General features: G+C 60.9%; 55 protein-coding genes and 1 pseudogene (2 of these 56 only partly in view). 40 read left to right on the top strand and 16 right to left on the bottom strand.

What is annotated here, in order from left to right:
* Nucleotides 1-308 carry the 3' end of an FAD-dependent oxidoreductase gene (locus SB772_RS18820; protein WP_410834725.1) on the top strand. It extends 919 nt beyond the left edge of the window, so only the last 308 of its 1227 coding nucleotides appear in the window; its start codon lies off the left edge, out of view; the stop codon is at nucleotides 306-308.
* A 519-nt stretch (nucleotides 309-827) separates the two neighbouring features.
* Here the strand turns inward: SB772_RS18820 and SB772_RS18825 are convergent.
* Nucleotides 828-3608: a LuxR C-terminal-related transcriptional regulator gene (locus tag SB772_RS18825; protein WP_410834726.1), complete on the bottom strand. Its 2781-nt coding sequence runs from the start codon at nucleotides 3606-3608 to the stop codon at nucleotides 828-830.
* A gap of 1025 nt (nucleotides 3609-4633) precedes the next feature.
* On the opposite strand from SB772_RS18825, the gene SB772_RS18830 reads away from it, so the two are divergent.
* The 14 genes from SB772_RS18830 to SB772_RS18895 all read left to right on the top strand — a co-directional run bounded on the left by SB772_RS18830 (nucleotide 4634) and on the right by SB772_RS18895 (nucleotide 17459).
* Nucleotides 4634-5692 carry a Rieske 2Fe-2S domain-containing protein gene (locus SB772_RS18830; RefSeq protein ID WP_410834727.1) on the top strand — a complete coding sequence of 353 codons (1059 nt, stop codon included), beginning with the start codon at nucleotides 4634-4636 and terminating at the stop codon, nucleotides 5690-5692.
* 43 nt (nucleotides 5693-5735) lie between these two features.
* On the top strand, nucleotides 5736-6689 hold the full coding sequence (locus SB772_RS18835) for an alpha/beta hydrolase (RefSeq protein WP_410834728.1): 954 nt from the start codon (nucleotides 5736-5738) through the stop codon (nucleotides 6687-6689).
* A 169-nt stretch (nucleotides 6690-6858) separates the two neighbouring features.
* Nucleotides 6859-7305: a nuclear transport factor 2 family protein gene (locus SB772_RS18840; RefSeq protein ID WP_410834729.1), complete on the top strand. Its 447-nt coding sequence runs from the start codon at nucleotides 6859-6861 to the stop codon at nucleotides 7303-7305.
* A 2-nt stretch (nucleotides 7306-7307) separates the two neighbouring features.
* The gene (locus SB772_RS18845) at nucleotides 7308-8309 is read left to right on the top strand and encodes a hypothetical protein (protein ID WP_410834730.1); all 1002 of its coding nucleotides are present in this window, start codon (nucleotides 7308-7310) and stop codon (nucleotides 8307-8309) included.
* Nucleotides 8310-8362: 53 nt separating this feature from the next.
* Entirely contained in the window at nucleotides 8363-9124 is a 762-nt protein-coding gene (locus SB772_RS18850) for an alpha/beta fold hydrolase (protein ID WP_410834731.1), read from the top strand.
* 42 nt (nucleotides 9125-9166) lie between these two features.
* Nucleotides 9167-10090: a 3-keto-5-aminohexanoate cleavage protein gene (locus tag SB772_RS18855; protein ID WP_410834732.1), complete on the top strand. Its 924-nt coding sequence runs from the start codon at nucleotides 9167-9169 to the stop codon at nucleotides 10088-10090.
* 86 nt (nucleotides 10091-10176) lie between these two features.
* Complete coding sequence (locus SB772_RS18860; protein WP_410834733.1) at nucleotides 10177-11145, top strand: PDR/VanB family oxidoreductase; 969 nt, start codon at nucleotides 10177-10179, stop codon at nucleotides 11143-11145.
* A gap of 77 nt (nucleotides 11146-11222) precedes the next feature.
* Complete coding sequence (locus tag SB772_RS18865) at nucleotides 11223-11435, top strand: hypothetical protein (RefSeq protein ID WP_410834734.1); 213 nt, start codon at nucleotides 11223-11225, stop codon at nucleotides 11433-11435.
* A 7-nt stretch (nucleotides 11436-11442) separates the two neighbouring features.
* Nucleotides 11443-12693, top strand: a complete 1251-nt coding sequence (locus SB772_RS18870) for an OmpP1/FadL family transporter (RefSeq protein ID WP_410834735.1) — start codon at nucleotides 11443-11445, stop codon at nucleotides 12691-12693.
* A 157-nt stretch (nucleotides 12694-12850) separates the two neighbouring features.
* Nucleotides 12851-13654, top strand: a complete 804-nt coding sequence (locus SB772_RS18875; RefSeq protein ID WP_410834736.1) for an HpcH/HpaI aldolase family protein — start codon at nucleotides 12851-12853, stop codon at nucleotides 13652-13654.
* Between the two features lie 9 nt (nucleotides 13655-13663).
* Complete coding sequence (locus SB772_RS18880) at nucleotides 13664-14563, top strand: hypothetical protein (protein ID WP_410834737.1); 900 nt, start codon at nucleotides 13664-13666, stop codon at nucleotides 14561-14563.
* A 78-nt stretch (nucleotides 14564-14641) separates the two neighbouring features.
* Nucleotides 14642-15538 (top strand): 3-hydroxyacyl-CoA dehydrogenase NAD-binding domain-containing protein, encoded by an 897-nt coding sequence (locus tag SB772_RS18885; protein WP_410834738.1) that lies wholly within the window; start codon nucleotides 14642-14644, stop codon nucleotides 15536-15538.
* Nucleotides 15539-15609: 71 nt separating this feature from the next.
* The gene (locus tag SB772_RS18890) at nucleotides 15610-16485 is read left to right on the top strand and encodes a fumarylacetoacetate hydrolase family protein (RefSeq protein ID WP_410834739.1); all 876 of its coding nucleotides are present in this window, start codon (nucleotides 15610-15612) and stop codon (nucleotides 16483-16485) included.
* Nucleotides 16486-16604: 119 nt separating this feature from the next.
* Entirely contained in the window at nucleotides 16605-17459 is an 855-nt protein-coding gene (locus tag SB772_RS18895) for an enoyl-CoA hydratase (RefSeq protein WP_410834740.1), read from the top strand.
* Here the strand turns inward: SB772_RS18895 and SB772_RS18900 are convergent.
* Together SB772_RS18900 and SB772_RS18905 are read right to left on the bottom strand one after the other, a co-directional pair.
* Nucleotides 17412-17819 carry a PPC domain-containing DNA-binding protein gene (locus SB772_RS18900; protein ID WP_410834741.1) on the bottom strand — a complete coding sequence of 136 codons (408 nt, stop codon included), beginning with the start codon at nucleotides 17817-17819 and terminating at the stop codon, nucleotides 17412-17414. The two genes, SB772_RS18895 and SB772_RS18900, sit on opposite strands and share 48 nt — an antisense overlap.
* A gap of 137 nt (nucleotides 17820-17956) precedes the next feature.
* A pseudogene (locus tag SB772_RS18905) lies at nucleotides 17957-18166 on the bottom strand (LysR substrate-binding domain-containing protein); the annotation flags it as partial.
* A gap of 84 nt (nucleotides 18167-18250) precedes the next feature.
* Between SB772_RS18905 and SB772_RS18910 the strand changes: the two are divergent.
* Nucleotides 18251-19393, top strand: coding sequence for an SDR family NAD(P)-dependent oxidoreductase (locus tag SB772_RS18910; RefSeq protein ID WP_410834742.1), 1143 nt, complete (start codon nucleotides 18251-18253; stop codon nucleotides 19391-19393).
* 278 nt (nucleotides 19394-19671) lie between these two features.
* On the opposite strand, the gene SB772_RS18915 is transcribed toward SB772_RS18910, so the two are convergent.
* The 5 genes from SB772_RS18915 to SB772_RS18935 all read right to left on the bottom strand — a co-directional run bounded on the left by SB772_RS18915 (nucleotide 19672) and on the right by SB772_RS18935 (nucleotide 22874).
* Entirely contained in the window at nucleotides 19672-20466 is a 795-nt protein-coding gene (locus tag SB772_RS18915) for a DUF899 domain-containing protein (RefSeq protein WP_410834743.1), read from the bottom strand.
* Nucleotides 20467-20646: 180 nt separating this feature from the next.
* Nucleotides 20647-20949, bottom strand: coding sequence for a 4Fe-4S dicluster domain-containing protein (locus tag SB772_RS18920; RefSeq protein WP_410834744.1), 303 nt, complete (start codon nucleotides 20947-20949; stop codon nucleotides 20647-20649).
* Nucleotides 20946-21260, bottom strand: a complete 315-nt coding sequence (locus tag SB772_RS18925) for a hypothetical protein (protein ID WP_410834745.1) — start codon at nucleotides 21258-21260, stop codon at nucleotides 20946-20948. The genes SB772_RS18920 and SB772_RS18925 overlap by 4 nt, the downstream gene beginning before the upstream one ends.
* 12 nt (nucleotides 21261-21272) lie before the next feature.
* Nucleotides 21273-21848, bottom strand: a complete 576-nt coding sequence (locus SB772_RS18930) for an RNA polymerase sigma factor (protein ID WP_410834746.1) — start codon at nucleotides 21846-21848, stop codon at nucleotides 21273-21275.
* Nucleotides 21849-21935: 87 nt separating this feature from the next.
* Nucleotides 21936-22874 (bottom strand): LysR family transcriptional regulator, encoded by a 939-nt coding sequence (locus SB772_RS18935; protein WP_410834747.1) that lies wholly within the window; start codon nucleotides 22872-22874, stop codon nucleotides 21936-21938.
* Between the two features lie 131 nt (nucleotides 22875-23005).
* Between SB772_RS18935 and SB772_RS18940 the strand changes: the two genes are divergently transcribed.
* Nucleotides 23006-23836 (top strand): class I SAM-dependent methyltransferase, encoded by an 831-nt coding sequence (locus tag SB772_RS18940; protein ID WP_410834748.1) that lies wholly within the window; start codon nucleotides 23006-23008, stop codon nucleotides 23834-23836.
* Nucleotides 23837-23856: 20 nt separating this feature from the next.
* The gene (locus tag SB772_RS18945) at nucleotides 23857-24693 is read left to right on the top strand and encodes an MFS transporter (protein ID WP_410834749.1); all 837 of its coding nucleotides are present in this window, start codon (nucleotides 23857-23859) and stop codon (nucleotides 24691-24693) included.
* 112 nt (nucleotides 24694-24805) lie between these two features.
* Here the strand turns inward: SB772_RS18945 and SB772_RS18950 are convergent, their stop codons facing one another.
* Nucleotides 24806-25093, bottom strand: a complete 288-nt coding sequence (locus tag SB772_RS18950; protein ID WP_410834750.1) for a DUF4148 domain-containing protein — start codon at nucleotides 25091-25093, stop codon at nucleotides 24806-24808.
* Between the two features lie 112 nt (nucleotides 25094-25205).
* On the opposite strand from SB772_RS18950, the gene SB772_RS18955 reads away from it, so the two are divergent.
* The gene (locus SB772_RS18955) at nucleotides 25206-27326 is read left to right on the top strand and encodes a D-(-)-3-hydroxybutyrate oligomer hydrolase (protein ID WP_410834751.1); all 2121 of its coding nucleotides are present in this window, start codon (nucleotides 25206-25208) and stop codon (nucleotides 27324-27326) included.
* Nucleotides 27327-27542: 216 nt separating this feature from the next.
* Here the strand turns inward: SB772_RS18955 and SB772_RS18960 are convergent, their stop codons facing one another.
* Nucleotides 27543-28724 carry an acyltransferase family protein gene (locus SB772_RS18960; RefSeq protein WP_410834752.1) on the bottom strand — a complete coding sequence of 394 codons (1182 nt, stop codon included), beginning with the start codon at nucleotides 28722-28724 and terminating at the stop codon, nucleotides 27543-27545.
* A 486-nt stretch (nucleotides 28725-29210) separates the two neighbouring features.
* On the opposite strand from SB772_RS18960, the gene SB772_RS18965 reads away from it, so the two are divergent.
* The 15 genes from SB772_RS18965 to SB772_RS19035 all read left to right on the top strand — a co-directional run bounded on the left by SB772_RS18965 (nucleotide 29211) and on the right by SB772_RS19035 (nucleotide 43812).
* A complete protein-coding gene (locus SB772_RS18965; protein ID WP_410834856.1) occupies nucleotides 29211-30455 on the top strand; it encodes a Crp/Fnr family transcriptional regulator in 1245 nt (414 codons plus the stop codon).
* 71 nt (nucleotides 30456-30526) lie between these two features.
* Nucleotides 30527-31291: a flagellar motor protein gene (locus SB772_RS18970; RefSeq protein ID WP_410834753.1), complete on the top strand. Its 765-nt coding sequence runs from the start codon at nucleotides 30527-30529 to the stop codon at nucleotides 31289-31291.
* A gap of 72 nt (nucleotides 31292-31363) precedes the next feature.
* A complete protein-coding gene (locus SB772_RS18975; RefSeq protein WP_410834754.1) occupies nucleotides 31364-32065 on the top strand; it encodes an OmpA family protein in 702 nt (233 codons plus the stop codon).
* 478 nt (nucleotides 32066-32543) lie between these two features.
* A complete protein-coding gene (locus tag SB772_RS18980; protein WP_410834755.1) occupies nucleotides 32544-33509 on the top strand; it encodes a LysR family transcriptional regulator in 966 nt (321 codons plus the stop codon).
* 164 nt (nucleotides 33510-33673) lie between these two features.
* Nucleotides 33674-34165 (top strand): hydroxyquinol 1,2-dioxygenase, encoded by a 492-nt coding sequence (locus SB772_RS18985; protein ID WP_341316245.1) that lies wholly within the window; start codon nucleotides 33674-33676, stop codon nucleotides 34163-34165.
* Between the two features lie 37 nt (nucleotides 34166-34202).
* Entirely contained in the window at nucleotides 34203-35198 is a 996-nt protein-coding gene (locus SB772_RS18990) for a hydroxyquinol 1,2-dioxygenase (RefSeq protein ID WP_410834756.1), read from the top strand.
* Nucleotides 35199-35294: 96 nt separating this feature from the next.
* A complete protein-coding gene (locus SB772_RS18995) occupies nucleotides 35295-36758 on the top strand; it encodes an aldehyde dehydrogenase family protein (RefSeq protein WP_410834757.1) in 1464 nt (487 codons plus the stop codon).
* 6 nt (nucleotides 36759-36764) lie between these two features.
* Entirely contained in the window at nucleotides 36765-37823 is a 1059-nt protein-coding gene (locus SB772_RS19000) for a maleylacetate reductase (protein ID WP_410834758.1), read from the top strand.
* Nucleotides 37824-37864: 41 nt separating this feature from the next.
* Nucleotides 37865-39154, top strand: coding sequence for an ABC transporter substrate-binding protein (locus tag SB772_RS19005; protein ID WP_410834759.1), 1290 nt, complete (start codon nucleotides 37865-37867; stop codon nucleotides 39152-39154).
* 20 nt (nucleotides 39155-39174) lie between these two features.
* Nucleotides 39175-39897 (top strand): ABC transporter ATP-binding protein, encoded by a 723-nt coding sequence (locus SB772_RS19010; protein WP_410834760.1) that lies wholly within the window; start codon nucleotides 39175-39177, stop codon nucleotides 39895-39897.
* A 2-nt stretch (nucleotides 39898-39899) separates the two neighbouring features.
* Nucleotides 39900-40610 carry an ABC transporter ATP-binding protein gene (locus SB772_RS19015; protein ID WP_410834761.1) on the top strand — a complete coding sequence of 237 codons (711 nt, stop codon included), beginning with the start codon at nucleotides 39900-39902 and terminating at the stop codon, nucleotides 40608-40610.
* Nucleotides 40607-41473, top strand: a complete 867-nt coding sequence (locus tag SB772_RS19020; RefSeq protein WP_410834762.1) for a branched-chain amino acid ABC transporter permease — start codon at nucleotides 40607-40609, stop codon at nucleotides 41471-41473. Before SB772_RS19015 ends, SB772_RS19020 begins: the two co-directional genes overlap by 4 nt.
* A gap of 9 nt (nucleotides 41474-41482) precedes the next feature.
* Nucleotides 41483-42574 (top strand): branched-chain amino acid ABC transporter permease, encoded by a 1092-nt coding sequence (locus SB772_RS19025; RefSeq protein ID WP_410834763.1) that lies wholly within the window; start codon nucleotides 41483-41485, stop codon nucleotides 42572-42574.
* A 5-nt stretch (nucleotides 42575-42579) separates the two neighbouring features.
* The gene (locus SB772_RS19030) at nucleotides 42580-43446 is read left to right on the top strand and encodes an intradiol ring-cleavage dioxygenase (RefSeq protein ID WP_410834764.1); all 867 of its coding nucleotides are present in this window, start codon (nucleotides 42580-42582) and stop codon (nucleotides 43444-43446) included.
* A 12-nt stretch (nucleotides 43447-43458) separates the two neighbouring features.
* Nucleotides 43459-43812: a Rieske (2Fe-2S) protein gene (locus tag SB772_RS19035; RefSeq protein WP_410834765.1), complete on the top strand. Its 354-nt coding sequence runs from the start codon at nucleotides 43459-43461 to the stop codon at nucleotides 43810-43812.
* Nucleotides 43813-43855: 43 nt separating this feature from the next.
* Here the strand turns inward: SB772_RS19035 and SB772_RS19040 are convergent, their stop codons facing one another.
* Entirely contained in the window at nucleotides 43856-45670 is a 1815-nt protein-coding gene (locus tag SB772_RS19040; RefSeq protein WP_410834766.1) for a DUF934 domain-containing protein, read from the bottom strand.
* Between the two features lie 279 nt (nucleotides 45671-45949).
* Here SB772_RS19040 and SB772_RS19045 point away from each other — a divergent pair, with 279 nt between their 5' ends.
* Complete coding sequence (locus SB772_RS19045) at nucleotides 45950-46138, top strand: DUF2970 domain-containing protein (protein ID WP_410834767.1); 189 nt, start codon at nucleotides 45950-45952, stop codon at nucleotides 46136-46138.
* Nucleotides 46139-46186: 48 nt separating this feature from the next.
* Here the strand turns inward: SB772_RS19045 and SB772_RS19050 are convergent, their stop codons facing one another.
* Nucleotides 46187-47602: a PLP-dependent aminotransferase family protein gene (locus SB772_RS19050; RefSeq protein WP_410834768.1), complete on the bottom strand. Its 1416-nt coding sequence runs from the start codon at nucleotides 47600-47602 to the stop codon at nucleotides 46187-46189.
* Nucleotides 47603-47903: 301 nt separating this feature from the next.
* Between SB772_RS19050 and SB772_RS19055 the strand changes: the two genes are divergently transcribed.
* On the top strand, nucleotides 47904-48296 hold the full coding sequence (locus SB772_RS19055) for a YybH family protein (protein WP_410834769.1): 393 nt from the start codon (nucleotides 47904-47906) through the stop codon (nucleotides 48294-48296).
* Between the two features lie 49 nt (nucleotides 48297-48345).
* Here SB772_RS19055 and SB772_RS19060 read toward each other — a convergent pair whose 3' ends face one another.
* On the bottom strand, nucleotides 48346-48831 hold the full coding sequence (locus SB772_RS19060; protein WP_410834770.1) for a hypothetical protein: 486 nt from the start codon (nucleotides 48829-48831) through the stop codon (nucleotides 48346-48348).
* Between the two features lie 134 nt (nucleotides 48832-48965).
* Nucleotides 48966-49193 carry a hypothetical protein gene (locus tag SB772_RS19065; RefSeq protein WP_410834771.1) on the bottom strand — a complete coding sequence of 76 codons (228 nt, stop codon included), beginning with the start codon at nucleotides 49191-49193 and terminating at the stop codon, nucleotides 48966-48968.
* 159 nt (nucleotides 49194-49352) lie between these two features.
* On the opposite strand from SB772_RS19065, the gene SB772_RS19070 reads away from it, so the two are divergent.
* Nucleotides 49353-50663, top strand: a complete 1311-nt coding sequence (locus tag SB772_RS19070; protein ID WP_410834772.1) for an MFS transporter — start codon at nucleotides 49353-49355, stop codon at nucleotides 50661-50663.
* A 41-nt stretch (nucleotides 50664-50704) separates the two neighbouring features.
* On the opposite strand, the gene SB772_RS19075 is transcribed toward SB772_RS19070, so the two are convergent.
* Nucleotides 50705-51631, bottom strand: coding sequence for a helix-turn-helix transcriptional regulator (locus SB772_RS19075; protein ID WP_410834773.1), 927 nt, complete (start codon nucleotides 51629-51631; stop codon nucleotides 50705-50707).
* A 346-nt stretch (nucleotides 51632-51977) separates the two neighbouring features.
* Between SB772_RS19075 and SB772_RS19080 the strand changes: the two genes are divergently transcribed.
* Nucleotides 51978-52331, top strand: coding sequence for a hypothetical protein (locus SB772_RS19080; protein ID WP_410834774.1), 354 nt, complete (start codon nucleotides 51978-51980; stop codon nucleotides 52329-52331).
* A 54-nt stretch (nucleotides 52332-52385) separates the two neighbouring features.
* Here SB772_RS19080 and SB772_RS19085 read toward each other — a convergent pair whose 3' ends face one another.
* Entirely contained in the window at nucleotides 52386-53537 is a 1152-nt protein-coding gene (locus SB772_RS19085; RefSeq protein ID WP_410834775.1) for an acyltransferase family protein, read from the bottom strand.
* 572 nt (nucleotides 53538-54109) lie between these two features.
* On the opposite strand from SB772_RS19085, the gene SB772_RS19090 reads away from it, so the two are divergent.
* Both SB772_RS19090 and SB772_RS19095 read left to right on the top strand, forming a co-directional pair.
* Nucleotides 54110-55216: an OpgC domain-containing protein gene (locus SB772_RS19090; RefSeq protein WP_410834776.1), complete on the top strand. Its 1107-nt coding sequence runs from the start codon at nucleotides 54110-54112 to the stop codon at nucleotides 55214-55216.
* 62 nt (nucleotides 55217-55278) lie between these two features.
* A protein-coding gene (locus SB772_RS19095) for a tannase/feruloyl esterase family alpha/beta hydrolase (protein ID WP_410834857.1) crosses the window boundary here: on the top strand, nucleotides 55279-55836 show its 5' end (the start). 1044 nt of this gene lie beyond the right edge of the window; only the first 558 of its 1602 coding nucleotides appear in the window; the start codon lies at nucleotides 55279-55281; its stop codon lies beyond the right edge, outside the window.

Consider the following 55836-nt stretch of genomic DNA (forward strand, 5'->3'; position numbering starts at 1 on the left):
TGCGGGATGTCCGGGTGCTACGCGACTGCCTGCTCGGCACCGACGACTGGCAGGCCGCCGCACATTCGTACGCGCAACAGCACGACCGCTATTACCTGGCGCTGCACCGCGTCGAAGACTGGCTCACCCAGTTGCTGTACGAGACCGGCCAGATGGCCGACGCCCGCCGCGCACGCGTGTTGCCGCATTGGGCAAATGAGCCGGACCGCGCGCCGGATTTGTCAGGACTCGGGCCAGACACCCCAAGCGACGAAGCAGCGCGTTGCCGCTTCTTTGCTGAGGACGTCGATTTACCCGCGGGCCAATGAAAGCGCGAGTCAGAAAAATCGCTTTTGCTCTCACGAAACTTTCGGGGTGTCTGTGCAGCGCCGTCGATGAATGGTGGCTTTCTTGGGGCGCAAAGATCAGCAGTAGCCCGACATACGGAGTTCGCGACAGGCAGAAGCCGGCCATCAAGCGACGGTCGCGCTGCTTTTTCGAATGTCTGGTAGCCCAGCCATAGCGGCCGCTTACACCAGCGCGCTGTAACTGCCTAGCCCATCCACGACTATTCCCGTTGAACCGATGAACTGGCACTCGTCGTGCAGCACGTCTTTACTAGCTTGCGATACCTCAACGTGCCAAAGGCGTTGTGGTGCCACCCATGTCGACGGGCAGCCACCCTGAGTCATTGGCGTTGGACTGAAGCTCGGGCAAGTGTGACGACGGCTGGATTCTGATCATTTGTCCTGCGGCGCCAGCAATATGTCGCCCCTGGCAGTGCGTTGCACGCGAATCTCCATGCCTTTTCAGGCTCGGTCGAGGACGGAAAGCGTGATTCAGACTCGTCAAGATATGATGCCCTGTTGCCTTGCTAATCGTACTGCAGCAGTTCGCCTGTGGACGCCCAGCTTTTCGAAGATCCGCCGCCAATACCACTTGACTGTACTCTGAGCGAGGCCCAGCGCTGTCGCGATTTCATCATTGCCGAAGTTCTTTGAAGTTAGCTCGAGTATCTGTCGTTCCCTATCAGATAGAACACTGGTGCTGTCGATATGATGTGCAGTCGCTCCAACGCCGATTTGAACAGCAGGAACGTCCTTACCAGTCGCATATTGCAGAAGCCGCAAGTACTCCAGGGTCGAGGCTTCCGGCTGAGGTGCTGTGGCTGCAACCTCCCCGACTATCTTCTCCACAACGGGACCCTCGTCTATAAAGCTTCTTATAAAGGGGCCCCGCGATCCCCAGTGCAGCGCATCGACCATGCTGCGGCGAGCTGCCGAGACTTCGCCAGCGCGGTATTGCAGATATGAAAGAAGGATCGACAGCCGTATAGCGGAACGCAGGCACCGACGATCCCGCGTCCAGCCGAGCCAGCGGCGAATGAGCCCTATCGCTTGCGGCAGGTTTCCCCTTTCGCATTCAAGCCGCGCCGTCGCAATGGCGAACTGTTCCTTTGCCGTATCGACGTATCCCGCCGGCGATACGTCCCGCAGACCCTCAGCATAGCGTGGGTTCGATGCGACGATTTCCGCCTCGCGGACCTGCCGGTCAGCGATAAGAAGACGCACCCGCTCGGCGAGGACAAAAGCATGCAATCGAAGCATGCCGTATCTGTCTGCGATATGGGTCGCGACGTCCAATGCAGCGTGTGCACTGTCCTTGTCGCCGCCGGCTATTGCAAGACTGGTGGTGGTCAACTGCCTGGCGATGACGGAATCGGCAATCCCGAATACGGGCGAAAGTTCGCTACATTCGTTAATCAGCTCACGTGCATCGTCAAGGTGGTTTTTCTCATAGAGTATTTGCGCGAGTTGTGTGCTCGGCATTGCAGAAAGCGATGATTTCTCACCCTGAATGCGGTTGGCTAACTCACGAGCTTGCCGAAGCGACTGTTCAGCCGCCTGTAGTTCGCCGCGCATAAAATAGGTACCACCCACTACCGTGTCTAAAAACACGTTTCCGTAGACTGCGCCACCCGCAACAAGTTGTCGGCGAATAGCGTCAGACTCAGCCTGCGTGAGGTCGCAGGCGTAGTGCTCCCGGCGAGACAACGTGATTGCTGTTGCGATGGAGGCGCTCATGAAGTGATCGCGGTGGCCGAACCTTGTGTGCCAGGCGGCACCCGCAGACTCGACGCCCCGGAGGTTATCGGTGAAGACCATGAGCATGACATTCCGATGCTCCAGCTTCGCATGGAGATTCAGAGTAGCATCCGAAGAACCGGGCGCGGCGCCATTCTCGTCAAAATGCTGTTCGCCGCGCGCAAGTTGGGATCGAACGTTCTTGATCTCGTCGCGTGCCTCGTCGAACCGCCACTGGATTTCGTTCGTCCATGCCAGCTCCAGTTGTAGCCGTAGCAATCTGTTCAGTATTGTTGCCGGAAGCCGGGCTGCAAATGAATGCAGCATGGACGTTTGACCCGTTGCAAACAAACTAGTGCTGGCTGCATCCAAAAGTTCGCCCGCCCGTACCGGATCGCCGCAGGCGAAGGCGTGTCGTATCGCGTCTGTGATGAACCCGTGGTTCTCCAACCAGACGCATGCGCGCCGATGATATTCCGGCACAATGGCTCGTCGGCTTTCTGGCAGTCTTTTACGCAATAGCTCTGCAAAGAGATGGTGATATCGATACCAGACTCTTTCCCGATCGAGCGAGAAAAGGAACAGGTTTCTCGACTCCAGACAGTCGATCTTTGACCGACTGTCATCCCGTAGAAGTACTGCATCTGCAAGTTCCGGATTGAACCTGTCAAGCAATGAGGTGGCCAGCAAAAACTCATGCATGTCGTCGGGCAGCGACTTGACCACTTCTTCCATGAGGAAATCGCCCACATCGCGATCGGCGCCAGTGAAGTCCTTGATGAAGGCTCCGGCGTCGCCCGTGCTTTGGATCGCAAACGTCGCAAGTTGCAAGCTTGCGGCCCATCCCTCGGTCTTCTCGCGTAGCTGTTCCACTTGTGCCGGCGATACCACTATGCCTCCGGCAGCGTCGATCAGCGCGGTTGTCTCATCATTCGAGAATGCCAGGTCATGGGTTGTGATCTCATGAAGCTCCCCTAGCGCCCGGAGTCGGGCAATCGGCAATTTCGGAACGTGGCGCGCTGCGATGATCACGTGCAACCGCTCCAATGGGGCGAGTAGTGCTGCGCTGACAAGTTCAAGAACGTCGGGATGTTCGATGAGATGAAAATCGTCGAAGAACAGATAGAGGTCTTGCTTTAGGGACGCCAGCAGATTCAATAGTTCCGTCTTCAATGCAGCGGTCTGCGGAAGGTAACCCGCACTCACGGCTTGCCATGCAAGCGCGCTTTGGAACGTTTCAGGCCCCCCCACGGAAGCACTAATCGCTCGCCAGAGATGCGCGAAGAATCGCATCAGGTCGTTGTCATCCCGGTCAATACTGATCCAGGATACCGGATATCGCTGGACCGCAAGGCTTTCGAGAACTTGCCCTAGCAGACTGGTCTTTCCATAGCCCGCCGGTGCCGTGATCAGCACGAGCCGACATGCCCGGTGTCGCGCAACATCACGCATCAACCTTTCCCGCTTTAAAAGTTGATGCTTCTGCTTCGGCGGCAAAAGCTTGGTGTCAATTGTCGATAGACCGGCGGTATCCGGTAACTGCATAGTGTCTCCATTCGTACATTCGCTTTCAAAGCTTACGTCTCTTTCCTGTGCATGAGTGTGTCATCCGACCCCAGAAGATCCGGCTGCGACCGCACGACATCCTTAAGCGAGGGCTTATTCGGCCTGGCGGATGCCATCGCCGCCCGGTGGTAGCGGTCTCCATCACATTCGCCAACGATAGCGCGGAACGTCAGTCGCTTGATGGTTTCGAAGCCGGGGGAAATCCCCAGCCGCCCTGCTTGGCGCTCACTCGGGCCGGAGTGAAGTTGGAGTTCACACGAAGCCGCCGGCTAACCGCCGCGCCGGTTCCCAAAGGACGCGAACGATCTCACATGCAAACCTGATCACGCAACACCGAAGTGATTCGCGACCTCGTCATCGGGTTTTTCCTAACCTTTTCCGTCTCATCACCCTCCCCAACGGAGGGAGCGATGTCCGAATGGCTTTTGTAGACTTGCCATCAAGTAAGCGCGAAGGGCCAGAGACGAGTGGAGTGAGTTAGACGTTCACAGGAAAAGTTGAGGCCAGAGCCGTCGCAGTCCGCCAGGATTGCATCCAGCATAAATTGGCTGAAGTCGTTGAACGCTCTGTGGGTCGGGCCGCCACCTGGCACGCGCAAGTGGGGCATGGCAGAGCCGACGGCACATAGTTGGAGGAAAGTCAGATGAACACCTCAGAGATGTCGTTGCGTCTGATGGTTGAAAAATGGTTGGCGTCAACTTTGACGACCTCGCTCCGGATAACCCGGTTCAGTCACGCACGCTGCGCTCACGGACGCTATGTGCGGGTTGAGGCGTCACGGCGGGAGGGCATGGTTGCACTTTGCTTCTTTCGACATGCAGACGGTGCGTGGCGTGTATTCCCGCCTGATCCGGGCCGCCCAACCATAGGTCTTTATCCAGGTGTGTGAACCCGAACGGTCGACAACAAGCCTTCATCGTTTCAAGTGGCAAACAAAGAAATAGCAAAGCGAATTTCTAACTCGGGACACCAGTGTCCCGACCAAATTTCAAACGGAGACAAACATGTTCCTTCGGAACTGCTGGTATTGCGCGGGTTGGGATTATGAAGTGAGCCAAGGCAAGAGCGCATTGCTCAGCCGCCGCATCGCCGGCGAACCGCTGGTTCTTTATCGGAAGCCTGATGGCGCAGTGGTGGCCATGGAGGACCGTTGTTGCCATAAGCAGGCGCCGCTGCATCTTGGCCAGAAAGAAGGTGACTCGATCCGATGCATGTACCACGGAATGAAGTTTGGGCCGGACGGAATCTGCACCGAGATCCCTGGCCAGGAAAAAATCCCCGGGAAAGCGTGCGTTCGGACATTTCCGGTGGTCGAAAAAGACAACTGGATCTGGGTGTGGATGGGTGATCCTGCAAAGGCGGACCCCGCGCTGATCTGCTTCGCGGTTGGCCCCAGCGATCCAGAATGGAACATCAAGACTGCGAAGGTCAGTGTCAATGCGAACTACCGCCTCGAAATCGCAAACCTGATGGACCTGAGCCACCTCACATGGGTCCATCGCAATACTTTTGGCGGCACCGACGGGTACACGAAGGTTCGACCCGAGCACACGATCAAACCTCGCGGTGTCGACTCCAAATTCTGGGTTCGCAATGTTCCCGCTCCGGTGTTTGCTCAACATCTGTTCCCGACGGGTTCGCTCTTTGACCTGAACTTCGAGGTGCAGATGACGGTGCCGTGCAATTTCGTTCTTCATTTCCAGGTATGGACGGCGGGGACGGCCACCGACGGACCTTCTAACGGGAACCTGGTGCTGGATAGCTATACCTGTCAGGCGATCACTCCTCGCGATGAAGATTGGGTGGACTACCACTACTCCTGGGGCTCAAACGTTGCGACGGATGGGCCTGGCATGAGCGACATGCTCTACGAGGCCGTCAATGCCGCGTTTCTCGAAGATAAAGAGATGCTGGAAGGCCAACACCGCAACTTGAAAGACCGGCCCGACGTGAATGGAGTCAGCATTGTTCACGACGCTGGTCCCGGAAAGCTGCTGTGGGTGCTCGACAACTTGCTGAAAAAGGAAGCTGCGGGCGCCCTTGAGACTGCTGATCTGTCGTAGACGGCGGGGTGTGCGCGGTCGTGCCACGATCGAACCACGGAAAATGAGCGACACGATGAATCGTCCCCAACTGGAATTGGTAAGAGCACTTCTGGCGGATTTCAGGAATCACCCGCCTGAATCGCTGGATGCCCTTCGGCGTTCTGTAGATGAGCGCAACCGGCAATTCCGATTGCCTCAAGAGATGCGGTTCGACCATGTAGAGGTCATTCGTGCCGATAAGCCAGCTCTGCACATGATCATGGGAACGCCCGTGAATGGGGAAGAACAGGAAATTGTTCTGTATCTCCACGGCGGCGGGTTCGTCGTAGGTGATGCGGAGGGGTTTCGAGGGTTGGCCGGCACGATCGCAAATGACGTTCAGGCGCGCGTACTTATAGTCGACTATCGGTTGGCGCCGGAAAATCCCTTTCCGTCGGCGGTCGAGGATGCAGCCGATGCTTACGAATGGCTGCTGAGCAACGGAACGCCTGCGTCAGCCATTGTCATGGCCGGCGATTCCGCCGGGGCCGGTCTGGTGCTATCCGCACTCGCGGTAGCCCGCAATCGAGACCTGCCGATGCCGACAGCTGCAGCGCTCTTTTCCCCATGGACGAACCTGTCGCTCGACGGAAACACGATTGCGTCCAAGCAATCGGAGGATCTGATGCTCGATTCGGATATGTTGCGTGGCTGCGTGCAAGCGTATTTGGGCAACGCAGCGATCACGGATCCGCTAGCCTCCCCCGTGAGCACTGATCTTCACGGCTTTCCGCCGATGCTGATTCAGGTCGGATCAGCGGAGATACTTCTTGACGACTCGGTTCGGCTGGCTTCAAGGGCGGGCGCGCACGGGGTAAACGTTCGTCTCGAGGTCTGGCCACAGATGCCGCATGTCTGGCATTCGTTCGCGCCCGTGCTGGACGAGGGTCGTCTAGCAATTCGTGAAGCGGCCGCGTTCCTGCGTAGATGCCTCGTTGAGCGACATGGAAGTTTAGCTACCACGGAACGATATTGAGCATCGCCGCAAAGCCGCGCGCGTCGGTCGCTCCTTAGGTGTCACAGGGCGAGCTCGCAGTGGAAGGGTGGGTCGTGCACCGATCGAAGCGGCAGACGGCATGGACAGCCGCAGCGGTTGATGCAGCTTGCCGACATGCGTATCGCATAGATCTTGTAAGAGGCACTTTATGTCATCACGGAACGACGCGTTTTCACTCATGCGCCTGGACGCAACGTATTGGGCTTGTGCGGATTGCCGCAACGCGATAGATGCGGAAACGCTCTTCATCGAGGACGGAATACTGCAGCTAGGCTCGATGGAGTTAAAAGGACGCCGGGCGATCCGGGAATTTTTTGCCGCTCGCAACGAAGAGAACGCGCAATCAAAACGCCATACCCGACACGTTGTCAGCGGATTGGACGTGAGCGTTCATGATGCGGAGCACGCGACACTGGACTCGATCGTAGCGGTCTTCGCCGGACACGGAGAGTTGCCGATAGCCTCGGACGTTCCGTCGACCATCGCGGACGTCAACGACGTTTGCGTGCGCGGCCCCGAAGGAGAATGGTTGTTTGAACGTCGGATCATCCGCCCTGTTTTTGTAGGGCCGGCAGCAGCCAAATTTGCTCGTTAAGAATGAAAGTAAAGGAGAATGCGATGGCCAATCAAGATAACAACGTCCAAAGCGGGCGAGGCTATCTCGCTTGCGTACCCCACGTCCCGCTGGTGGCGGTTCAAGGGCGGGATGCTAACCGGGATTTCTGGACGGTGTACGACGACCGGGTCCGCGAATTCAAGGAGTTCGATCCAGAACTGGTGATCGTGTTCGGCGGAGATCACTACGACGGAATCCACCTGAAACTGATGCCACAGTTTGTTGTGGGCCAGATCGCCACCGCGCTGAACGATTGCGGCGGATATCCTGGTCGGCTCGATATTCCGCGAGACGTCGCGGCGGCTGCCGCGACGTATCTGGTAGAGCATGACTTTGACGTCGCTACGTCCTTCGCAATGGAAGTTGATCACGGCTTCTCCAATGTGCTCCACCACTTCCTTGGCGAGCTTGACGCGAAGCCGGTGTTGCCCATTCATATCAACACGATTGCGGATCCGCGTCCGACGTTTCGACGTTGCCGTCAGATTGGTGAGGAGATCGGCCGTTTCGCGAGGACCCTGAACAAGCGCGTTGCGTTTCTCGGCTCGGGAGGGCTTTCGCATCAGACCGACTTTATCTTCCCTCAATACGATACGGCTCCGAATGAGGTCGTTCGCGACTACATCGTTCACGGAGGGAGCCACGGAGCGCTGTCGCGTGACAAGTGGATGGCCGATGTTGGGACCGGGATGGACAAACTGAGCGGCGATCTGCTGAGCGGGAGCTTTCACGCACCGTGGATCAACGAAGACTGGGACAAAAAGTTCCTTGACGCTCTGACGAGCGGGGACCTGAAGGTCTTTGATTCATGGACCGATGCCGACGTGCTTAAGGCAGCCGGTTATGGCGGTGGCGAAATCCGGCAATGGATCGCGGCCGTGTCGGCAGCGCAGGCGTTTTGCGACGGTTCCAGGCTGACCGTCGATTACTATTCGCCCGACACGACGCTAGCCGTAGGCGTCGGAATCGTGCACGCCCGCTAAAGTCAGACCGGCATCAAATGCCTGGTCGCGAGAACGGCAGGATTAATGCTCCCATGTTTGCGACCGCCATCAAATTCAACGCACCGACGGAGCGAAAGCTTAAGGAGTCAATTGTGTCTGCCAACTCGAGACATCATCCCAAGGTTCTGCTTCTTCATGGTTGGGGCGGATCTTACGAAAAGGTGTGGAAATCCACCGGCTTCGTGAGCCAGTTGGAAGAAGCGGGCCTGGAACCTGTCGCCGTCGACCTCCCGGGCCACGGCCACGCCCAAGGCTCATATGACCCGGCAGACTACTCCGATCTCGCAGGCGAGGTGCTTCTTGGTCTGCCGGACTCGGTCCCGATTTACGGTATTGGGTACTCGCTCGGCGCAAAGATCATACTCGAGATCGAAAGGCGGTCCCCCGGAAGATTCAGCCGATTGATACTTGCAGGCGTGGGCGGTAACGCCTTTGCTCCTGAAAAACTGGGTCACGTTGTTGCATCTGCATTAGAGGAAGGCGTGACTTCGGACACGCCGGCAGGCGTTAGAGCGCTTGTCGAATATGGAATCGCTGCAGGCAACGACGCCCGGTCGATCGCGGCGTGTCTGCGCCGGCAGCCAAATCCGGTCCTGTCACCTGCGGCCGTTGCCAACGTCAAGTGCCCTACGTTGCTTGTCTGCGGGTCGCAAGACTCGATTGCGCTTCCGCTTGAACCATTGGCGGACGCTTTGCCGCGTTGCAGCCTTAAAGTGTTGACAGACATTGATCACCTTCACTTACCGGAGTCGGACGATTTCAGAAACGCTGCGCTCGCATTTCTTGCTGCCTGACGACACCTCTCCAATGGTCGGATCTCAAGTCACGAACGGATTATGAACAAAGTCATCATCACCTGCGCGGTTACTGGCTCCATCCACACCCCATCGATGTCGCCATACCTGCCGGTCACGCCGGAACAGATCGCTCAATCGGCGATTGAAGCAGCGCAGGCAGGCGCCGCGATGGTCCATTTGCACGCCCGCGACCCCCGCGACGGGAGACCTACGCAAGATCCGGACATGTTTCGCCGGTTTTTGCCTCAAATTAGCGAGGCAAGCGATGTGATCGTTAATCTCACCACTGGCGGTGCCCCCACGATGTCAGTGGAAGAGCGGTTGCAACCCGCATTACAACTGAAGCCTGAGGTCGCGTCTCTCAACATGGGCTCGATGAACTTCGGCCTGTTCCCGATGCTCAACCGCTTCAAGGAATTCAAATACGACTGGGAGCAGTCTTATCTCGAGGGGAGTGACGATCGCATCTTCAGGAATACGTTCAAAGACATTGAATTCATTCTGACTTCGTGCCGTGACAACGAAACTCGCTTCGAGATCGAGTGCTACGACATTGGCCATCTCTACGCCGCAGCACACTTCCTTGAGCGTGGACTGGTTGAACCGCCGCTTTTCATCCAGTCCGTATTCGGGATCCTTGGCGGCATCGGCGCCCATCCCGAAGACGTCTTCCACATGAAGCGCACGGCAGACCGGTTATTCGGCAACGACTACGTGTGGTCGGTGCTTGGGGCGGGTGCGAATCAGATGCGCGTATGCGCGCTTTCAGCGTCGGTAGGCGGCAACTGCCGCGTCGGGCTTGAAGATTCATTGTGGGAGGGGCGCGGAAAGTTGGCCAGGACGAACGCCGATCAGGTCAAACGTGTCCGTACCATCGTCGAGGCGCTGTCCCTGGAAGTCGCGACGCCTGAAGAAGCTCGCCGCCTCCTGAAACTGAAGGGGCGTAGCCGAGTGGGGTTCTAGAAGTGGTTGGCGTCGTCCGCTGGTCATAGGGAGGCGGACACTTCCCATCCAAGGACAAGCCATGCTTTAACTTAGGATAGCGAATCATGCTAGATGGTGAAATTCAGGTTAGGGTGTCGGCGAAGCGGCTCGAAGCCGATGGCGTTGCCAGCTTCGAGCTGGTATCCACGAATGCGGATCCGTTGCCGCCATTCAGTGCGGGTTCACATATCGATGTGCGGATGCCGAATAACATGGTTCGGCAATATTCGCTTTGCAATTCTCCGGCAGAGAGTCATCGCTATCTGATTGCGGTACTCCGTGACCCAAACACCCGGGGCGGTTCCGCTTACATGCATGACATGGTCCATGAAGGCCAAAGCCTGAAAATTAGCACGCCGAGAAATTTTTTCGTGTTGGATCGCGACGCAAGAAAGAGTGTTCTTGTCGCTGGCGGAATCGGCGTGACGCCAATTCTATGCATGGCCGAGCGGCTTGCGCATACCGGGGCGGAATTCCAAATGCACTATGCGAGTCGTTCGCCGAACCGAACTGCATTTGTGGAGCGGATTCGCTCGTCATCGTATTTTCCGCAGGTTCAGTTGCATTTCGACGACGGACCCGCATCGCAGCGGTTCGACGCAGACAAGGTACTACGGGTGCCTAACGCGTCCACCCATCTCTACGTCTGCGGACCTGGTGGCTTCATCGATTATGTGCTCGGGACCGCAAAGCGGCTTGGCTGGGCCGAGACAAATGTGCACCGGGAATACTTCGGCGCCGCTGCGCAGCCGAAAGACGCGTCCGGGGAGTCTTTTGAGGTTGAAATTTCGAGCACAGGGGAAGTGTTAAACGTTCCCGCGGAGAAGTCGGTCGTGCAGGTCCTCGCAGAACACGGAATTGATATCCCGGTGTCCTGTGAGCAAGGGGTGTGTGGCACCTGCGTGACCAGATTACTCGGTGGCGAACCGGACCATAGGGACATGGTGTTAACCGAATCGGAACACCGCAAGAACGATCGCTTCACGCCTTGTTGTTCACGGTCGAAGTCAGGTCGACTCGTCCTTGACCTGTGACCCGATTAAGCGCTTCTGAATGGTACGGGAACGGATCACGTCAGCGCGACTTTTGCATCACTCACGTCATCTGTCAAATGAGCGAATTCTTTAAGAAGGTGTGGGAGCCGCTACGGTGCCCGGTGGCCCGGATTGTAACGGTCTCGCTAAAGGCGATCGACCCGTCCGAGATTCGTGACCAATGGTCGATCCTCGGCGCTTTTCTCTGCGAGGCGCTGCTCTACGACGGCCTGGGTCACCAGGCAGCCCAGCGCTTCGCAGACGATCGCGGATTCATAGTCAGGAAGTGATCTGCCCATGGCTGACCTTGCAGTAATGGGCCGCAAGAAGCTGGAAGTTATTCATAAAAAATATTCGGAGACAAACATGAACCATCGAGTGCTGAAAGGTGTCAAGTTCGCGGTATCGTTTTGCGGCATGAGCGCGTTGAGCGGTGCGGCGCTCGCAACAAACGGATCGTATCTCACCGCAAACGGACCGTTCGCGTCAGGCATGGGCGGAGTGTCGATCGCTCTGCCGCAAGATGCCACGGCCGCCGCGAATAACCCGGCGGGAATGGCTGAACTCGGTGCACGCTTCGATATGTATGGCCTCTTGCTGGTGACGCAGGCGGATGCCACTTTCGGCTCAACGGCTAACAAGTTCTACTCACGGGGTATAGTCCCGGTCCCAGGGGGTGGATTTAATTTTCAGATTTCCCCGCAGTGGACATTCGGCGTATCGGTGTCCGGTGCGGGTCTCGCGTCGAATTACGGGCGTCCGCTCCTGCCTATTCCAGGGGCCGGAGACGCAAAGGCAAGTCTGACGGTGGTGAACACTGCCCCAACGGTCACATACAAGCCGCTGCCTAACCTGGCGATAGGTCTTTCGTTGGTTCTGGGAGTTGAACAGTTTCGAGCAAACGGTGTAATCGGGGCGGGCCCTGACGGTGTCCCCTTTGCTGTACCGAGCCATGGGAATTCTTGGGCTGCTGGTATCGGCGGCGGGATTGGGGTTTTGTGGACCCCGGTTCCGGCAGTCACGCTGGGAGCGACCTACTACACCAAGACCTGGTTCAGTGCACTGAGCGGATACAAGAACGACCTGTTCGCCCCGAGCAACGGACACGTAGACAGTCCGGCTCATTATGGTGCCGGCGTTGCTGTGCGTCCCCTTCCGGGTTTGACGGTGGCAATGGACTACATGCGCATTGAATGGTCGAAAGCCGCTGGTTACAACATTCCGTCGAGCTTCAACTGGCATGACCAGAACGTGTTCCGCGTCGGCGCCTCCTACGACCTGACCGACCGTTGGACGATCCGCGCAGGCTATAGCATGGCTAATAGCCACCTCGACTCGGATCACACATTGGCCAACTTTTTCGCCAACGGGATCAACGATAGGGCAGTAACGGCCGGCGTTACCTATGCGATCGATAAGCGCAACCTGATAACAGCGTCGTTCGAATATGACATCCCGCGCACCATTGTCGGCACGGGCCCAAGCACTGGAACCAACATCAGCACGAATCTCCAGTTGTATACGATCGGCTATACCCACAAATTTTGATCGATGTGCGAGCCTCGACGCATCGTGAGCTTTAAACGCACGACGCAGGTCGGCGAAAGATTGACTGAAGAAGATGGCAGGATCTCACCGGGAGCAACCTCTTTGTGCACGGTCTTGCGTCCAGCTATCTGATTAGGCTTATCAGGACATCATGGAAATGGAAAATGCATGTGAACGGAGCTTTCGCGAGGTATTTTCATCCGGCGGCACTCCGCTTTTCGGTTCCTTCATCAAAACGCCGACTTCGCACTCGGTCGAGATAATTGGCGATCTCGGCTTCGACTTCGTAGTCGTCGACGCAGAACACGCTCCATTCGACAGGGGCGCGATAGATATGGTGTTGCTGGCTGCAAGAGCGGCCAGGGTTGCCGCGATCGTACGCGTTCCTGTCACAGCGCCTGACTATGTTCTCGCTGCCCTTGACGACGGCGCGACCGGCATCCTGGCGCCCCATATCGCCTCCGCTCGCGACGCCGCGGATCTCGTATCCTGGTGCCGTTACTCGGGCAAGCGGGGGTTCTCAAATTCGCCTCGCGCTGGCCGATACGGCGGCAAAGGCGTGTGGCAGCACATCGATGAGGCGGATAAAACAGTGACCGTCATCGCGATGATCGAGGACGCGGAAGCTGTCGAGCGAATCGACGAGATTGTGGGTGTGGTGGGACTCGACGGTGTCTTCGTTGGACGGGGTGATTTAGGTGTCGCGCTGGGCGACCGGGAGCCAGGCGCGCCGCGCGTGAAAGCGGCGACGGACAAAGTGATCGAAGCCGCACGGCGGGCGCGCAAGCCCGTGTGCCTGCTGGCGGCCAATGCGGCCGAGGCGGCGGAATTCCGGGTAACGGGCGTTTCGGCGTTCGTGATTTCGTCCGACCAGGGCTTCATGCGAACCGCCGCGAAATCTGCCTTGGGCGAATTTCAGGTCGCTTGCCAACGCCACAACCAGTGGCAGGAACCCTTGTAGGGAATGACCATGTACGATCAATCGGACCCAAGATCGACGCTTTCGTCGAATGCTCCGCCGGCTAGCGAGTTCGCTGCCGCCGAATATCTCCGGTTCTATGCTACGAGGCCGCAGGAGAAATCCGAAAAGATGAAGGTCTGGTATGGAAGAGGCCAGAACTTCGTCGTGGCCTATGCCGAGGCGCTGGCTGGCGCCGAATATCTGCGACAGGAGCAGCCTGATGAGTACGTGATCCTTGTCCCCGACCCATCGACGTCCATTGAAATCCTATGGGCCGGCGAATCAAGGAAGGTCGTCGGGAACTCGATTGTGTTCGTGCCTTCCGGCAACAGCGCTATCCGCGTCACCGGGCCGGGGCGGATCGTGATGATGTTCACAACGCGCAGCGAAGATCTTTGCGCCAAAGCCTCGAATGCAGATGCTTACCGCACCGCCCATCCCAACATCCCGGCATTCGAGCCGTGGCCGGATCCGCCGGGGGGATTCAAGGTCCGCCAATATAGTCTGGACGTTCCAGACCAGCCCGGCCGCTTCGGGCGCATCTGGCGTTGCACCACCTTCATGGTTAATGTATTGCCGGTTCAGAGCGGTCCCCGCGACGTAACAAAGCTCTCTCCGCACTACCACGACTCCTTTGAGCAGGGTTCGTTTGCGCTGGACGGAGCATTCATGCATCACCTGCGTTGGCCCTGGACGTCAAACCTCAACAACTGGAGGCCAGACGATCACGAGTATTTTGACGCCGCGTCGCTAGCGGTCATCCCGCCGCTCGTCATTCACACATCGCGGGGCATGGCGCCGGGAGTAAACCAACTTGTTGACATTTTCTCTCCTCCACGTGCGGATTTCTCACAAAAGGATGGTTGGGTTCTAAACGAACGCGACTATCCAATGTCCGGCTCGCAATGATGATTTCATACGTGGCGTCCAGCTTTGACCGTATTGGGACGCCCCGCAGTCTTACGATTCAAAGGGACAGCTTTGAAAATGGACATCCGTAAAATTGCAGTCGTCGGTGCCGGGATGATGGGACAGGGAATTGCGCAACAATGTGCGATCTCGGGCCTCGACGTCGTTCTGCTGGACGTTTCGGAGATTGCTTTACAGAAAGCAGCGGCAGCAATCGCACTCGGCCTTGCGCGCCTCGCCGAACAGGACAAGATCACCGGGAAAGACTGCGACGGAGCTTTGATTCGAATTCGTCAAAGCACGGACTATGCGTCTGCCGCCACCGCCAATCTCTTCATAGAAGCGGCCACTGAAAATCTCGCCTTGAAGGCAGACATCCTCGGCAAGATCGAGGCCGTTAGCTCACCGGAAGCGGTGATCGCCACGAACACCTCGTCGCTGTCTATCACCCGGCTATCGGCCGTGTTAACTAATCGGGCGCGCTTCATCGGCATGCACTTCTTCAACCCCGTCGCTGTTCTCCAACTGGTCGAGGTCGCGCGAGGCTTGAGTACATCTGACGCGACCCACGCTGCGGTCTTGCGATTCTGCGAGCGGATCGGAAAGAGGCCAATATCCGTTCGCAACAGTCCGGGATTTCTCGTCAATCGATTGCTGTGCCCGATGATTAACGAGGCGATTTTTGCCCTCCAGGAGAACGTCGCAACGGCGGAAGAGATTGATCTCGGTATGAAACTTGGATGCAACCAACCTATCGGCCCCCTTGCGCTCGGTGACCTGATCGGTCTGGATACCTTGTTGGCGATCATGCAGGTGCTGGAGTCCGACTTCGGTGATCAGAAGTTCCGTCCTGCTCGACTGCTCGTCGAAATGGTGGACGCTGGAAGGTTAGGCAGGAAGACCGGCCGCGGCTTTTTCACCTACGGTGCATCGACAGTTCGGCAGGGCAAGGTTGCCGCGGCGAGCGAACGATAGACATTTTTCGCGGCGCGAAAGGTAACCGGCTCAAACGGTTATCGCCATCGTTTTCCGGTAAGGAGGTTGCGATGATGTTAGGTAGCGTGCACTACGAGGGCTGCGCCCGCATTGCGTTGCGCGTCGGCGAAGAAAGCGTTGCGATACTTGGACGCAGCGGCGACGGATGCCCCAATCATATGCTCGATGTGATTCGCGCATGGTCCGATGCGCGCAAAAGGTTCAGCGAGGCACTACCCAATGCACCGGTGGTTAGGGCCGATCGGCTTAGCTGGCTGCCCCCCGTTGGAGCGGCCGCCAAAGTGATAAGCGTCGTTTTTGACGGTACTACGGCTGCGGCATCACGGGCGACCGTCACAATGAAATCAGCGTCGTCTTTGGTGGGTCATCTCGGGACGGTCTCTATCAAACCCCGATACGGCGGGGTGTTCGCACGTCCCGCACTGGCAGCCCTCGTCGGCGTTTCCGACGTTGGTGAAAGCCCGCGGCAGGTGCCGATATTTGGTTACACGCTGATGAACGACATCACGGCACCCGATATGTGCCGGGCGGGGCGCTCGGACCGGGCGGTTGGGGAGGTGCCAGGGATCGGCCGTGATGTAGACATGCCCGGTTTCTTCAGTAGCATCGATTCGTTTGGACCAATTGGTCCCTTCATTGTGGTCAACGACATGGACGTCGACCTCCAGGACGCAGCGGTAGTTTCATCGGTGGATGGTTACGAGTGCGCGCGCTGGTCTACCGCCGCGTTACCGGGTTCCATACCCAACATGCTCTCGTCGTTGTCGGAGTTTGTCCGACTGCGGGCAGGAGACGTTGTTGCATTTAGCATGATGGGCGGATCTTCCATCGTCAGCAGTGGCGCGGATTTAGCCGAGGCACGTGGCGAGGTGAAGATCGAAATACAGAACCTGTGCACCCTCGTCAATCCAGTGAGGCGTCGCTGATTTCCGAGGGGTGCATTTTCCGACCGCTCACCCGTCAAATATGGGTAAGGCGCCGTGTTGCTGCCGGCAGACGGCAAAAGCGATGGTCGAGCGGTCGCAGGTAAGTAACTCGAGACTCTATGGAAAATGTATATGTTAGTCTTGTAGACGGCATCTCACATGTCGTCTTCAACCGCCCAATGCGGAAGAACTCGTTGACGAACGAAATGTACGAGGCGCTGATAGGCGCCATTGACGCAGCAGCGCGCTGTCTCGACACCAAAGTGCTATTGCTATCCGGTGCGGACGGCGTGTTCACCGCCGGGCATGACCTCGATGGTTTCATTGAGCGTCCGCCGCAAAGTATCAACGCTCCCGCCTTTCGCTTCCTGTCCGCACTGGCTCGGTTCGAGAAGCCTGTTGTAGCTGCTGTCGAAGGGGTTGCGATTGGTATCGGTGCGACGATGTTGATGCATTGCGATCTTGTCTACGCGGCCGAGGACGCCCGCTTTGCTATGCCATTTGTGAACCTTGGGCTGGTTCCGGAGGGTGCATCGAGCCTGCTTTTGCCACGCCTGTGTGGTCATCACCGCGCAGCCGAGGTACTTTTGCTGGGCCAGCCAATAGCCGCAGCCGACGCGCACGCTTTGGGCTTCGTCAACCGGGTACTACCGATCGGCGAGGTCTTGCCATTCGCTATCGCGCAGTCAAAACGGCTGAGCGCGCTTCCCGCTGGATCCCTGCGGGAGACCAAGAGATTGATGAAGACCCCATGCGAAGGTGATGAAGCCACCTTCACACAGCTGGCGCGCGAGGTTGAGCTGTTCGTGGGGCGGCTCGGCGGTCCGGCAGCACGCGAAGCTGTCGCAGCATTTAAAAACAGGACAAAGCCAAATTTTTCAGGCATGGCCTCATTCGTCAATGCTGTCCGGACGTATACGTCGAGCCTACTTCACGGGTGGTTCATTTCGTATCACCAGTTCCATGAACCCTGAACTTAAGTCGTGCTCGCGGGAGAAGCGATGTTCAGGAAGAAGTGCCAGCAATATTTCCGCTGTTGTACGGACCGTGCAACCGTGTCCAACATGACCACCGAACACTCGACCGCGCGGGTCGGCAACCGACATGTGCAGATGCGCTCCATCAGATGATAGGGATCCAGCGAGCGTCAGGATTTCCAAATCGTCGCGCAGCTCAGTCGGATCCTTGTCTCCGGCAAATCGCAGTTGGGCAACGCTGAGGCTCCCGATGCCCTGGATCACGAAGGCCGCTCGCAACTTGACCTGAGGCAGCACGTCTTCAAGGGCGACACGTAGATCGTCGCCGGGAAAGAGGCGTAACGGATGTGCTTGCATCGCTCGGTTCCAGGTTAGGGGCTTGATGACAGGTTAAGGCGGATTGAGCCTGGCCGCCATTGAGCGCCACCTTCCGCGCATAGCAGCCGTCGCAGGGGGAACAATCGGGCAACTGGTGAGGTTTGGCATCAGGCAGAGAGCGGCCACTCATCGCCGGTGGCCGCATAGGTGTACCCGATGCAGCGATGCCCGATCAGGTCCGCTGGCGCTGTCGGAACTCCGGCGCGAGCCAGATAGGCCGGCGACGCGCACAGAATGTTTTGCGATGTCGCCAGCTTGCGGGCTGCGTGGCTAGTCGAGCCGGCGCGCGAGATGCGAATGGCGAGATCGTAGCCTTCATCGACGATACTGCCATCAGGACTGAAGCCTATATTGCTTTCACGGGCCAAGGCATAGGGCAGTGGCCGACCAAATGCATCAGGAGATAGAACATGCAACGCTTGACGGGAAAAGTCGCCATCGTGACGGGTGCCAGTGCGGGAATTGGCCGCGCTACTGCAAAGCTGTTCGCGAAGGAAGGCGCCAAGGTGGTCATTGCGGCGCGCCGCGCGGCGGAACTTGAAACGCTCGCTGCGGAGATCGTCAGCGAAGGCGGCGAAGCCGCGTATCTGGCCGGCGACGTGCAATCGGAGGACTTCGCGAAGGCGCTGGTCGCACTCGCAGTGAGCCGCTTCGGCCGTCTGGACATCGCCTATGACAACGCCGGTACGCCTCCTGGCGGCATCCGACGTACAAGACCCGATGTCGCCATTTTCACTTCATCCATTGAAAGGAAATCACTCATGGACCTGAATCTGACAGGCAAACTCGCACTGGTGAGCGGCAGCACAGCCGGCATCGGTCTCGCTATCGCCAGCACGTTGGCGCAGGAGGGCGCTCGTGTGATCGTGAACGGCCGCTCCCAGTCATCCGTGGATGACGTGGTCGCGCAGCTGAAAGCGGAGACGGGCAGCGACGTGCAGGGATTTGCGGGCGATCTCAGTACGGCCGCTTCAGCAGAAGAGCTCGCGCGACGCTATCCGGACGTGGAAATTCTGGTCAACAACCTGGGCATCTTCGAGCCCAAGCCGTTTGAAGAGATCCCCGACGCGGACTGGCAGCGGTTCTTCGACGTCAATGTCTTGAGTGGGGTACGCCTCGCTCGCCTGTTTTTGCCTGCGATGAGGCAGGCCAACTGGGGGCGCATCATTTTCATTTCGAGCGAAAGCGCGGTGCAGATTCCAGCTGAAATGATCCACTACGGGATGACGAAAACCGCGCAGCTGGCGGTCTCGCGCGGGCTCGCCGAAGCCGTTGCCGGCACCGGCATTACAGTCAATAGCGTGCTGCCGGGGCCAACGAAATCGCGGGGAGTGGGTGAATTCGTGGAGACCCTTGCAAAGGCCGACGGCAAATCGTTTGAAGCGTTCGAAAAGGAGTTCTTCGAGAAGGTCCGTCCCACATCGCTTATCAAGCGATTTGGTTCGCCGCAGGAAATCGCGTCGCTCGTGGCCTATGTCGCCAGTCCGCTTTCGTCGGCCACGACGGGAGCTGCGTTGCGGGCCGACGGGGGCGTTATAAAGAGCGCCTTCTAGACCCACGCCGGCAGCGTGTATCTTGTTGGGCCGGCTTCTCCACATGTTTCCTCGGTCAATGTTCGACGCGACCGGCCCGGCTGAAGCGCTGCCCTTGATTTCGCGTTGAACCGAAGGGCCGAAGAGGGGCGCGTGCCGCCGATCGCCGTCAGTCGGAGACGCAGCCTGTTCCGGACATTCGCGACCGCTCTCCATAGCGGATCTTCGCACTACCGCCGATCGCAGGCCCCCTCAGACCGACCGTCGCCGCCCGCCGGATCCACCGGAACAGGCCTGGCTCAAGGCTTCGTGCTCGTGTCCTGGTTCCGGAACGCGGCCTCTCCGGCATCCGACACCTCGACCCACTTCCTGTCGGGCGCTGCGTCTGCGACGTAGCTGTCGTGCCAGTTCCACCACTTGTAGGTTGGGGTCTGAGGATAGCCTTCGGGCGAGTCCTCCCAGACCTCCTGGCGGCCCAGCGGCGTGATGTCGAGGTAGTTCCAGGTGCCTCCCATCTGCTCGTCGCCGCGGTTGTTGACGAAGTAGGTGCGGAACACGCGGTCGCCGTCGTGGTAGAACACGTTCGTGCCGTGCCACTCGGCCACGCCGAAGTCGGCGTCGAAGCTGTCCGTGAGGGTGAACCACGGTATCTCCCAGCCCATCCGCGCCTTCAGCCGTGCGATGTCCGCCTGAGGCGCACGCGAAACGAAGACGAGGGTGGTGTCGCGGGCGTTCAGGTGGGCGAGGTGGGCGACCTGGTCGGCCACCATAGAGCAGCCCCGGCAGGCGTGCTCGGGCCAGCCGAACACGCCCGGCTCGAAGAAGGCGCGGTAGACGATCAGCTGACGCCGGCCGTCGAACAGGTCGAGCAGGCTGGCCTTGCCCGCGGGCCCTTCGAACGTATACGCCGTTTCCACCGCCATCCACGGCATGCGCCGGCGCTCGGCGGCCAGCGCGTCACGGGCGCGGGTCTGAGCCTTTTCCTTCACGAGCAACTGTTCGCGGGCCGCCTCCCACGCCTGCGGCGACACGACCGGTGGTGTGTGCATGGCAGGCTGTCCGCCTTTTCGTCCATTCTCGGTTGATGTAGTCATGGCTTTTGCAATCTCCTGGTTTGGAAGAATTCCCGCGCCGCGTGGCTCAAGCGCGATTCCATTCGCTGCGCATGGCGCGTGGTTGGGTGTGAGATAGCTTGGCACCGAAAATCGAACGTTGGGAGTAACAAGTTTGGCGGTATTCCGATATGAAAGCCCTCGTGGCAAGCGTTTTCTGCTTTATGGCATCCCGATTCTGGCTAACGTAATGGCATGCTCGGGGCATGCTGTCACGCACAAACCGCACGCCCGGCAGGCGTCGGCGTTTGGTGTGTACGCGACCTTCATGCCGTGCGCGCGCAGCTTGAATTTCTGCAGCGCTCCCAGTTGCCGGTAGTCAGCCGTGTCGATGCGGCGGATTTCGAAAACGTGCTCGGGACAGACTTCCGCGCAATCGCCTTTGCCTTCACACCGCTTCAAATTGACCACAGGAGCAATCACGCCAGCGGCTTGCCTGCAAGCGGATGTCGATCCGGTGCTCATGCTCGATCCTCCTGGGGCTTGCCGTTAGCGGGCGATATGCTTTTATGAAAATTTTCGCGCTCCTCCGCCGTCATCCGTTCCCACCGACGCCAATGCCGGCGGCCGTGCCAGCCGCCATGACCTCGAAATCCGCCAAACAGGATTCGGCTCAGGATCAACAGGCCCAACGCGTGCGGATAGTCGATCGAACGGCCCCCGATGAATAGCGCCGGGACAACCCAATTCCATAGCGCCATCACCATCCAACCCAGTACTGCAATGCCCACCAGAACCAGCAGTGCTTTGCCGAAGCATCTCAGTCTGAAACTCATCTACCTGCTCCTTTAGATATCCAGTTCGTCATACACGGCTTGCAGGCGAACGCGCAAATGCAGTACCGCGTAGCGCTTGCGTGCCAACAGCGTGTTCACGCCGACACCGCTCCCGGACGCCAGCTCCTTGAAGCTGCGCCCTTCGAGTTCGTGAGCGACGAAGACGTCACGCTGATTCGTTGGCAATTCGTCGAGCGCGTCTTGCAGGGCTTCCAGCAGCACTGACCTTGCATAGACGGCTTCCGGGCCGGCGTCGGTTGCCGGCAGCGCAAGATCCAGTCGGTACTCGGCGTCGTCGGCGTCGTCGGCCGTTTCGGTCAGCGGTTGCTCCCGCTTCTTGCGAAAGCGGTCGATGATGCGGTTTCGCGCCACGCGAAACAACCACGCGCTAACCTGTTCAATCGGCGCGGGGAGCCGGTAGGCTTGCACGAACTCGTGAAATACATCCTGCAAGATGTCTTCAGCTTCACTCGGATCGTGCACGCGATGCCGGATGAAATTGCCGAGCTTCGTACGCTCACGCAAAACAGTTGCAGTGATGTCGCTATCTCGTTCGATCATCGAGTCCGGGGTGCGCGGCGGTTCCATACGTCTGTAGACGATTCACGATCAGAAATATTGTCGGCGACGGAAAAAGCGGCGTGACTGCTTTTCCGCAACCCGGCACGCCAATAGTCATCTTGTAGCCGGGACTTTGCCATGGCCTGGCTGGCGGCTCTTCACATGATCGATGAAGGCGCGCAGCTTCGGCATGATCTGCCGACGGCCTGGATAGTAGAGAAACACGCCCGGTGTCACCGGCGCGAACGGCTCCAGCACGTGCACCAGTTTTCCCGCTTTCAACCCTTCGGCGGCCATCGGCTCAGGTAGCTGGGCAAGGCCTATGCCCTCGACTGCCGCGCCAAGCATGGTGGGAAAATCGTTGGCGATGAGGGGGCCGGATACGGCGATCTCGATCGCGTCGCCGTTGTCGTTGAATGACCATAGCGCGAGCGCGCCGCTGGATCGCCGCCATCGCAAGCATGCGTGTTGGCGCAGATCGTCCGTGTGCGTGGGCCGCCTGCGCCCTGCGAAGTAGGCAGGGCTGCCGACGACGATGAGACGGAACGGTGGCGTCAACGGTACCGCGACCATGTCGGCGTCGACGAACTGACCCAGCCGGATACCGGCGTCGAACCCTTCCGCTGCAAGATCGATCAGCGCCTCGCTTGCGGCGATCTCCACTTCGACCTCGGGATAAGCCTCGCAGAAGGATGCAATCAGTGGTTCCAGCAGGATTGGCACCACCGCGCGCGGCACTGAAAGACGCAACAATCCGGCGGGCCGCTGGCCGAGTCCGCGCGCAACCTCACTAGCGGCGACAAGCTCCTCGAAGGCCGGCTTTGCGCGCGAAAGGAACCGTTCGCCGGCTTCGGTCAGGCCGACACTACGCGTGGTGCGTATGAAGAGCGCTGCGCCAATGCGCGCTTCGAGTACACGCACCACCTGACTGACGGCCGACGGCGTCACTCCGAGTTCCGCGGCTGCCCGGCGAAAACTGCGATGCTGGGCAACGCTCAGGAACACCTCCACGCCATCGAGCGCGCCCTGCCTGACTGTGAAGTTCTGCTTCATAGCCCGTCAACATTGTGATGAATAGTCGCTCGCGAGAGGCCATGGTACACCTACGCCTGCAGATGAGGAGTCGCGCCGATGTCGACTCGAAAGCCCTGAACAATCCGCCAAGACCGTGGAGGAACCTTGCAATGACTGATGCACTTGATGGCGTGCGCGATCACTATCGCGCGACCGGCCTGACCGAGCGGCTGAGGATCGCGCTCACGGTCCTTGGGCCGGAGGATCAGCGGCTCACGCCGCAGCAACTGGGTGTCCTCGACCAGTTTCACACCCGCGGGCTGGCTGCCACCGCCGAGCTTGCCGGATTGGCCGGGATCACCGCCGACATGTCGGTGCTGGACGTCGGTTCGGGCGTTGGCGGGCCGGCCCGTTTTCTGGCTGCAACCTATGGCTGCCGGGTGACGGGTATCGACCTCAGCGAACCGTTCGTGGATGCCGCGCGCTATCTCACCCAGCGCACAGGGCAGAGCGAACAGGTGTCGTTCCACACCGCCAGCGCGCTGGAACTTCCCTTCGACGACAGCTGTTTCGACGTCGTATTGCTGCAGCATGTGGCGATGAACATCGCCGATCGCGCACGGCTTTACCGGGAGATCCGACGCGTGCTGAGGCCAGCTGGCAGGTTTGCGACGTTCGACGTCGTCGCAAACGGCAGCGAACCGTACTACCCCGTTCCCTGGGCGCGAACACTGGCCACGAGCTTTCTCCTGACGGCCGATGCAACGCGCGAGGCGATCGAACCAGCAGGTTTCCGCACGCTGGCATGGCAAGACGACACCGAGGCCGCAAAGGCCTGGATCACCCAACAGCGCGCATCGGGGCCGCCGCCCTCGCCAAATCTCGGCGTGGTGATGGGGCCGGACTTCGCACAGCTTTTCACCAACCTGGGGCGAAATCTCCTGGAAGGCCGACTCGGTATTCTCACTGCGGTGTTCGAGGCCGAGCCCACGAAGACCTGAATTCAGATGGAGAACCGCTGATGACCGCCGCCCTTATTCCTGCTGGTATCGTCCCGTCGCGTCCCGCTTGGCGTAGCCTGCTTTGGATTGCCCCGCTGACGGTCCTGTGGATTGTGTTGATTTACTGGCAGCCGATTATCCCGGCCAGCGGCGTTCCGACCACGGCCCACCAGCTGACGGCCCACGCGGTTATCGCGGTCGGTTTGTGGCTCGGCCTCGAAAGCACTGACCTGACGCCGGGCCAACGCCGCGCGACCTGGCTGGCGGTCATGATCCCAGACACGCTTTGGTTCGCTGTCGCCTGGAGCGCGGCGATCAATGGCGTCTTTCGCGCGGACGCCTCGCCCTCACCTGTGCCGTTGCTGCCGTTGGCGATCTTCCTGCCGGTGATGATCGGCGCGCCGCTGTTATTGTTGTCGAAGAGGGTGGGGCAGGTGCTCGATGTGATGCCGGCGAGCTGGCTCGTCGCTCTTCAGATTTACCGCGTATTCGGCAGCTGGGCCCTCGCTGCCTGGCTGCATGGGGTGCTGCCAGGCGTGTTCGCATTGCCGGCGGGAATTGGCGATGTGCTGACCGGCCTGTTCGCCGTGCCGGTGGCGATCGCCGTGGCGAGCGGTACAGCTCAAGGGCGGAAGGCGGCGATAGCCTGGAACATTTTCGGCCTCGCCGACTTCGCCGTCGCGATTGCCTTGGGCATGATCACCTCGCCCGGCCGTTTCCAGTTGATCGTTCCGAATGTGCCGAGCATTGGCGCCGGCGCTTATCCGGATGTGCTGACCCCTGCTTTCGTGGTGCCAGGCTCGATCCTGCTGCACGCGCTGTCGCTGCGCCAGCTGATCCGACGACGCACCGGCTGATCTCCTTCCTCAATGTGCCAGACGACACGCAACATGGTCCGCAACAGCGTGCGGATCACGCGGCCGAGTGCGCGGAACGCGAAATACAGCAGCGTTCCGTGCACATGCTCGCTCAATCCCCGCCGCCATAGAGTGCATTCAAGCGATCTAGCGTGCCGTCCTTTTGGGCACGCAGCAATTCCTGATAGACCTCCGCGCGAGTCTTGCCAACGTGGGCACCGCTCATGCTGCTGCCCCCGGGTGTGCCGCCGACCGCGTCTGACGTCATAGCTGCGTTGCTGTCGGTTGCCGTAGTGGATGTGCCGGCGTCGTCGCCCGCATAGGCCAGCGAGAGGTAAGCATCGGCAGCTTTGAATATCTGCAATCGCCAGGATCTTGGCGGTCGGGCGAAAACCTTCATTGAATCTGCGCGTCCGACGTTCTAATGTCTAGTGGCGCCGTGATCCAACGCTGCACGCTGGCTCTCGCAGTGCGTGGTGCGTCGCATTCGAACAATAAACAAGGAGACACGGATGAAACCCATCCCGATCGCAGTCTGGACTCAAGCGGCAATGCTCAGCGCCGCGATAGTGGCCGCAGCGCTCGTCCCCACAGCACGTGCCGACGATCACGACGGCGGCCGTTCAGCCGTGCATAGCCTGCCGCCGTTCGTCGTGGCAAGCAGCCTCAGGACAACCATGTATGACGGCATCAGCAACGACCTGCTAACCGCCGGCCTCGGCAAAACCGGACTCGCGGGCGCAGCGCCCGCTATTGCGAACCCGGGGAGCCCGACGGCTGCCGAGTTGCGGCGGCTCGCGATCTGGTCGAATTACCGCGCGCTCGTCGACATGACGGCGAATGGCGGCTACGGTCGATTCTGGGGACCCAATGTCGACCTGTACGGCAACGACACCCTTGGCGAAGGAAAAATTGCCGGCACCGAATACCTCGCGTATGCCGACGACGGCAGTGGCCGGCATAACGTGAGTCTGCTGGTTCAAGTGCCGGCGAGTTTCGACCCGGCGAACCCGTGCATCGTCACGGCCACGTCGTCGGGCTCGCGTGGCGTCTACGGCGCCATTTCGGCGGCCGGCGAGTGGGGGCTCAAGCGCGGCTGCGCGGTCGCCTATACCGACAAGGGCACCGGCAACGGGGCGCACGAGTTGAGGACCGGTCTCGTCACGCTGATTGACGGCGTTCTTGCCGACGCCGCCACGGCCGGGCCCAACAGTCTCTTCACCGCCAACGTACCTGCGGCCACGCTGGCCACCTACAACCAGAGCTTCCCCAACCGCTATGCGTTCAAGCACGCGCATTCGCAGCAGAATCCGGAACAGGACTGGGGCGCGGACACGCTCGAGGCCGTGAAGTTCGCCTATTGGGCCTTGAACCGGCAGTTCGCAACGCTCGCCGACTCGTCGCATCACGGTGTGCGCTACCACCCGGGCAGCATCACCACGATCGCGGCGTCCGTGAGCAACGGCGGTGGCGCGTCGCTCGCGGCCGCCGAGCAGGACACGAGAGGGTGGATCACGGCGGTGGTCGTCGGCGAACCACAGGTCAGCGTCCGGATGGGCGGGAATGCGCAAGTGATCGAGGGCGGCCAGCGTATCGCCGCGGCCGGCAAACCGCTGGCGGACTACATGACGCTCGCGAACCTGCTCCAGCCGTGTGCCGCGCTCGCGGAGGCCGCCGCCGGCGCGCCGTATCTCACGGCGCTGCCCACGGCGACGACGACGGCTATCCGCCAGGCTCGCTGCACGTCGCTCGCGGCGGCAGGCTACGTGCGCGGCAGCGACACGCAAACGCAGGCGAACGACGCGCTCGCGCTGCTGCACGAGGCCGGCTATGAAGCCGATTCCGACGTCCTGCACGCACCCATGTGGGACTCGCAGGCCGTGCCGGCCGTCGCGGTGACGTACGCCAACGCGTACACGAGGTCGAGCGTGATCGACAACCTGTGTGGTTTCAGCTTCGGCACGACGAACCCGGCAACGGGCGGAGCGGGCTTTACACCGGCTGTCTCGCCGATGCCGACCGTGTTCGGGCTGGGCAACGGTGTGCCGCCGACCAACGGCATCAGTCTCGTCTACAACGTCACGCCGCAAGGCGGCGCCGATCATCGGCTCGCGACGCCCGATGCAAGCTTCGCCGGTGCGGCATGCGCGCGCGCGTTATGGACGAGTCGGGACCCGCGCATGCGGGCGAGTGTCGAAGCGATCCGCCTGAATGCGAACCTGCATGGCAAGCCTGCGATCATCGTGCAGGGCCGCAGCGATGCGCTCGTGCCGGTGAATCATGCCTCGCGCGCGTATCTTGCGGAGAACAGCGTGAGGGAAGGCTCGCGCAGCCAGTTGTCGTTCTATGAAGTGACGAACGGACAGCACTTCGACGCGTTCCTCGGCGTGCCGGGCTTCGACACGCGCTTCGTCCCGGTTCACTACTACAACATCCAGGCGCTCAACCTGATGTGGAGCCACCTGAAGAACGGCACGCCGCTGCCGCCGTCGCAGGTGATCCGCACGGTGCCGCGCGGCGGCACCCCGGGTGCTGCGCCGGCGTTAAGCCTGGCGAACCTGCCGGCTATCGTGGCGAATCCGGGGAGTAATGCGATCGGCGTGAGCCACGGGGTGGTGAACGTGCCGCACTAAAGACGCGTTGTGTGACCACACAACGACTAGTGGATGCTGCGAGACGTCTCGATAGCGAATTTCGCATAGACGATCCAACTATCGAGTTCGTCATCTGTCTGCCGGTATTGGCGAGCATGAGCGTGCTCGTCAATTGGCGGCTCATCTGCTAGCCACTGTTCCTGTCAGCACGGCCTCAATGGTGTCTAACCGAGACATGCACCCGGCGCATCGCAGTCAATCCCCCACTGACGCGGGCATCCTGGTAGGTGCGCTGAGATGCAGCGTCCTGCCGAGCGAGATGCATGGCGCTTCGATGAATCGATACGAAAGCGATGCGCTTGCACAGAGCAGAACGAGATATGCAAGACCGACAAGCCAAAATGCCGTCACGCCGGCGAATGCGAACGAGCGAACTGCGGGAATGGAAAAGAGCAACGTGAGGAACAGCCCCTGGGTAAGGTAGATGCTATAGCTAACTTGTCCCAGCATCCGCGCGGCTCGACTCGTCAGTAGACCGAATAGTGTAGAGCCGGAGCAGATCAGATAGAAGAAAAGCGAGTAGAACGCGACCGACATCGGGGACAGCGCTTCGAATGCATGCGGCGCAGCAAACATGGCGGCAAGCAGAAACAACGCGGCAGGCGACGTAACGCGGTCGCCGAGATGGAGCCGATGGCCCGTATGATGAAGTGACGCGGCGCTCATCCCGGCAAGGTACAGCGAGGCGAACATGGGCACCGTCTTGTGGCTCGTCACCGCCGCGACGAGCAGGCAGGCGGCCAGGCCGAGCAACGGGAAGAGCACGCGGGTCTTCTTTCCGGACAGCAGGGCCAGCACTGGCAGGCTCGCGTAGAAGAACCACTCCCAACGCAATGTCCACGTTACGCCGGCCAGGATCAGATCAGCCCTCGGGTGGCCGTTCACCGTATGCGGCACGTCGACGATGCCCAACCCGAGCCAGCACAGCACCTGGTACGCGACGCTGCTTGCCGACTCGTGCAGTGTGAAACCGGTGCGCGCAAAGACGACAAGCAGCATGAGGCCGACGACGAACAAATACATCGGAGCAATGCGAAACAGACGGCCCATATACAACTTCAACCAATCGGTCTTGGTGCCGGTCCGAAGGACCTTTTCCCAAAAGATGAATCCCGTGATCATAAAAAAGAGCGGAAACGACTGGAAATAGCCGATCACGCCTTCCCATTCGCCCGTCTCGATGGCTTTGTGGGTGTGCAGCAAGTGACTGACGGCGACATTGATCGCAAGAAAGGCGCGTAACCCATTTATCTCGGCGTTGCGTGCAAGCGGCGAACTCGCGGACACGGCGTTCGGCCGTGCTTGCCATAGCTGGAATATCCCGAAGGTGGTCGTCAGCAAGGCGATGCTTATCAAGGCAGGGGAGTAACCGATCATGACGGCCTCTTGTCTATTGTTTCTATTCTCGCGATGTGCGTTATCCCCGCGCCTGCATTGTGTAGGGCCATGCTACAGCGGGTAGAGTGGAGAAGCGGTTTGGGGCGGAGAAAGGCGAGTCTGTGGCGTCAAGGGTCAGGGTGGAAGCGCACATACTGACACTGACGCGGTGTAGACCGCATTGAATCTGTGACCGGTGCGACAGTAAAACGGCATCGTCGAATTGCGGATGCGCCTCTAAGCATATCTCCACCGGTTTCCCGCGGAACGGGAAAAATAATCACAGTGCTCCGAAGCCCCGGTCGGGGTCGCCAAACGTTTGCGCCATGGCGTCTGATTCGCGCCATTACGTCTGATGATTGTGCGCGTTAAAGATTTGCGTACCGGATGTCGTTATCCAGTCAAATAACGCAGGACCATCGGACATGTTCATGCGTCAGCAAAACGCGGGCAGAACGAGGCAATAGCTCTTCGAGGGAACGAATCGTGAATCAACAAAAATCGCCATGGTCGCGCACAGCGGCACCGGGCGAAGTCATCTATTCTGAAGGCTTCGCGGGCGATGCCGTCATCTACGTCATCGCGGACGGCAAAGTCGAAATCTCCACCCATTGCGACGAAAAGAAAATCATTCTTGCCACGCTGGGAAAGGGCGAATTTTTTGGGGAAGCGTCCTTATTGCCGTCCGAACCGCGAGCGCACACCGCGAAAGCACTGAGCTTCTGTCAATTCACGGTCGTCGCGGCAAACGTAGTGGAAGAGGAGCTTGGGCGCGTGTCGCCGCTGCTTCGCCATATCGTGCGCACCATGATTCGACGGGTGAAGAAGAAGGACGATGTCCTTGCCACCTATACGCATGCTGATTTCCTGCCAGGTGTTGTTTCGTACGCTCATGTGCTGGCTCTGATGGCGGGTGCCGACAACGCGGACAAACTGGATGGACGTACACGCCGTGCTCAAGGGGAGGAGTTCTCGGTGCCTCTGCCCGAAGTCATCAAGAAGTGCCATGCGATTGCCGGCCATTCCCGTCCGCATGTGATGGCCATGCTCAAGCGGATGGAGAAACTCAACCTCGTCACGCTCGAACCGGGCCGCTCCGATCGCCTGACCAGCACGTCGGCGCGATATTCAGCGCAGGACGGAGCAACCAGCCGGCAGCTCGTGACGTTCGATCCTGTACGGATCACCGAGCGGGCCCAGCAGGTGGCGGACCACGATTTCGACATCTCGATCGGCAGTGAGCTGGAACTGATCGAGCTGGCCGACCTGGAAGCGCTGATCGGCGTCGAGAAGACGGTGATTCTCAACAAGCTGTCCCACGGGGAAATCGCCGAGGATATCTTCGCGTTTCGCAAGACCAAGGTATTGAACTATGTCGAGGAAAAGGGCGTCGCGTATTTTTCCCGGCGAAATGTTCGTGGCCCAGGCGAGCTGAAATCGCTCGACGATCTGGAGTTTGTCGACCAGCGTACCTTGTTCGAAGCCGTGAGCGCTTTCGACACCTACGACCTCGCGAAACTGCTCTCCGCGTTGGAGGGCCAGCCCATCGCCGAACGCCTGCTGTCGGTGATGACCGAGGCGAGGAAGAAAGAAGTGTCGTGGGTCATGCGGCGCGACATCAAGATCGATCCGCTCGAGATTGCCGAGATCGAGGAGCGCTTCCTCGAGACCGTGCGAGCGATCAAATCTCCGGCGGCCAATGCGGCGTCGCTTTCCAATCTGGATGCCTGACACGTGGTGCACGAATAGCAGGCTGTTTTCACTTCGAGTCCAATGGCTGAGATGGCCGTTCGAGAGGATGTATGGATCTTTTGACGCTATTTGGCGCATTGTTCGGCGTGGCGGCCATCGTTGTCGGATTCTCGCTCGAGGGTGGGCACTTCACCTCGCTTTTTCAATTGCAGGCCTTTGTCATCGTATTGGGCGGCACCCTCGGCGCCGTGATGATCCAGAACACCTGGGCCAGGTTTTATGACGGCGTCAAGCAACTGCGCCTGGCATTCGTGAAAGCGCGGCAGGTCGACCGGGACAGCTTGTCTGTCCTGCTCGAGTGGGGCGATCAGGCGAAGCTGAACGGCATGCTGGCGTTCGAGTCGATAGAGGCGGGCGGAATCAGTCCGTTTGCCAAACGAGGATTGGAGCTGCTGGCAAACGGCGTATCGACTGCCGTGCTCGAAGACGCCTTGCAAAGAGAACTGGATGCGTATGAGCGCAATCACATGGCGGCTGCGCGGATATGGCATCAGGCGGGTGGCTACGCGCCGACGTTCGGCATCCTGGGAGCAGTGCTTGGCCTGATTCAGGTAACGGGCCATATGCTCGAGCCCGCGCAACTCGGGCAAGGCATTGCCGTCGCTTTCGTGGCAACGCTTTACGGCCTCGCGTTGGCGAATCTGGTCTTTCTGCCGTTATATGGAAAGATTAGAGCGCAGGTGGATAGCGAGTTGCGCTTCAGGCGTTTATACCTCGATGGTTTGCTCGCGATATCGCGCAAGGAGTCGCCTCACACGATCGAAACCCGGCTGGCGGGCGACGTCCGCGAGAGATCGGCTGAGTTGTTGGGATAGCGGGCTTCGATCGGTTGGCGACATGTTGCTGGGCGCCCGTTCAAACACAATCTGGAAATAGGCGTTTCGTGTATGAACACCTACTCGGTTAACAAGCGCCTTGCGTCAGACAACGCCGGCGATCGGAAAGGCGACGATGCCGAGGAGCAGTCGGGGCGCTGGCTGATTTCCTACGCGGACCTCGTCACCACGCTGATGGTGTTGTTCCTTGCGCTCTATGCGCTGCAGCTGGCGAAAAATAGAGAGCTTGAAATAAAGATGCTCGAGCGTCGCGAGGTGAAGGCGGTGACGGGCACCGGCAGCGCTAACGCGCCTGTCGTTGCGCCCGGCGCGCCGGATGCCGCAAGGACGCAGCTTCTATCGTTGTTGGCGCCGCTTCAGGACAAACGGCAGATTACGATTTCGAATGTCGCACAGGGCGTTGAAATCGCAATCAACGCGAAAATCCTGTTCAACTCGGGCGACGCGCGGTTGTTGCCCGAATCTTTCGGCGTGTTGAACCAGGTCGCCGAGGTGCTGCGCGACCATTCAAAAAACAACATCCTTGTTGAAGGGCACACGGACAGTGTTCCGATATCGACGGCGAAATACGAATCCAACTGGGAGCTGTCGTCGGCACGTGCTGGGGTGGTAGTGCGATTCTTCGCCGACAAAGGCATCGAAGCCCACAGGATGGCCGCGATCGGCAGGGCTGACAATTTCCCCCTGATTATCGGCGACGCCGCGGCAGCGCGAGCCGCGAATCGCCGCGTCACGATCCTCGTGGAATATTGAGTCGCAAGACGCGTGAGCGCGGCGCGAATATGTCTCTCAGGTTCTGGTCACCCTCGGCCAGGACACTTCTTGAGCCGGCCTCGCGCCGGCTCTTTTTGACCGGCGTCGAACATATGTTTTACACCACCACTTTGCGACGCCTGGCGAGCGGAAGGGGGGCGTGCCTCGCGACGCCAGAGCATCCCGCCGTTAGCTCACCCCCTCTTCTGCCTCTCGCGCGAACGCCGTCCTGCTCAATCACTTCCGGAAAAGCGATGACCTGATCCAGCACACCGAGCCTTTTCCATGCGGTGTCTATGAGCGGCAGCGGGATCATGTCGAGTTGCGAAGCCGATCTGAATGATGCAGATTGGGCTCGATTGTTTCAGCATTTCCGCGGTTCGCTTGACCGTGCGTCTCAGTTTTGCCGATTTTTCGATAACAGGATTACACTTCAGCCGCATAGCAGGCCGCGGGCACAGCGGCCACAGGAGACAGCATGGACCTCTTCATGTCGATGGAAGCGTTCGTGCGGGCCGCTGAAGCGCAGAGCTTCGCCGGCGCCGCACGCCAGATGGGCGTCGCCAAATCGGTGGTGACCTCGCGCGTCAAACAGCTCGAAGACCATTTCGGCGTGCCGCTGTTTCATCGGTCGACGCGGGCCGTGCGCCTGTCGGAACTCGGCGAGACGTATTACCGCGAGTGCGCCGAACTGGTCAACAAGGTCCACGACCTGTCCGGACGCTCGCGCGGCGATCCGCAGGCGCTGGCCGGCACGCTCAACGTCCACGTGCTGCCGGGCTTCGCACTCGGACACTTTTCGCAGACGCTGATCGAATTCCGCGCCGCGTACCCGCGCGTCGAGTTCGTCGTGACCGTCAACGACCGGGTCATCGATCCGGTTCAGGAAGGCTTCGACCTGGCGTTGCAGATCTATCCGCCGGCGTCGAACCTGCTGGTCGAGCGGCGCCTGTTTCCGGTGCGCGGCGTGCTGTGCGCCGCGCCCGGTTATCTGAAGGAAGAGCCGCTGATCGAAACCCCGCTTGACCTTCTTCGGCACGATTTCGCCCGCTATTCCTACTATCCGTGGGGCGACAAGTGGCCGCTGATGCGCGGCAACGAATGCTTCGAAATCGCGCTGAATCCGGTGCTGAAAACCAATAGCGTGCACCTCCTGCTGGAGTTCGCGCGAGCCGGCGCGGGCGTCGTTTATCTGCCGACCATGGTCGCGGCCGCCGATCTGCTGGAGCATCGCCTCGAACGGGTGCTGCCGGAGTACGCGGCGCCGCCGCTGTGGCTGTCGGCGGTATATCCCGCCTCGCACCGTTCGACCACCAAGGTCAAGGCTTTCGTCGACTTCCTGCGCGCCCGTTACCTGCGCGAACCGCAATGGGACAAGGCGCTCGGCATTGCGCCGCCGGACGACGAGAGCAAAAGCGTCGGCGAGGAACTGGCTGAAGACTGAGGGCTGCCGCGCGCCCGTCCGGGTTCGCCACCAGGTAGTTTCCCTGGCGGGATTTTGGTGCACCCATGGTTCGCGTTTCCCGACCCTCACAACATTGCTGTTGGGCCTGCCGCCACTTAATCTTCGAACCAGGCAACGCGTTCGTAGATCAACTGGAGACAGACATGCAACAGACCTGGTTCGGCAGCCTGGACAATTATCGGAAGGGCTCCATCGAAATCATCAAGGGCAAGCCGGAGCATTACGCGATGTCGAACGTGTTCGACGTGGCGAGCCGCGCTGAGCCCTACGAGAAAGTCGTCGTCGGCAAGAATCTCAAGTACGTGATCGAGACGCTGCGCGCGGAAGGTTCCTCGCCGTGGTTTGCTGCGTCGCACGACGAATTCGCGGTCGTGCTCGACGGCGAGATCGACGTCTATTTCATCAAGCCCTCGGACGGGCCGCTGGTCGACGCGCAGACCGAAGGCAGTGTGCGGCTCGACGGCCAACCGTCCGGCCAGTCGATGGGCTATGTGCGGCTGCGCCGCGGCCATCAGGCGTTGCTGCCCGCAGGCGCCGCCTATCGGTTCGAAGCGGTGACGAAAGGCGTGCTGCTCGTGCAGACGATTCTCGGACGCTATTCGGTCGAGAAGTGGGCCGATATCTGCATCCACTGAATCCCGCTACACGATCGATCCTCTCCTGGAGCCCATCATGGACAAACCCAGCACACTGCAAAACGTCACCGCGAGCGAGGCCGACGCGGTGACCGGTTATCGCACATTCTGCCTCGGCGATTTCGAATTCAGCCGAGACGCTTATTTCGCTACCGTCAGATGGCCCGCCAAAGGCCAGACCCGCTCACACCAGATGCACGCCGACGACTTCCTGCGCGCGATGATGCGCGATGTCGCGTGGGGCTTTTTCTACGGCTGGGTCAACTTCGACGAAGTGATCGGTACGCGCAATCACTACGGCAAGGTCGACATGTATGCCGGCGCGTATAACGCGAGCTTCAAGGAAGCGGGCGTCGATCATATGCAGCAGTTCGACACGCCGCTCATCATGGCGACCTTCAAGGCGATCCTGAAGGATTGGGTCAACGAAGGCTTCGATCCGTTCGCCGCGCCCGAAGAAACCGGCTCCGCGTTCGGCACCAAGCATGGCGACAACATCGCCGCGATCGAGCGCACGCGGATCGCCACCAGGCGCATGCCGGGACTCGAAGGCGATTCGCCGCTGCGCGACGACCTGCCGGTCAATCGCCAGTTCGCCGACGTCGGTCAGGACGAACCGGAAATTCATGCGGAGCCCGGTTTTGAAGGCGCGTTGCATGCGTTTAGCCTCTTCAAGTACCTGTCGCGTTCGGACGTGACGTGGAATCCGTCGGTGACGTCGGTTTGTCAGCAAAGCCTGTTCTGCCCGACCACCGAGGAATTCGTGCTGCCGGTGTTTCATGGCAACGACCGCGTCGAGTGGTTCCTGCAACTGTCCGACCAGATCATCTGGGATGTTGCCGACAAGGATAGCGGCGAGCCGCGCGCGCGCATCACCATGAACGCGGGCGATATCGCCGCGATGCCGGCCGACATCCGTCACAAGGGCTACTCGCAGAAGCGCTCGATGCTGCTGGTGTGGGAGAACGCCACGCCCGATCTGCCCAAGCGCTACGAAAGCGGCGAACTGCCGCCGTATCCGATCCAGATCTAACGCTCAGACATTCCCTCCGATCGTCGATCGAACGGCGCCAGACCGCTGGCGCTGCGGGGAATGTCACGTCCAAAGCTTTACTTGCGCGGAATTGACATGCAAACGCAACTCTTCATCGGTGGCCGCTTCGTACCGGCCGCAAACGGCGAAACGCTCGCCTCCCTCAATCCGCACGACAACTCGGTGATCGCCGAAGTCGCGTTGGCCGGGCCCGCCGACGTCGATCGCGCCGTGGCAGCGGCGAAAGCGGCGTTTCCGAAGTGGAGCAATCTTGCCGCGATGGAGCGGGGGCGCCTGCTGCTCAAGCTCGCCGATGCGATCGAAGCGAACGCCGACATGCTGGCGCGTCTCGAATCGCTCGACACCGGCCACCCGATTCGCGACACCCGCAATCTCGATGTGCCGCGCACTGCAGCGACGTTCCGCTATTTCGGCGGGATGGCCGACAAGTTCGAAGGCTCGGTGATTCCGGTCGAACAAGGTTTTCTGAACTACCTGACGCGCGAGCCGGTCGGCATCGTCGGGCAGGTGGTGCCGTGGAATTTTCCGCTGATGTTCACGAGCTGGAAGATGGCGCCTGCGCTCGCCGCAGGCAACTGCGTGATCATGAAGCCCGCTGAACTCACGCCGCTGTCGAGTCTCGCCATCGCAGAACTGATGGCGGAGGTTGGATTTCCGGACGGTGTCGTCAATATCTTGCCGGGCCTGGGTCACGTGGCCGGCCAGTACATCGCCGAGCATCCGGAAATCAGCAAGGTCGCCTTCACCGGTTCGACGGCGGTGGGCCGCAAGATCGTGCAGGCGTCGAGTGGCAATCTGAAGAAGGTGCAGCTCGAACTCGGCGGCAAAGGCGCGAACATCGTGTTCGGCGACGCCAATATCGACGCCGTTGTGCAAGGCTCCGCATTCGCGATCTTCCACAACCAGGGGCAGGCGTGCATCGCCGGCTCGCGGATGATCGTGCATGAATCGATCGCAGACGAGGTGCTCGAGAAGTTCACTGCGCTGAGCCGCACGATCAGGATCGGCGATCCGCTCGATCCACTGACTGAAATGGGACCGCTGACCTCGCGCCAGCATCGCGACCGTGTGCTGTCGTTCGTCGACGTCGCGCGCGAACAGGGCGGCCGCGTGCTCGCGGGCGGCAAGGCGCCGGACGACGCTGCGCTGGCGAATGGCTGCTACGTCGAGCCAACCATCGTCGCAGCGTTGCCGGAGCATCGGGTCTCGCAAGAGGAAGTGTTCGGCCCGTTCATGACCGTCACCACATTCCGCACCGATGAAGAAGCGCTCGCGATCGCGAACGGCACCGAGTATGGTCTCGGCGCGGGCCTCTGGACACGCGATCTGCAACGCGCGCATCTGATTGCTCGCGAGATTCGCGCCGGCATGGTGTGGATCAACTGCTACAAGCGCGTGAGCCCCGCGTCGCCGTTCGGCGGCGTCGGCGCGAGCGGCTACGGCCGCGAGATGGGTTTCGAAGCGATGCGCGAATACACGCAGCCCAAGTCGGTCTGGGTCAACGTGGATGCGCAGATTCCGCCTTACTACCCGCGCTGAACCGCCATGGAACCGTTCATTTACAACGGCCTGCCGTCACGCGTGATCTTCGGTGCGGGCAGTCTCGACCAGCTCGACCGCGAGATCGGTTTGCTCGGCGCGACGCGGGCGATCGTGCTGTCCACACCGCAACAACGTGCGCAGGCCGAAGCGCTGGCCGCAAGCCTCGGCTCGCGGGCGGCGGGCGTCTACGCCGAAGCGGTGATGCACGTGCCTATAGAAACGGCTCACGCGGCGCGCGACTTTGCCGCGCAGGTCGGCGCCGATTGTGCGATCGCGCTAGGCGGTGGTTCGACGACGGGTCTCGGCAAGGCGATCGCGCTCGAAACCGCGCTGCCGATCATCGCGATTCCGACCACCTACGCTGGCTCCGAGATGACGCCGATTTACGGCCTCACCGAGGGCGGCGTGAAAAAGACCGGCCGCGATCTGCGCGTGCTGCCGAAGACGGTGATCTACGACCCGGCGTTGACGACGTCGCTGCCGCCTGCATTGTCGCTGACGAGCGGCATCAACGCGATTGCGCATGCAGCGGAAGGGCTCTACGCGCAGGACGCGAATCCGATCATCGAGCTGATGGCGGAAGAGGGTATCCGCGCGCTCGGGCAGGGGTTGCCTCGCGTGATGCAGCAGCCCGGCGATCTCGCGGCACGCGGCGACTGCCTATACGGCGCATGGCTATGCGGCGCGGTGCTCGGCAGCGTCGGTATGGCGTTGCATCACAAGCTGTGCCATACGCTCGGCGGCACGTTCAACCTGCCGCACGCGCAGACGCACACGATCGTATTACCCCATGTGCTCGCCTATAACCGCGAGGCCGCACCGGATGCGATGCAGCGTATCGCTCGCGCGCTGCACGCCGACGATGCCGCGCAAGCCGTATTCGACCTCGCACGCGATCACGGCGCGCCCACCGCGCTGAAAGACATCGGTCTCATCGCAACCGATCTCGACGTCGCGCTCGATCTCGCGCTGAAGAACCCCTACTGGAATCCGCGGCCGATCGAACGAATCCCGTTGCGCGCGTTGCTCGAAGCCGCCTTCGACGGACGACGACCGGATTAGCGCACCCGATCCCACTCACATAAAAAATTCAGGAGACAACCATGGACGCACATTCCTTCGATGCGAAGCGTCGCCGCTTCGTCACACTCGCGGCGGGCGGCGCGCTTGCCGCGACGACCTCGGCGTTCTCGCCGCTGGTCTTCGCCTCCGGCCCGCGCACGCTGAAAATCGGCTACGTCTCGCCGCAAACCGGACCGCTCGCGCCGTTCGGCGAAGCGGACCGCTTCACGATCCAGCAGATGCAGACCGCGCTGAAAAACGGCATCGTGATCGGTGGAAAAACCTATCCGGTGTCGATTGTCGTCAAGGACAGCCAGTCGAATCCGAACCGCGCCGGCGAAGTGGCGAACGATCTGATCCTGAAGGACAAGGTCGACATCATGCTGGTGTCCGGCACGCCCGAGACCGCGAATCCGGTCAGCGATATGTGCGAGCTGAACGAGATGCCGTGCGTGTCGACGGTGGTGCCGTGGCAGCCATGGTTTTTCGGCAGAAAGGGCGATCCGAAGAAGGGGTTCCGCTTTACCTATCACTTCTTCTGGGGCCTGGAGGATGTGATTGCCGTTTTCACCGGCATGTGGCAATCGGTGCAGACGAATCACAGCGTCGGCGGCCTGTTCCCGAACGACGGCGACGGCAACGCGTGGGGCGACGCGAAGCTCGGCTTTCCGCCGGTGCTCGCGCAAAAGGGCTTCACGCTGAAGGACCCGGGGCGCTTCCAGAGCATGACGCAGGACTTCTCCGCACAGATTTCGTCGTTCAGGCAGGCGAATGCGCAGATCGTCACAGGCGTCGTGATTCCGCCCGATGCGAAGAACTTCCTCGTCCAGGCGCGTCAGCAAGGCCTGAAACCCAAAGTGATTTCGATCGGTAAGGCGCTGCTGTTCCCGACCTCGATCGAAGCGCTCGGCGACCTCGGCGAGGGTCTTTCCACCGAGGTGTGGTGGTCGCCGTCGCATCCGTTCAAGTCGTCGTTGACGGGACAAAGCGCGCGGCAACTCGCCGACGACTACGAGCGCGTGACGTCGAAACAATGGACCCAGCCGATCGGCTTCGCGCATGCGCTGTTCGAAATCGCGGTCGATTCGTTAAAGCGCGCGAAGGATATCGATTCGAACGAGTCGATCCGCGACGCGGTGGCGTCGACCAGGCTCGACACGCTGGTCGGCCATGTCGCGTGGGGCAGCGGGCCGGTGAAGAATGTCGCGAAGACGCCGCTGGTCGGCGGGCAGTGGGTGAAAGGACAGAAGCATCGCTTCGATCTCGCGATCGTCAATAACCAGCTCGCGCCGAGCGTGCCGCTGTCAGGCCCGCTCAAGCTGATCGCGTGAATGCATAGCGGAGAGCGGCGATGAACCCAGTTCTCAGACTAACCGGCGTATCGAAGCGCTACGGCGCGCTGCAGGTGACCGACGACATCAGCTTCGAAGTCGAACGCGGCGAGACGTACGGCATCCTCGGCCCGAACGGCGCCGGCAAGACTACGTTGTTCAACCTCGTCAGCGGCGACGTGCGGCCCGACCAGGGCAGCGTCGAATTCGACGGCGCGCACGTGAACCACTTGCCGCCGCATCGCCGCTGTGCGGCGGGGATCGGCCGCTCGTATCAGGTGCCGCGGCCGTTCGGCGGCATTACGGTGTTCGAAAACCTGCTGGTCGGCGCGACCTTCGGCGGCGAACTGGCCGAGCATGCCGCGTACGAGGTCTGCATGGATGTGCTCGAACGCACCGGCCTCAAAGCCCGCGCCAACCAGTTGGCCGGCACGCTGGGGCTGCTCGACCGCAAGCGCCTCGAACTGGCTCGCGCTTTGGCTACGCAGCCGCAACTATTGCTGCTCGATGAGATAGCAGGCGGCCTCACCGAACCCGAAACGCACGAACTCGTCGACGAGATTCGCCGCGTCAAGGAGCGTGGCGTGACGATCGTGTGGATCGAACACGTCGTGCATGCGCTGCTCGCAGTGGCCGACCGGTTGCTCGTCATCAACTTCGGCAAGCGGCTTGCCGAGGGCCTGCCCGCCGCCGTGATGGACGATCCCGAAGTGCGGCGCGTGTACCTCGGACTGGAGGCATGACCATGTCGGCATTACTGGAGACACGCGCGCTGAGCGCGTTTTACGGCGACTTCCAGGCACTGTTCGGGATCGACGTGACGGTCGCGCCCGGCGAGGTGATCGCATTGATCGGCTCGAACGGCGCGGGCAAATCGACCTTTCTAAAATCGGTGGCGGGCCTGCTCCGCACGCGCGCCGCCGAGCAGATCCTGTACCGCGGCGAAGCGATTGGCGGCGCGGCTGCGGCGAGCATCGTCGGCAAGGGCATCGCGTTGGTGCCGGAAGGACGGCGTCTGTTCGCGAGCTTGACCGTCGAAGAAAACCTGTTGCTCGGTGCCTACAGCAAACGGCCGGGGCGCTGGAATCTGCAAAGGGTCTACACGCTGTTCCCGGCGTTGCAGGAGCGCCGTCACCACGCGGCCACCGCATTGTCGGGCGGCCAGCAGCAGATGGTCGCGATCGGCCGTGCGCTGATGAGCAATCCCGATCTGCTGATGTGCGACGAACTTTCGCTCGGCCTAGCACCGGTGATCGTCCGCGAGATTTACGCGGCGTTGCCCGCGATCGTCGCGGACGGCATGAGCGCGATCGTCGTCGAGCAGGACGTGCAGTTGGCGCGCCGCGTGTCGTCGCGTTTCTATTGCTTCCAGGAAGGACGCGTGTCGCTTACGGGTGTATCGGCCGAAGTGTCGGACGAGGCGATCACGCAAGCGTATTTTGGAGCGCTCGCATGACTACGTTCATCAATATCGTCGTGCAGGGCGTATTGCTCGGCGCGCTGTACGGACTCTTCGCGATGGGGCAGTCGCTGGTGTTCGGCGTGATGCGGCTCACCAACACCGCGCACGGCGACTTTATCGTGCTGCTGGTGTTCGTGCTGTTCGCGCTAACCAACTATGCGCATCTGCCGCTCGCCGTCGCGCTAGTGCTGCTGCTCGCGATCGCTTTCGGCGCGGGTTATGCAGTGCAGTACACGATCCTCAACCGGGTCAGCAGCCGCGATCCGCTGCCTTCGCTGATCGTCACGTTCGGCTTGTCGATCGTGATCCAGAACGTGCTGCAACAGGTGTTCTCCGCCGATCCGCGTTCGGTTGCAACCGGCAGCTTCGAGTCGAACAGCATCACGCTCGCGGCCGGCATCACGCTGGGCTATCTGCCGCTCGTCACGCTGGTGGCGACCGTCGCGCTCGCCTTCGCCATGCAGTGGCTGTTCGGCCGCACACCGCTCGGCCGCGCGTTTCGCGCCACCTCCGACGATCGCGAGATCGTGCAACTGATGGGCGTCTCGTACCGCCGCACCTATGCGCTGGCGATGGGCATCGCGTTCGTGCTGATCGCGGTGGCCGCCGCGCTCTATTCGATGCGCACCGCGGTCTCGCCGACCGATGGCCCGGCGTTGCTGCTGTATGCGTTCGAAGCGGTGATCATCGGCGGCATGGGTTCTTTCTGGGGCACCTTCGTCGGCGGCGTGGCGCTCGGCGTTGCGCAGCAGGTGGGTTTTTATCTCGATCCCGGCTGGGGCATCTGGCTCGGTCACGTGGTGTTTCTCTGCGTGCTGGTGGCCCGGCCGCAGGGCTTGCTGCCCAAAACCGCATAGAGGTTCGACATGATCATGCATTTGAACTCGCCCGCAACGGGCTTCGAAGTGCGGCGCGCGACCCGCGCGAGCCGCGTGGCGGTGATCGTGCTGCTGATCGTCGCGCTGGCGGTGGCGAGCGCGCCGTGGTGGGCCGGGCGCGACGCGATGCGCGATTTCGTGCAGCTCGCGTCGTATCTGGTGTTCGCGCTGATGTGGAACCTGCTGGCGGGTTATGGCGGGATGGTGTCGATCGGGCAGCAGGCGTTCTTCGGTATCGGCGGCTACGGGATGCTGATCCTCGCGAACTATTGTGGTATTTCGCCGTTCGTTGCCGTGCCGATCGCGGCGGTGGTGGCGACGGTCGTGGCGATTCCTGTGTCGTTGGTGGCGTTCCGGCTGGAGGGCGGCTACTTCGCGATCGGCACGTGGGTGATCGCGGAAGTGTTCCGCCTGACAGTGGCGAACGTGTCGGTGCTCGGCGGCGGTTCCGGCACCAGCCTGACCGCGCTGCAGGATGTGCCACGCGTGCTGCGCGAATCGCTGACGCTATGGCTTGCGCTCGCCATCGTTGCGGCGGCGATCGGACTGCTGTATCTGTTCCTGCGCTCGAAAGCCGGCCTCGCGTTGACCGCGATGCGCGACAATGCGGTAGCAGCCAGCAGCCAGGGCGTCGATGTGAAGCGCGCGCGGTTGATCGTGTATCTGGTGTCCGCGTGCGGCACGGCGTTGGCCGGCGGCCTGTATTTCGTCGGCAACCTGCGCATCTCGCCCGATGCCGCGTTCTCGGTGAACTGGACCGCGTTCGGTATTTTTATCGTCATGATCGGCGGTCTGGGTACCCTTGAAGGGCCGATTGTCGGCGCGCTGATCTTCTTCTTGCTGAACCAGTTCCTGTCCGATTTCGGCGCGTGGTATCTGATCGGACTCGGCACGCTGGCGATCGTCGTAACGATGTTCTTTCCGCAAGGACTGTGGGGCTTCGTGTCGCGCCGCTACGGCCTGCAATTGTTCCCCGTGGGCCGGCGCGTCGTGTTTCCCGACGCCGGTCCGCCTCAGCAATCCTCGCCAGGCCGAGCGACCGATTCGCTCGACGCGCCGTCGGCGGCACACCGCGCATGAGGTCGATGATGAACGACGAAACCATCCATCCGCTTACCCAGAATGTGCTCAAGACGTTTGCCGGCTGCACCGATCCGCGCCTGAAGCAGATCATGAGCGCGCTGGTCAAGCACCTGCATGCGTTTGCCAATGAGGTCGAACTGACCGGCGACGAATGGCGCCGCGGCATCGAGTTTCTCACTGCCACCGGCAACAAGTGCAGCGGCATCCGCCAGGAATTCATCCTGCTGTCGGACACGCTTGGGCTTTCGATCATGGTCGATGCGATCAACCACGAACGCGCGGGCGACACCACCGAGAGCAGCCTGCTCGGCCCGTTCTATCGCGCGGGTGCAAAGAACGAAGCCTTCGGCGCCAACATCGCGCGCACGGAAGGCGAGCCGACGCTGATTCACGGTCGTCTCGTCGACGAGCGCGGCGCGCCGGTGGCCGGTGCGCTAATCGAAGTATGGGAAACGGCGAACAACGGCATGTACGAAGGCCAGGACCCCGATCAGCCCGAGAGCAATCTGCGCGGCAAATTCCGCTCGGGGCCGAACGGCGAATACGCGTTCAGAACCATCAAACCGACCAGCTATCCGATTCCGACCGACGGCCCGGTCGGAAAGATGCTGATGGCGACCGGACGTCATCCGATGCGGCCCGCTCACGTCCATTTCATGATCGAGGCGCCCGGGTACGAAACGCTGACGACTGCGCTGTATTCCGCCGGTGACCCGTACGTTGAATCCGACGCGGTGTTCGGCGCTAAGCCGTCGCTCGTGATCGACTACGTGCCGAACGATAACGCGGCAACTGCAAAAGAGTGGGACTTGCCGAGCCCGTTCTTCGAAGTCACGCGCGACTTCGTGCTGTCCCAGCAGCATGTATGAGGAGGCACGGCAATGAACGCGGCGAGTCCCGAATCCCGGGCGGGCTTCCTGTGCGCGCTAGACGACATTCCTGACGGCGGCGCGCTTGAAATTGCCGCGGAGCAAGCCGGCGCGCCGGGCGTCGTCGTGTTGCGCCGCGGCGACGAAGTCTGGGCCTATCGCAACATGTGCCCGCACTTTTCGATTCCGCTGAACTATGAGCCGAACACCTTCTGGGCCTACGACGCCGAATTGCTGATGTGCGCGCATCACAGCGCGATGTTCCGCTTCGAAGACGGTTTGTGCATCGACGGTCCCTGTCAGGGCGCGGCGCTCACGGCGGTTGCCGTTCGCATCGAGCAAGGGCAAATATTCAACAACGGCTGAAGGGAGCAGACGCGAAAACGGCAGTCTGCTTTCCGGCAACCGCTCAGGACCGGCCGGGTTCAGCGATGCAGGTTTTCAATACTGTCGGCGTCTCTGCAGCGTCGGCCTGGTAGAACCCGGGGAAACGTTCGAACTGCCGTTTCGCGTCGGCCGGGTCGACACCCTCTTTCAGCACCGCGCTCGAAAATCCGGTTCTTTCCATCTGTACGAGCTGGTCTATCAAGACGTCGCCGGTCGCGCGTAAATCGCCCTTGAATCCGAGCCTGCGGCGCAGGAGATAGGCTTGGCTGTACGCGCGTCCATCGGTGAAGTGGGGGAAGTGCAGGTCGATGCGTGCAATCTGTTCAATCTGGCCGGCAAGTGTCATCGGGTCAGCGTCGTTGCCGAGCTGGAGCGAGGCCGTGACGCCGTCGGCGAGATGGTCTGCTGCCGTCAAAATTCGCAGGCGAGTACCGTTTGTCACAGGGAAACCTCCGCCTTCCAGCGAGCGTCGTTGGCTGCTGCTTTGAACGGCTCCAGGCCGACGCGCTTCAAGGTTGGTGAGCAGATGGACGTTCGCGCTGGCAAGGTCTGCGTCGCAAGCCGCTTTCCAGAGCGGGAACAGGTCATCGGCATGAACCCAGGGCAGCACGATGTTTTGCGTGTGCGTCACGCGCGCTTCTCCTGCGGAAAAACGCTCGGCCAGCTCGGCGACAACATCGAGCTGGTCGGCGGACGCGTCGCCAGGCGCCTGAAGCAGGCGTTTGAACGACAGCGTGACAACGCGCATTGCCGGATGCTTGTGGTGCGCCACGTTGCGTTGCAGCCAGCGGCCGAAACGCGGATGGGCCTGCGCTTGCGAACGCAGGTCCGAACTGACACTCTTGTCGCTCCGGCGTATCCGACTGTTCAGACCAGGCGGCACGAACGACGCACTGACGCGGTCCAATTCGGCTTGAGGGATGGTGTGCGGACCACCGTCGCGTTCGACGATCTGGCGGAACTCCTCGTCTACTTCGTCGATATATCCTTGACCCTCGGCCTTGACCAGAATCTTGATGCGCGCCTTGTATTTGTTGTCGCGTCGGCCGTAGCGGTTATATACCCGCACCACCGCCTCGATGTAGTTCATGATTTGATGCCACGGCAAAAAGTCGCGCAGCACCACGCTGATCATTGGCGTGCGGCCCATCCCTCCGCCGACTGTCACCCGAAAACCCAGTTCGCCTGCGTCATCTTTCAGGAGCCGCAGACCGACATCGTGCCAATCCGTCGCGGCCCGGTCTTCGGTCGCGCCAGTGACGGCAATCTTGAACTTGCGCGGAAGAAACGCGAACTCGGGATGCAGCGTCGTCCATTGCCGCATGATTTCAGCAAAGGGCCGCGGGTCGGCGATTTCGTCCGGGGCGACGCCGGCGCGCTCGTCGCAGGAAATGTTGCGGATGCAATTGCCGCTGGTCTGAATGCCATGCATGTCGACGCTTGCGAGCAGGTCCATCACGTCCGCTGCTTTCGACAGGGGAATCCAGTTGAACTGGACATTGGTGCGCGTGGTGAAATGCGCGTAGTGCGTCGGCAAGTGGGTGGTCCCGAGCTTTCTTTGCGCCTCGCAGGCAAGCCGGTATATGTCGGCCTCGGGCTCGTCGTATTCCCGCGCGATCCGGGCGAGCATGCGCAATTGCTCGCTCGACAGTTCCCCGTATGGAACCGCCACACGCAGCATCGGCGCGTGCCGTTGCACATACCATCCGTTTTGAAGGCGGAGTGGGCGAAAGTCGTCTTCGCTGAGCTTCCCGGACTGCCAACGCTCGAGCTGGTCGCGAAACTGCGCAGCGCGGCTGCGCACGAATGATTTGTCAAACTCGGTGTACTGGTACATGGTCCGGTGCGTCCGCGGCCACACTTTCGATGAAACTCGACGTCGTGAAGCCAAGCCTGGTCAGGGGCCAAAGATAGAGGCAGCGGCGCTTGCTGAAAAGTAGCAGATGCCGACTAAAACGCGCTAGCAGATGGCGAGCGAGGTCGCGGCTGTTGCCGGCGGTAGCAGGAGGAGAGACTGCTGCGTCAGAATTGTTCGCAACTGCTACTATTTTGCACGGCCTGCCCGGCTCAAACTATTGCTTGAGATGAAGCAATCCAGCCTTGAGAGGGTGATGCCATGAACCTGTTGAAAATGACGCGAATCGTGCTGTGGAGTTTCTTTGGCGTTCGCCGGGGCGCTTCGCATCAATCCGACATGGCGGCCGTCAAGCTGCCCTTGTTGCCGCTAGTCGCGGTGGTGCTCGCCGGCGGGTTTGGCGCGATGCTGTTCGCCCTCGCGAAGCTTGCGGTCAATGTGGCGCATTGACGGGTGCTACGCATTCGGCAGGGGAGCTGTCATGCACGGCTCGTTGCCTCATTCGCCAGCACGTTCAAGCAGCGAGCACAGCGTTTTGACAGCGTTCTCCATTCTGTCGCTCCACGGATGGCCGAAATTCAAACGAACGTGGTCCCGGAACGCGTGCTTCGCGGAGAAAACCGGCCCCGGTGCGATGCTGATACCGTTCTCAATCGCGAGGCGGTGCAATTTCATCGCATCGACACGCGATGGAAGTCGAACCCACAGAAAATAGCCTCCGGAGGGGCGCGTCCAGTGCGCATCGTCCGGCATCCAGCGGCGTAGCGCGGTATCCATCGCAGCCAGCTGACTGCGAAACGAGCCGCGCAGTTTCCGTAGATGCTTGTCGTACCCGCCGTGCTGAAGATAGTCCGCTATTCCCGCTTGGGCCGGGATGCTGGCCGATAAAGTGGTCATCAACTTAAGGCGCTGCACCTTGTCGGCGAAACGGCCTGCCGCAACCCACCCGATGCGGTATCCGGGTGCGAGCGTCTTTGAAAACGAACTGCAGTGCATCACGAACCCTTTCTTGTCAAAGGCCATGGCAGGCAGAGGGTACGTCGGCGCATGATGCAGCTCGCCGTACACATCGTCCTCGATGAGCGGCACGTCATGCTGGGCAAGCAGATCGACCAGCGCTTGCTTCTTTTCCCGCGACATCGCCGCGCCGGTCGGATTCTGAAAGTTGGTCATGAACCAGCATGCCCGAATGGGGTGCTTGTCGAAGGCATCCGCTAGCGCCTGCAAATCGACGCCTGAAACAGGGTCGGCCGGAATCTCCACCGCCCGGAGATCGAGGCGCTCGATGGCTTGCAGCGCCGCGTAAAACCCCGGTGACTCGACTGCCACGACGTCTCCCGGACGCGTCACCGCCATTAAACACAGATTGAGTGCTTCCAGCGCGCCATTGGTGACGACAATCTCTTCCATCGGCTGGGCAATGCCCATCCCCATGTACCGCAACGAAATCTGGCGACGCAGTTGCTCGTTTCCCGGGGGAAGGTCGACCACCGTACTCCACGGACTGATCAAACGGCTTGCATGCCCGAGCGATTTGGCGAGGCGCTGAAGTGGAAAAAGCTGTGGAGAGGGGAACGCCGAGCCCAAGGGAACGATGTCCGGGTGCTTCGCCGCCTCGAGCACCGAAAAGACCAGGTCGCTGATTTCGACCTTGGCCGACTCCAGAACGGGAGGCGGGCGTGGCGTCTGCCGCTGTTCAAGCGCCGCACCCGGTGCCACGTAGTAGCCGGAGCGCTCGCGTGCCCGGATCAAGCCCCACTCTTCAAGCAGATAGTAGGCGCGAAACACGGTCGACTGGCTGACGCCGTGCTGCGTCGTGAGTTGTCTCAGCGAGGGCATGCGAGAGCCGACGGGACGGCTGCCCGAGCGGATTTCGTCGGCCATGGTGGTGGCCAGCAATTCGAAGCGTTTCATTTGACGGCTATGGTTCGTCCGCCTTCATCCCGTGAAGGTCTGCGGCGGGACTTTCTCCGACAACCGGGTTAGTGAGCAGGCGATGTTGCCCTGAATGCGGCAGTTGGGCAAGGTGTCGCGCATTGACACGGCGGCTCCGGCGCGCTGGTGTTGCGCCCGGGCCAGTGGATGGAAAGTACCTCAGTACCTCGTCGTTTTCACACGCAATTGAACGCGCCAATGCGAAGCTGCAATTGGTTATCCAACCATGTTGGTGCAATATTCTGCGTATCTTTGAACGGTTGGCGAAAGGGTGGATGACATGACAGACGACGAACGCGCGATCCGCAACCTCGTAGACGCGTGGCTTGGCGCGAGCAAAACTGGCGATTACGCCACCGTGCTGAGCCTGATGTCCGACGATGTCGTGTTCATGGTTCCAGGGCAGGAGCCGTTTGGCAAGGCAGCGTTTGCCGCCGCCATCCGTTCGCAGCCGCAAGTCGAGATTGACTCGCATAGCGAGATCCAGGAGCTCAACGTACTCGGCGACTGGGCATTCCTGCGCAACCGTCTCGAGATCACAATCAAGCCGTCGGGCGCCGACGCTGGCGCAGCGGTGCGCCGCGCGGGGTATACGCTGACGATTCTGCGCAAGGAAGCCGACGGACGCTGGCTGTTAGTGCGCGACGCCAACCTGATGACGGCGCAGATCTGACGCGGGCATGCGCAGCAGTTGCCGTGCCTGGAGCACGCAGATGCGGCCTCTATCGCGTCTCGCTCGTCTCATGCGGCGATTGCCCGACCTGATGCTCATTGCAGACGATTGCCGTGAGTAACATGGGAATCACCTGACGCACGACGGCGTCGCTGCCGGCCTGGCGCGCGCGTGTTTCCACTGTCTCGACCGGCCCCGACACCACGGCACCATAAAGGGGCACGGCAATCGCATCGCCGCTTCCCTTCCTGAAGAGCGTGTCGTCCCGCTCGTAACCGAGGACGGCATAGACGTGAAAGCCGAACACCGTCAGGTCGCTGCCGTGAGTCGGGCGAAACGCGTTGACCGAATTTTTCTCGACCCGCATCGGCTTCGAATCGATAAATTGCCCATCCTGCAGCGACGTAATGAATGTGTGGGGACTCGATGTGCAGTCGAACTCGCTGTCAAGCGCATGGGCGTGCGCCGCGGTCGACCAGAGAGTCGCGCGCAGCGCCGTTAGCGTGACCAGAGCGATGCAAAGGTGCGTTTTCATACCGGATGGGTGAGGACTTGTCCGGTCGCTCGCCGTTTCATGTCGGAAGCCACAATCTCTCATATTCACGGGATTCGTGCCGTCGCGAAGTGTGCGGTGGCCCTCGTTGCGGCGGCGGGAAGCCATATTTTTCGTTAAGACAGCGACGCCAGCATGATCGACAATCTTCGGATATGCGCCTTGAACGCGTCGCTCGCTTCGCGATCGCTTGTGGGGCTCAGGTGTGACGTCTCGGCGAGTTCGACCTGCTCCTGGAAATCGTTGGAGACCTTGCGCCTGATGTCCGGTGGCAACGACCGTACGATAGAGACCAGTAAAGCCTCTTCAGCGTGAATCATGCCCAGAATTGAACGGGTATCCATGCAAGAAACTCCGTTGAAGGCGTGGTGTGTGCAATCTAGCACGATCCGCTTTGTTGGCGCGCGGCGTAAAGTCGTCCACTTCCAGGCCGTTAAGACAGAAAGATCATCGTTCTTGTATCAATCTTCCTGAACACTACAACGAACCCGGCAACCGCGCCCATGCACAACAATGCCACCGGCAAACTGACCAACCTGTCCGGCGCCGAACTCAGGCGGGTCGTCGTGGCGATCGTGATCGGCAACGGCTTCGTTGCGTACGATTTCACGGTTTACAGCTTTTCGGCCGTGCTGATCGGCAACCTTTTCTTTCCGTCCGGCAACCCAGCGTCATCGCTGCTGCTCTCGCTTGCCACCTTCGGCGCCGGCTTTGTGATGCGCCCGATCGGTGCGATCGTGATCGGCCACATCGCCGACAGCCACGGCCGCAAGGCGGGCATGGCCGTATCGCTCACGCTGATGACGCTCGGCACGTGGCTGATCGCGTGCCTGCCCACCTATGCGTCGATCGGTCCCGCAGCGGCGGTGCTGATGGTGCTCGCGCGGCTGATGCAGGGGCTCGCGACAGGCGGGGAAATCGGGCCGGCGGCGGCTTCGCTGATGGAATCGGTCGCGTACCGGCACCGCTGTTTCATGGTGAGCTGGCGCGGCGCGAGCCAGGGTGCGGCCGCATTCGCCGCCGCACTGGTCACGGCGAGCACTACCGCTCTGTTGTCGTCCGCGGCCATGCAAAGTTGGGGATGGCGCATTCCGTTCTTATTGGGCGGCCTGATCGGCCCAGTTGGCTGGTATCTGCGCCGCCGTATGCCCGCGGCCTCGAGGCAGCCGGGGGGGCGGCCGAATCCCGGCCGCCTGTTCGTCGAGCACACGCGCCCGCTCGTTTGCGGCATTCTGATGACATCGGCGACTTCGGTGGGCATTTATGTCACCGTGTTCTACATGCCGTCCTATCTGGTTCGAACTTTGCACCGGCCGCCGGCGATCAGCCTGCTGACCGCCTGTCTCTCGGGACTGGTGATCTTCGTAGTGACCCCGTTGATGGGGCGCACCGCCGATCGGTTCGCGAGCCGCAAGACGCTCCAGTACCTGTTTTTTGTGGCGTCGATGGCGCCGGCATGGCCGGTCTTCTGGTTGCTGACCCACGGCGTGAGCGATCTCGCCGCGCTCGTCATCATCACAGCGTACGTCGCGCTTGCGGTGAACAACGACGGTGCGATTTCGGTGCTGATGATGGAAGCCTTTCCCCCGCATCGGCGCGCGGCAGGCCTTTCCGTGATCTACGGTATTGGCGTCGTTGTGTTCGGCGGATTTTCGCCGTTCTTCGTCACATGGCTCATCAATGTGACGGGCAACCCGATGATCCCGGCGTGGTATCTGATGGCCGCGACCGGACTCACGCTCGTCGCGCTGAACCGGTTTCCCGAGCAGGCGCCGGTGGAGGTTGCCGCATACGCTTCGCAGCCGCCGGCGTAATCGAGTGTCTAATGCGCCGGTTTAGTCGGCCGTTGTCGTCACTACGCCGCATGGCTATGTTGCAGGTTCAGCGCGCGCAGACGCATGTCCTGCGGGCTCATGTCGAAGGCGCGGCGAAACGCGCGCGTGAAATCCGACGCGCTTTGGAAACCGAGTCCGTAAGCAATTTCCATGACCTGTAGATGCGGGAAACGGACCAGTTCGTCCGCCGCTTCCCGCAACCTGCGATTGCGAATGTACGCGCCAAGGCCACCTTCGTGCTCGAACCAGCGGTAGACCGTGGCGCGCTTCAATTGCAGCGCCTGAACGATGCTGGTCGGCGTTAGGTCGCCCTGGTGCAGATTGGCTTCGACGTAACGGCGGACCTGTCCCATCACCGCGGCCTGGAGCGCGGCGCGGTCCTTGCCGGTCAGGCGCGACTCCTTGCGAAACGCCGCGATCAGAAGCTGGGCGCCGGCATTTAACGCGTCGGCGGCGCTGTCCGGGTCGAGCGTCGGCATGTCCAGGGCGACGGCCGCCATGTGATCCATCACGAGGCCGGTCAGCGGCGAGCCCAGCTGGAGGATGCGGCCATGGATCGACGCGCCGTCGCGCAGCGCCTCCTCCACCGTCGACGCCGGCAAGAACAGGCTCAGCAGCCGGCAGGCGGGCCGCTCGACCCGAAACGGCTGGTTCAGATCGAACGCGACGATGCCTTGCACCGAGCCGGGCGCGCTGCGCTTCTTGCGCATGCCCGTCACGTTGCCGATCTCACCCTCCACGAACAACTGAAAGACATACTCCCGGCGATGGTCGGTGGAAACGCGCGCCACCGAGCGTTCCAGCACGATCTCCTCGGTGCGGCAGTCGGTAAACACCGATGCGCCGACCGAATACCTGTCGATGTCTCCGCGGAACCCCTCGGCGACCTGTTGTTTTGACGGCACCACGTCGACCACGTGGCCCACGCGCTCGCGCCAGGCGAGCATTTGCGCGTTGCCCGCCAGCGCGTGTGTGCTGAAACGGCTCGTCGCGATGGCGGCGCGCGGATCGGTTGCAGCAGCAGTAGTGTCGGCTGGGCGATAGGGCTGTGAGCGCTGGTTCATGGGTCCGTTGCAACGAGCGAGGCATGCGGTTCGGGCAAGGAGGCCGCGGCGAGCGCAATTTTAACGCTCCGCCGCCTGGAACTGAGACGTATGGTAAAGCCTGACAAAAAAGCCGCGCTATCGTCCAACGACAAGATGCAGATCGTTTTCGCTGGCGGCGCGGCAATCCAGTGCATCCGCGCCCCGTTTTGAAAGCGCAATTGCGCGTTGGAAAGAGCGCCGCCTTGCTGTGCGCGGCGCCATCGAGGCGAATGCCGTAGGCATCGTCTGTCTGGCCAATCAACGGGGTACGAAAATAATGAACGGCACGAACAATCAACCGGGCGCGGGGCGCGGCGGAAGGCGTCCGGCCAGCATGGTGGACAGCCAGTTGGAGCATCTTGAGGGCATGATCCAGTACCTGACGCGTGGGGACGCGGACAGCGCTGGACAGCGGCTGCACCGTGAGTATTGGGAAAAGCGCATACGCGCGCTGGAAGAAACGCACGACCTGGTTGCCATCCAGCGTCGCCGCATCATCACGCTTCTCGACCGGCTGCAGCGGGAAGCGCATATCGCGGTGCGGCGCCGCACGGTGGCCTGAATCGGGTGACAGAGCAGATGGCGGTAACCGGGGTGAGCAGCGAGGAGACCAACTTCAACGCCCCCGGGGCTCGGCGCGCCGAGCCACAAAGCCACGCCGAGCCGTCTGCGCAGCGGCACCACTCACCCCTTTGGGGCCCTTAAACCTCAGAAGAGGTTCCTCAATCCACCGCCAGGACAAACCGGCAATCGCCAGCGAAATAAAAAACGACGCACCAATGCCAACAGCATGTGCCCATCCCGGCACGGCACCGCCGAACAACACCGCTGCATGATGATTCCGCGTCAAATCCGGAATGAGATTGTGATAAAGATAAAACCCATAACTGATACGCCCAAAACTCACGAGCCAGCGGGTCTCCAGCAACCGAATCACCACAGCACTCCGGCAACAGGCAATCGAACACACGAGCGCCGCGATGCAAACCCCATACAAAGCACTGACAACCGTAAACTCGGCAGAACTGCTGAACCGACTCCACACCGGCTCCGCCGCACAAAAAACCACAAGGCAAACACTCAAAATAAACGGTGTCACGCCATATCCCAGCACAGCCCGCAAGCGGCTCTCTTTGTCTGCAATCAGCAGGCCTCCAATCCCGCCTGATGCCAGCAGCCAGAAGTTAGTCAGCGGATGCGTATAGATCGTGATCTCGTGCCAGTGCGCCGCGCGCATCGCCAGCAATGAAGCAAGCCCAACCGCGACAATCACAACGCACACTGCACGATGCCAGCGCGCAGCGATCAACAGCAACAACGGTGCCAACACCAGATAAAACTGCTCCTCGATCGCCAGGCTCCATAGATGCGAGTAACGCCCCGGCCAGTAATGTAGTACCGAGCCGATCCAGAGGTTCGACAGATAAGCGAAATGAAACGGCATGCCGCTAGCCAGTTCGGGGTTAGCGATGCCGAACGCCATCAGCACGGACATCACCACCAGCATCAGGTAATAAATCGGAAATATGCGCAACGTGCGGCGAAACAGGAAACGCTTCAGCTCGGCAGCAAAGCGGCTGGCGCCGCGTTCGATACGCGTACGCTGCGCAGACAGAATGCCGATAATCAGAAAGCCGCTCAGCGCGAAGAAAATCCACACGCCGAGATGGCCGACCTCGCCGAAGTCGCCAAACAGGCGGTGCTGAAAAAACACCATCAGGACCGCGATCGCGCGCAATCCGTCGAAGCCGGCAATCCTGTTGTTCATGTGGTCGTCTTGCAGAGCAACGGCAGCGCGCGAGGCGTCGCCGTTCAGGGTAGTAGTGGAAGGACCGGCGCGCATCGTGACGGCAAAGTCAGCAATGGCAAATAGAGGACGCCGCGAGGACGCTCAAAGGTCCAACCGATCGAAGACCGGGCCGGCGGCGTGTCCGGTCCACATGAATGGCCGCCGTCGAGAGGGGACATCGCTCGAACGTGCGATGTCCCACAGGCGTCCATGAATCCATCCTACGCATGAAAAAATGCGAAAAAAATCGCCCATCGCACTCAGCGATTTTTTTCGGCGGTTATTACCTGCATGTCTCTCGCATTGCCCATCGAAAGCCGAAAAAATTTCCGTGCGATCGAATGCCGAATAATTCAGCATTACCGCACGCCGACAGCCAGGTTTCATATCACTGCCAATGCATGCGCACTTAAAGGGCGGTTGTCAGCGCATGTCGAGGTACTGCACGCCATTGGCGGGAACGTTCTATTGTGGTGGCGTTCCTATGTGAAACAGCGGTTTAAAACGGAATCACCCGGCGCATCGGACCTGCGCCATCTGCGAGAACCCGAATGGAATCACGCCGTGGACGCTCGATCGAAGTGGATTTCTTCCGCGGTATCGTGCTGATCGTCATCGTACTGGACCACATTCCTGGCAGCGCGCTGTCGCATCTGATGCTGCACGCCTATGCGTTGTGCGATTCAGCCGAAGTGTTCGTGTTTCTCGGCGGCTATGCGTCAGCGGCCGCCTATACGGCCGTGCTCGCGCGCCGCGGCGAGAAAGCGGCGAAGATGCGTTTCGTCAAACGTTGCTGGGAAATCTATCGCGCCTATTTGCTGACCGCCGTATTGACGCTATTGTCCGGCGCCATCCTCGCGACGCTGCATCTGAATCCGCCAATGGTCGATCTGTCCGGCTGGGCGACGTTCGCCGTGCAGCCGCTGCGCGAAGCGCTCGATATCGCCATGTTGCGGCGTCAGCCGTATCTGTCGAGCGTGCTGCCCATGTACGTGATCTTCGCGCTGTGCGTGCCGTTCGCGGTGCCGCTGGTGCGCCGTTCAGCGCCGCTGGCGCTTGGGCTCAGTGTGGCGATCTGGGCGCTTGCCCGGCCGCTGGCCGCGCTATTCAGCATTGACGACGTGGCCGACTGGGCTTTTAATCCGTTTGCGTGGCAACTGATGTTCGCGCTCGGGATGCTGTGCCGGTTGCAGCCCGTTAGCGAGTGCTTTCACGCGGCCCGCACCGCTCGCTGGCTCACGTGGGTTGCGGCGATCGCGGTGCTGGCGTTCGCCATCGTTAAACTCTTCGTGCTGACGCAACCGCTGCCCGGCACGCTTAAACAAAACCTTTCCATGGACCGGGTGATCAACTTCGCCGTCATCGCCTGGCTCGCTGCGCAGTTCGTGCGCACGGGCAGCATCGCGCGGCTCGCGCAACGGCTGCCCGCGGTCGTGACGGTCGGCCGTACCGGGCTCGTGTGTTTCGTTACCGGGACGCTGGTGTCGTTGATCGTCGATACCGCGACGCCGCGTACATTTCACGGCTTCGGCGGTACGCTGGTCGGACTCGGCGGCGATCTGGTCGCAATCGGCGCCGTGCTGATGATCGCGCGTGGCTGGCACGGCTGGAGGGGGCCGCAGTCGCGCACGGCGGCCAATGGCGCAGGTTGCGGATGAGGGCGCGTTCGCGCCGCACGCGCACACAAGCTTCACGCACGCTCATCACGGTCGTCAGCGCGATGCTATGGCTGAGCGCTGCCAAGGCGTTCGGCGCGCCCAGCGAAGCGCCGCTCGCGATGCGTTGCGCGGAATTCGCCGGCGCCGTGTTGCCGCCCGAACTCATCGCGATGCCCACCGCCGGCGTGCAGATCGAAAGCGCGGCGATGGTAGGCGCGACCGCGCCCGGCAATCAGCAAGGCGGCGAATATTGCCGCATCACCGGCCGCATCAAAGGGCTCGACGCGAGCACACCCGATATCCGTTTCGACCTGAATCTGCCGCGCCGCTGGAATGGCCGCGCGCTGCAGATCGGCGGCGGCGGGTACAACGGCGTGGTGGTCAGCGGCACTGGCGTGATGCCGTTTTCGCCGGATCGTGCACCGCTCGCGCAAGGCTATGCGACTTTCGGCGACGACTCGGGTCACGTGGGGGATTCGTCGCTCGCGATCTTCGGGCTGGTCGACGAAGCGGTGACGAATTTCGGCTACGCGCATCTGAAGAAGACACATGACGCGGCGCTTGCACTCATTGCGCGCGCCTATGGCCGGCCGCCACAACGGATGTACTTCGCCGGCGGT

This window comes from Paraburkholderia sp. SIMBA_030 (assembly GCF_046535245.1).
Taxonomy (GTDB): Bacteria; Pseudomonadota; Gammaproteobacteria; order Burkholderiales; family Burkholderiaceae; genus Paraburkholderia.

What these genes read in the sequence shown, in the direction of transcription:
- SB772_RS18825 (WP_410834726.1), bottom strand. Translation starts at nt 3,608, where the DNA reads ATGCAGTTACCGGATACCGCCGGTCTATCGACAATTGACACCAAGCTT.
- SB772_RS18830 (WP_410834727.1), top strand. Translation starts at nt 4,634, where the DNA reads ATGTTCCTTCGGAACTGCTGGTATTGCGCGGGTTGGGATTATGAAGTG.
- SB772_RS18835 (WP_410834728.1), top strand. Translation starts at nt 5,736, where the DNA reads ATGAGCGACACGATGAATCGTCCCCAACTGGAATTGGTAAGAGCACTT.
- SB772_RS18840 (WP_410834729.1), top strand. Translation starts at nt 6,859, where the DNA reads ATGTCATCACGGAACGACGCGTTTTCACTCATGCGCCTGGACGCAACG.
- SB772_RS18845 (WP_410834730.1), top strand. Translation starts at nt 7,308, where the DNA reads ATGAAAGTAAAGGAGAATGCGATGGCCAATCAAGATAACAACGTCCAA.
- SB772_RS18850 (WP_410834731.1), top strand. Translation starts at nt 8,363, where the DNA reads ATGTTTGCGACCGCCATCAAATTCAACGCACCGACGGAGCGAAAGCTT.
- SB772_RS18855 (WP_410834732.1), top strand. Translation starts at nt 9,167, where the DNA reads ATGAACAAAGTCATCATCACCTGCGCGGTTACTGGCTCCATCCACACC.
- SB772_RS18860 (WP_410834733.1), top strand. Translation starts at nt 10,177, where the DNA reads ATGCTAGATGGTGAAATTCAGGTTAGGGTGTCGGCGAAGCGGCTCGAA.
- SB772_RS18865 (WP_410834734.1), top strand. Translation starts at nt 11,223, where the DNA reads ATGAGCGAATTCTTTAAGAAGGTGTGGGAGCCGCTACGGTGCCCGGTG.
- SB772_RS18870 (WP_410834735.1), top strand. Translation starts at nt 11,443, where the DNA reads ATGGCTGACCTTGCAGTAATGGGCCGCAAGAAGCTGGAAGTTATTCAT.
- SB772_RS18875 (WP_410834736.1), top strand. Translation starts at nt 12,851, where the DNA reads ATGGAAAATGCATGTGAACGGAGCTTTCGCGAGGTATTTTCATCCGGC.
- SB772_RS18880 (WP_410834737.1), top strand. Translation starts at nt 13,664, where the DNA reads ATGTACGATCAATCGGACCCAAGATCGACGCTTTCGTCGAATGCTCCG.
- SB772_RS18885 (WP_410834738.1), top strand. Translation starts at nt 14,642, where the DNA reads ATGGACATCCGTAAAATTGCAGTCGTCGGTGCCGGGATGATGGGACAG.
- SB772_RS18890 (WP_410834739.1), top strand. Translation starts at nt 15,610, where the DNA reads ATGATGTTAGGTAGCGTGCACTACGAGGGCTGCGCCCGCATTGCGTTG.
- SB772_RS18895 (WP_410834740.1), top strand. Translation starts at nt 16,605, where the DNA reads ATGGAAAATGTATATGTTAGTCTTGTAGACGGCATCTCACATGTCGTC.
- SB772_RS18900 (WP_410834741.1), bottom strand. Translation starts at nt 17,819, where the DNA reads ATGCAAGCACATCCGTTACGCCTCTTTCCCGGCGACGATCTACGTGTC.
- SB772_RS18910 (WP_410834742.1), top strand. Translation starts at nt 18,251, where the DNA reads ATGCAACGCTTGACGGGAAAAGTCGCCATCGTGACGGGTGCCAGTGCG.
- SB772_RS18915 (WP_410834743.1), bottom strand. Translation starts at nt 20,466, where the DNA reads ATGACTACATCAACCGAGAATGGACGAAAAGGCGGACAGCCTGCCATG.
- SB772_RS18920 (WP_410834744.1), bottom strand. Translation starts at nt 20,949, where the DNA reads ATGAGCACCGGATCGACATCCGCTTGCAGGCAAGCCGCTGGCGTGATT.
- SB772_RS18925 (WP_410834745.1), bottom strand. Translation starts at nt 21,260, where the DNA reads ATGAGTTTCAGACTGAGATGCTTCGGCAAAGCACTGCTGGTTCTGGTG.
- SB772_RS18930 (WP_410834746.1), bottom strand. Translation starts at nt 21,848, where the DNA reads ATGGAACCGCCGCGCACCCCGGACTCGATGATCGAACGAGATAGCGAC.
- SB772_RS18935 (WP_410834747.1), bottom strand. Translation starts at nt 22,874, where the DNA reads ATGAAGCAGAACTTCACAGTCAGGCAGGGCGCGCTCGATGGCGTGGAG.
- SB772_RS18940 (WP_410834748.1), top strand. Translation starts at nt 23,006, where the DNA reads ATGACTGATGCACTTGATGGCGTGCGCGATCACTATCGCGCGACCGGC.
- SB772_RS18945 (WP_410834749.1), top strand. Translation starts at nt 23,857, where the DNA reads ATGACCGCCGCCCTTATTCCTGCTGGTATCGTCCCGTCGCGTCCCGCT.
- SB772_RS18950 (WP_410834750.1), bottom strand. Translation starts at nt 25,093, where the DNA reads ATGAAGGTTTTCGCCCGACCGCCAAGATCCTGGCGATTGCAGATATTC.
- SB772_RS18955 (WP_410834751.1), top strand. Translation starts at nt 25,206, where the DNA reads ATGAAACCCATCCCGATCGCAGTCTGGACTCAAGCGGCAATGCTCAGC.
- SB772_RS18960 (WP_410834752.1), bottom strand. Translation starts at nt 28,724, where the DNA reads ATGATCGGTTACTCCCCTGCCTTGATAAGCATCGCCTTGCTGACGACC.
- SB772_RS18970 (WP_410834753.1), top strand. Translation starts at nt 30,527, where the DNA reads ATGGATCTTTTGACGCTATTTGGCGCATTGTTCGGCGTGGCGGCCATC.
- SB772_RS18975 (WP_410834754.1), top strand. Translation starts at nt 31,364, where the DNA reads ATGAACACCTACTCGGTTAACAAGCGCCTTGCGTCAGACAACGCCGGC.
- SB772_RS18980 (WP_410834755.1), top strand. Translation starts at nt 32,544, where the DNA reads ATGGACCTCTTCATGTCGATGGAAGCGTTCGTGCGGGCCGCTGAAGCG.
- SB772_RS18985 (WP_341316245.1), top strand. Translation starts at nt 33,674, where the DNA reads ATGCAACAGACCTGGTTCGGCAGCCTGGACAATTATCGGAAGGGCTCC.
- SB772_RS18990 (WP_410834756.1), top strand. Translation starts at nt 34,203, where the DNA reads ATGGACAAACCCAGCACACTGCAAAACGTCACCGCGAGCGAGGCCGAC.
- SB772_RS18995 (WP_410834757.1), top strand. Translation starts at nt 35,295, where the DNA reads ATGCAAACGCAACTCTTCATCGGTGGCCGCTTCGTACCGGCCGCAAAC.
- SB772_RS19000 (WP_410834758.1), top strand. Translation starts at nt 36,765, where the DNA reads ATGGAACCGTTCATTTACAACGGCCTGCCGTCACGCGTGATCTTCGGT.
- SB772_RS19005 (WP_410834759.1), top strand. Translation starts at nt 37,865, where the DNA reads ATGGACGCACATTCCTTCGATGCGAAGCGTCGCCGCTTCGTCACACTC.
- SB772_RS19010 (WP_410834760.1), top strand. Translation starts at nt 39,175, where the DNA reads ATGAACCCAGTTCTCAGACTAACCGGCGTATCGAAGCGCTACGGCGCG.
- SB772_RS19015 (WP_410834761.1), top strand. Translation starts at nt 39,900, where the DNA reads ATGTCGGCATTACTGGAGACACGCGCGCTGAGCGCGTTTTACGGCGAC.
- SB772_RS19020 (WP_410834762.1), top strand. Translation starts at nt 40,607, where the DNA reads ATGACTACGTTCATCAATATCGTCGTGCAGGGCGTATTGCTCGGCGCG.
- SB772_RS19025 (WP_410834763.1), top strand. Translation starts at nt 41,483, where the DNA reads ATGATCATGCATTTGAACTCGCCCGCAACGGGCTTCGAAGTGCGGCGC.
- SB772_RS19030 (WP_410834764.1), top strand. Translation starts at nt 42,580, where the DNA reads ATGATGAACGACGAAACCATCCATCCGCTTACCCAGAATGTGCTCAAG.
- SB772_RS19035 (WP_410834765.1), top strand. Translation starts at nt 43,459, where the DNA reads ATGAACGCGGCGAGTCCCGAATCCCGGGCGGGCTTCCTGTGCGCGCTA.
- SB772_RS19040 (WP_410834766.1), bottom strand. Translation starts at nt 45,670, where the DNA reads ATGTACCAGTACACCGAGTTTGACAAATCATTCGTGCGCAGCCGCGCT.
- SB772_RS19045 (WP_410834767.1), top strand. Translation starts at nt 45,950, where the DNA reads ATGAACCTGTTGAAAATGACGCGAATCGTGCTGTGGAGTTTCTTTGGC.
- SB772_RS19050 (WP_410834768.1), bottom strand. Translation starts at nt 47,602, where the DNA reads ATGAAACGCTTCGAATTGCTGGCCACCACCATGGCCGACGAAATCCGC.
- SB772_RS19055 (WP_410834769.1), top strand. Translation starts at nt 47,904, where the DNA reads ATGACAGACGACGAACGCGCGATCCGCAACCTCGTAGACGCGTGGCTT.
- SB772_RS19060 (WP_410834770.1), bottom strand. Translation starts at nt 48,831, where the DNA reads ATGAAAACGCACCTTTGCATCGCTCTGGTCACGCTAACGGCGCTGCGC.
- SB772_RS19065 (WP_410834771.1), bottom strand. Translation starts at nt 49,193, where the DNA reads ATGGATACCCGTTCAATTCTGGGCATGATTCACGCTGAAGAGGCTTTA.
- SB772_RS19070 (WP_410834772.1), top strand. Translation starts at nt 49,353, where the DNA reads ATGCACAACAATGCCACCGGCAAACTGACCAACCTGTCCGGCGCCGAA.
- SB772_RS19075 (WP_410834773.1), bottom strand. Translation starts at nt 51,631, where the DNA reads ATGCTCGCCTGGCGCGAGCGCGTGGGCCACGTGGTCGACGTGGTGCCG.
- SB772_RS19085 (WP_410834775.1), bottom strand. Translation starts at nt 53,537, where the DNA reads ATGAACAACAGGATTGCCGGCTTCGACGGATTGCGCGCGATCGCGGTC.
- SB772_RS19090 (WP_410834776.1), top strand. Translation starts at nt 54,110, where the DNA reads ATGGAATCACGCCGTGGACGCTCGATCGAAGTGGATTTCTTCCGCGGT.